The 55,226-nt window shown below is 59.1% G+C and carries 61 protein-coding genes (1 of these 61 running past the window's edge); 14 read left to right on the forward strand and 47 right to left on the reverse strand.

Annotated elements, in window-relative coordinates:
* The first annotated feature begins 19 nt into the window (after positions 1 to 19).
* Together BM269_RS16905 and BM269_RS16910 are read left to right on the forward strand one after the other, a co-directional pair.
* Positions 20 to 634: a hypothetical protein gene (locus BM269_RS16905; RefSeq protein ID WP_211482711.1), complete on the forward strand. Its 615-nt coding sequence runs from the start codon at positions 20 to 22 to the stop codon at positions 632 to 634.
* 181 nt (positions 635 to 815) lie between these two features.
* The gene (locus tag BM269_RS16910; RefSeq protein ID WP_090439176.1) at positions 816 to 1,298 is read left to right on the forward strand and encodes a hypothetical protein; all 483 of its coding nucleotides are present in this window, start codon (positions 816 to 818) and stop codon (positions 1,296 to 1,298) included.
* Positions 1,299 to 1,428: 130 nt separating this feature from the next.
* Here BM269_RS16910 and BM269_RS16915 read toward each other — a convergent pair whose 3' ends face one another.
* The 33 genes from BM269_RS16915 to BM269_RS17065 form a co-directional block, all read right to left on the reverse strand.
* Positions 1,429 to 1,953 (reverse strand): hypothetical protein, encoded by a 525-nt coding sequence (locus BM269_RS16915; RefSeq protein WP_139232765.1) that lies wholly within the window; start codon positions 1,951 to 1,953, stop codon positions 1,429 to 1,431.
* On the reverse strand, positions 1,950 to 2,417 hold the full coding sequence (locus BM269_RS16920; protein WP_090439182.1) for a glycoside hydrolase family 73 protein: 468 nt from the start codon (positions 2,415 to 2,417) through the stop codon (positions 1,950 to 1,952). Before BM269_RS16920 ends, BM269_RS16915 begins: the two co-directional genes overlap by 4 nt.
* Positions 2,417 to 2,842, reverse strand: coding sequence for a hypothetical protein (locus tag BM269_RS16925; RefSeq protein ID WP_090439185.1), 426 nt, complete (start codon positions 2,840 to 2,842; stop codon positions 2,417 to 2,419). Before BM269_RS16925 ends, BM269_RS16920 begins: the two co-directional genes overlap by 1 nt.
* An 88-nt stretch (positions 2,843 to 2,930) precedes the next feature.
* Positions 2,931 to 3,317, reverse strand: a complete 387-nt coding sequence (locus BM269_RS16930) for a hypothetical protein (RefSeq protein ID WP_170860403.1) — start codon at positions 3,315 to 3,317, stop codon at positions 2,931 to 2,933.
* Between the two features lie 8 nt (positions 3,318 to 3,325).
* Positions 3,326 to 3,826, reverse strand: coding sequence for a hypothetical protein (locus tag BM269_RS16935; protein WP_090439190.1), 501 nt, complete (start codon positions 3,824 to 3,826; stop codon positions 3,326 to 3,328).
* 12 nt (positions 3,827 to 3,838) lie between these two features.
* Positions 3,839 to 4,687, reverse strand: a complete 849-nt coding sequence (locus tag BM269_RS16940; protein ID WP_090439193.1) for a gp53-like domain-containing protein — start codon at positions 4,685 to 4,687, stop codon at positions 3,839 to 3,841.
* A complete protein-coding gene (locus tag BM269_RS16945) occupies positions 4,684 to 5,280 on the reverse strand; it encodes a YmfQ family protein (protein ID WP_090439195.1) in 597 nt (198 codons plus the stop codon). Before BM269_RS16945 ends, BM269_RS16940 begins: the two co-directional genes overlap by 4 nt.
* Positions 5,271 to 6,323, reverse strand: a complete 1,053-nt coding sequence (locus BM269_RS16950; RefSeq protein WP_090439198.1) for a baseplate J/gp47 family protein — start codon at positions 6,321 to 6,323, stop codon at positions 5,271 to 5,273. Before BM269_RS16950 ends, BM269_RS16945 begins: the two co-directional genes overlap by 10 nt.
* A gap of 1 nt (position 6,324) precedes the next feature.
* On the reverse strand, positions 6,325 to 6,783 hold the full coding sequence (locus tag BM269_RS16955; RefSeq protein ID WP_090439201.1) for a phage GP46 family protein: 459 nt from the start codon (positions 6,781 to 6,783) through the stop codon (positions 6,325 to 6,327).
* Positions 6,784 to 7,338 carry a phage baseplate assembly protein V gene (locus BM269_RS16960; protein WP_090439205.1) on the reverse strand — a complete coding sequence of 185 codons (555 nt, stop codon included), beginning with the start codon at positions 7,336 to 7,338 and terminating at the stop codon, positions 6,784 to 6,786.
* Complete coding sequence (locus tag BM269_RS16965) at positions 7,338 to 8,522, reverse strand: phage baseplate assembly protein (RefSeq protein WP_090439209.1); 1,185 nt, start codon at positions 8,520 to 8,522, stop codon at positions 7,338 to 7,340. Before BM269_RS16965 ends, BM269_RS16960 begins: the two co-directional genes overlap by 1 nt.
* Positions 8,522 to 9,670 (reverse strand): DNA circularization protein, encoded by a 1,149-nt coding sequence (locus BM269_RS16970; protein WP_090439212.1) that lies wholly within the window; start codon positions 9,668 to 9,670, stop codon positions 8,522 to 8,524. Before BM269_RS16970 ends, BM269_RS16965 begins: the two co-directional genes overlap by 1 nt.
* 43 nt (positions 9,671 to 9,713) lie before the next feature.
* Positions 9,714 to 11,585: a phage tail tape measure protein gene (locus tag BM269_RS16975; protein WP_090439214.1), complete on the reverse strand. Its 1,872-nt coding sequence runs from the start codon at positions 11,583 to 11,585 to the stop codon at positions 9,714 to 9,716.
* A 146-nt stretch (positions 11,586 to 11,731) separates the two neighbouring features.
* Positions 11,732 to 12,046 (reverse strand): phage tail assembly protein, encoded by a 315-nt coding sequence (locus BM269_RS16980; RefSeq protein WP_090439216.1) that lies wholly within the window; start codon positions 12,044 to 12,046, stop codon positions 11,732 to 11,734.
* A complete protein-coding gene (locus BM269_RS16985; protein WP_090439219.1) occupies positions 12,047 to 12,406 on the reverse strand; it encodes a phage tail tube protein in 360 nt (119 codons plus the stop codon).
* Between the two features lie 54 nt (positions 12,407 to 12,460).
* Entirely contained in the window at positions 12,461 to 13,939 is a 1,479-nt protein-coding gene (locus BM269_RS16990; RefSeq protein ID WP_229204684.1) for a phage tail sheath C-terminal domain-containing protein, read from the reverse strand.
* A complete protein-coding gene (locus BM269_RS16995) occupies positions 13,939 to 14,127 on the reverse strand; it encodes a DUF2635 domain-containing protein (RefSeq protein ID WP_090439225.1) in 189 nt (62 codons plus the stop codon). Before BM269_RS16995 ends, BM269_RS16990 begins: the two co-directional genes overlap by 1 nt.
* 17 nt (positions 14,128 to 14,144) lie before the next feature.
* Entirely contained in the window at positions 14,145 to 14,720 is a 576-nt protein-coding gene (locus tag BM269_RS17000) for a hypothetical protein (RefSeq protein ID WP_139232766.1), read from the reverse strand.
* Positions 14,717 to 15,022: a head-tail joining protein gene (locus BM269_RS17005; protein WP_090439231.1), complete on the reverse strand. Its 306-nt coding sequence runs from the start codon at positions 15,020 to 15,022 to the stop codon at positions 14,717 to 14,719. The genes BM269_RS17000 and BM269_RS17005 overlap by 4 nt, the downstream gene beginning before the upstream one ends.
* Positions 15,023 to 15,033: 11 nt before the next feature.
* Positions 15,034 to 15,210, reverse strand: coding sequence for a hypothetical protein (locus BM269_RS29475; RefSeq protein ID WP_170860404.1), 177 nt, complete (start codon positions 15,208 to 15,210; stop codon positions 15,034 to 15,036).
* Between the two features lie 96 nt (positions 15,211 to 15,306).
* The gene (locus tag BM269_RS17010; RefSeq protein WP_090439234.1) at positions 15,307 to 16,239 is read right to left on the reverse strand and encodes a major capsid protein; all 933 of its coding nucleotides are present in this window, start codon (positions 16,237 to 16,239) and stop codon (positions 15,307 to 15,309) included.
* Between the two features lie 54 nt (positions 16,240 to 16,293).
* Entirely contained in the window at positions 16,294 to 16,668 is a 375-nt protein-coding gene (locus BM269_RS17015; RefSeq protein WP_090439237.1) for a capsid cement protein, read from the reverse strand.
* 36 nt (positions 16,669 to 16,704) lie between these two features.
* Positions 16,705 to 18,120, reverse strand: a complete 1,416-nt coding sequence (locus BM269_RS17020) for a S49 family peptidase (protein ID WP_090439240.1) — start codon at positions 18,118 to 18,120, stop codon at positions 16,705 to 16,707.
* A 24-nt stretch (positions 18,121 to 18,144) separates the two neighbouring features.
* Entirely contained in the window at positions 18,145 to 19,725 is a 1,581-nt protein-coding gene (locus BM269_RS17025; RefSeq protein WP_090439243.1) for a phage portal protein, read from the reverse strand.
* Positions 19,725 to 19,958, reverse strand: coding sequence for a DUF6148 family protein (locus BM269_RS17030; RefSeq protein ID WP_090439246.1), 234 nt, complete (start codon positions 19,956 to 19,958; stop codon positions 19,725 to 19,727). The genes BM269_RS17025 and BM269_RS17030 overlap by 1 nt, the downstream gene beginning before the upstream one ends.
* Before the next feature lie 8 nt (positions 19,959 to 19,966).
* Entirely contained in the window at positions 19,967 to 21,964 is a 1,998-nt protein-coding gene (locus BM269_RS17035; RefSeq protein WP_090439249.1) for a phage terminase large subunit family protein, read from the reverse strand.
* Positions 21,945 to 22,466, reverse strand: coding sequence for a terminase small subunit (locus BM269_RS17040; protein WP_229204685.1), 522 nt, complete (start codon positions 22,464 to 22,466; stop codon positions 21,945 to 21,947). Before BM269_RS17040 ends, BM269_RS17035 begins: the two co-directional genes overlap by 20 nt.
* Before the next feature lie 98 nt (positions 22,467 to 22,564).
* Positions 22,565 to 23,158, reverse strand: a complete 594-nt coding sequence (locus BM269_RS17045) for a hypothetical protein (RefSeq protein ID WP_139232767.1) — start codon at positions 23,156 to 23,158, stop codon at positions 22,565 to 22,567.
* 234 nt (positions 23,159 to 23,392) lie between these two features.
* The gene (locus BM269_RS29100; protein ID WP_139232768.1) at positions 23,393 to 24,673 is read right to left on the reverse strand and encodes an NHL repeat-containing protein; all 1,281 of its coding nucleotides are present in this window, start codon (positions 24,671 to 24,673) and stop codon (positions 23,393 to 23,395) included.
* Between the two features lie 147 nt (positions 24,674 to 24,820).
* Positions 24,821 to 25,357 carry a hypothetical protein gene (locus BM269_RS17050; RefSeq protein ID WP_090439254.1) on the reverse strand — a complete coding sequence of 179 codons (537 nt, stop codon included), beginning with the start codon at positions 25,355 to 25,357 and terminating at the stop codon, positions 24,821 to 24,823.
* A gap of 445 nt (positions 25,358 to 25,802) precedes the next feature.
* Positions 25,803 to 28,307 carry a VapE domain-containing protein gene (locus BM269_RS17055; protein WP_090439257.1) on the reverse strand — a complete coding sequence of 835 codons (2,505 nt, stop codon included), beginning with the start codon at positions 28,305 to 28,307 and terminating at the stop codon, positions 25,803 to 25,805.
* On the reverse strand, positions 28,304 to 28,714 hold the full coding sequence (locus tag BM269_RS17060; protein WP_139232769.1) for a hypothetical protein: 411 nt from the start codon (positions 28,712 to 28,714) through the stop codon (positions 28,304 to 28,306). The genes BM269_RS17055 and BM269_RS17060 overlap by 4 nt, the downstream gene beginning before the upstream one ends.
* Positions 28,714 to 29,157, reverse strand: coding sequence for a YmfL family putative regulatory protein (locus BM269_RS17065; RefSeq protein ID WP_304443171.1), 444 nt, complete (start codon positions 29,155 to 29,157; stop codon positions 28,714 to 28,716). The genes BM269_RS17060 and BM269_RS17065 overlap by 1 nt, the downstream gene beginning before the upstream one ends.
* Before the next feature lie 527 nt (positions 29,158 to 29,684).
* On the opposite strand from BM269_RS17065, the gene BM269_RS17070 reads away from it, so the two are divergent.
* From BM269_RS17070 to BM269_RS17085, 5 genes are all read left to right on the forward strand, one after another.
* Complete coding sequence (locus tag BM269_RS17070) at positions 29,685 to 30,419, forward strand: S24 family peptidase (protein ID WP_229204686.1); 735 nt, start codon at positions 29,685 to 29,687, stop codon at positions 30,417 to 30,419.
* Between the two features lie 182 nt (positions 30,420 to 30,601).
* On the forward strand, positions 30,602 to 31,015 hold the full coding sequence (locus tag BM269_RS29105; protein WP_139232770.1) for a hypothetical protein: 414 nt from the start codon (positions 30,602 to 30,604) through the stop codon (positions 31,013 to 31,015).
* Positions 31,012 to 31,533, forward strand: a complete 522-nt coding sequence (locus BM269_RS29110) for a hypothetical protein (RefSeq protein WP_139232771.1) — start codon at positions 31,012 to 31,014, stop codon at positions 31,531 to 31,533. The genes BM269_RS29105 and BM269_RS29110 overlap by 4 nt, the downstream gene beginning before the upstream one ends.
* A 3-nt stretch (positions 31,534 to 31,536) precedes the next feature.
* Entirely contained in the window at positions 31,537 to 31,728 is a 192-nt protein-coding gene (locus tag BM269_RS17080) for a hypothetical protein (RefSeq protein ID WP_090439269.1), read from the forward strand.
* Positions 31,725 to 31,958: a helix-turn-helix transcriptional regulator gene (locus BM269_RS17085; protein ID WP_229204687.1), complete on the forward strand. Its 234-nt coding sequence runs from the start codon at positions 31,725 to 31,727 to the stop codon at positions 31,956 to 31,958. The genes BM269_RS17080 and BM269_RS17085 overlap by 4 nt, the downstream gene beginning before the upstream one ends.
* Positions 31,959 to 32,178: 220 nt before the next feature.
* Here BM269_RS17085 and BM269_RS17090 read toward each other — a convergent pair whose 3' ends face one another.
* Together BM269_RS17090 and BM269_RS17095 are read right to left on the reverse strand one after the other, a co-directional pair.
* Positions 32,179 to 35,208, reverse strand: a complete 3,030-nt coding sequence (locus tag BM269_RS17090; protein WP_090439273.1) for an NACHT domain-containing protein — start codon at positions 35,206 to 35,208, stop codon at positions 32,179 to 32,181.
* Positions 35,209 to 35,338: 130 nt separating this feature from the next.
* Complete coding sequence (locus BM269_RS17095) at positions 35,339 to 36,649, reverse strand: tyrosine-type recombinase/integrase (RefSeq protein ID WP_090439276.1); 1,311 nt, start codon at positions 36,647 to 36,649, stop codon at positions 35,339 to 35,341.
* A gap of 255 nt (positions 36,650 to 36,904) precedes the next feature.
* On the opposite strand from BM269_RS17095, the gene mutS reads away from it, so the two are divergent.
* Both mutS and BM269_RS17105 read left to right on the forward strand, forming a co-directional pair.
* Positions 36,905 to 39,511, forward strand: coding sequence for a DNA mismatch repair protein MutS (gene mutS / locus BM269_RS17100; protein WP_090439279.1), 2,607 nt, complete (start codon positions 36,905 to 36,907; stop codon positions 39,509 to 39,511).
* The gene (locus BM269_RS17105) at positions 39,508 to 40,458 is read left to right on the forward strand and encodes a hypothetical protein (protein WP_090439281.1); all 951 of its coding nucleotides are present in this window, start codon (positions 39,508 to 39,510) and stop codon (positions 40,456 to 40,458) included. The genes mutS and BM269_RS17105 overlap by 4 nt, the downstream gene beginning before the upstream one ends.
* Positions 40,459 to 40,493: 35 nt before the next feature.
* Here the strand turns inward: BM269_RS17105 and BM269_RS17110 are convergent, their stop codons facing one another.
* The gene (locus BM269_RS17110; RefSeq protein WP_090439284.1) at positions 40,494 to 41,045 is read right to left on the reverse strand and encodes an FKBP-type peptidyl-prolyl cis-trans isomerase; all 552 of its coding nucleotides are present in this window, start codon (positions 41,043 to 41,045) and stop codon (positions 40,494 to 40,496) included.
* A gap of 57 nt (positions 41,046 to 41,102) precedes the next feature.
* Here BM269_RS17110 and BM269_RS17115 point away from each other — a divergent pair, with 57 nt between their 5' ends.
* The 3 genes from BM269_RS17115 (at position 41,103) to BM269_RS17125 (ending at position 43,277) form a co-directional block, all read left to right on the forward strand.
* Positions 41,103 to 42,227, forward strand: a complete 1,125-nt coding sequence (locus tag BM269_RS17115; protein WP_090439286.1) for a ribosomal protein uL16 3-hydroxylase — start codon at positions 41,103 to 41,105, stop codon at positions 42,225 to 42,227.
* A gap of 11 nt (positions 42,228 to 42,238) precedes the next feature.
* On the forward strand, positions 42,239 to 42,709 hold the full coding sequence (locus tag BM269_RS17120) for a DUF7931 domain-containing protein (protein ID WP_090439289.1): 471 nt from the start codon (positions 42,239 to 42,241) through the stop codon (positions 42,707 to 42,709).
* 286 nt (positions 42,710 to 42,995) lie between these two features.
* Positions 42,996 to 43,277 (forward strand): hypothetical protein, encoded by a 282-nt coding sequence (locus BM269_RS17125; protein WP_090439292.1) that lies wholly within the window; start codon positions 42,996 to 42,998, stop codon positions 43,275 to 43,277.
* A 146-nt stretch (positions 43,278 to 43,423) separates the two neighbouring features.
* Here BM269_RS17125 and bamC read toward each other — a convergent pair whose 3' ends face one another.
* The 9 genes from bamC to BM269_RS17170 form a co-directional block, all read right to left on the reverse strand.
* Positions 43,424 to 44,581, reverse strand: coding sequence for an outer membrane protein assembly factor BamC (gene bamC, locus BM269_RS17130; RefSeq protein WP_229204688.1), 1,158 nt, complete (start codon positions 44,579 to 44,581; stop codon positions 43,424 to 43,426).
* 13 nt (positions 44,582 to 44,594) lie between these two features.
* Positions 44,595 to 45,473 (reverse strand): 4-hydroxy-tetrahydrodipicolinate synthase, encoded by an 879-nt coding sequence (gene dapA / locus BM269_RS17135; RefSeq protein ID WP_090439295.1) that lies wholly within the window; start codon positions 45,471 to 45,473, stop codon positions 44,595 to 44,597.
* A gap of 74 nt (positions 45,474 to 45,547) precedes the next feature.
* A complete protein-coding gene (locus BM269_RS17140; protein WP_090439298.1) occupies positions 45,548 to 46,105 on the reverse strand; it encodes a class I SAM-dependent methyltransferase in 558 nt (185 codons plus the stop codon).
* Positions 46,098 to 47,300, reverse strand: coding sequence for a tryptophan--tRNA ligase (locus BM269_RS17145; protein WP_090439301.1), 1,203 nt, complete (start codon positions 47,298 to 47,300; stop codon positions 46,098 to 46,100). The genes BM269_RS17140 and BM269_RS17145 overlap by 8 nt, the downstream gene beginning before the upstream one ends.
* A 4-nt stretch (positions 47,301 to 47,304) precedes the next feature.
* Positions 47,305 to 47,970 (reverse strand): site-2 protease family protein, encoded by a 666-nt coding sequence (locus tag BM269_RS17150; protein WP_090439304.1) that lies wholly within the window; start codon positions 47,968 to 47,970, stop codon positions 47,305 to 47,307.
* Between the two features lie 72 nt (positions 47,971 to 48,042).
* On the reverse strand, positions 48,043 to 48,666 hold the full coding sequence (locus tag BM269_RS17155) for an L-threonylcarbamoyladenylate synthase (RefSeq protein WP_090439306.1): 624 nt from the start codon (positions 48,664 to 48,666) through the stop codon (positions 48,043 to 48,045).
* 3 nt (positions 48,667 to 48,669) lie between these two features.
* Positions 48,670 to 49,539: a protease HtpX gene (gene htpX / locus BM269_RS17160; RefSeq protein ID WP_090439309.1), complete on the reverse strand. Its 870-nt coding sequence runs from the start codon at positions 49,537 to 49,539 to the stop codon at positions 48,670 to 48,672.
* Positions 49,540 to 49,608: 69 nt separating this feature from the next.
* Positions 49,609 to 50,442, reverse strand: a complete 834-nt coding sequence (locus BM269_RS17165) for a 3',5'-nucleoside bisphosphate phosphatase (RefSeq protein WP_090439312.1) — start codon at positions 50,440 to 50,442, stop codon at positions 49,609 to 49,611.
* Positions 50,443 to 50,484: 42 nt separating this feature from the next.
* On the reverse strand, positions 50,485 to 51,360 hold the full coding sequence (locus BM269_RS17170) for an alpha/beta fold hydrolase (protein ID WP_090439315.1): 876 nt from the start codon (positions 51,358 to 51,360) through the stop codon (positions 50,485 to 50,487).
* Between the two features lie 102 nt (positions 51,361 to 51,462).
* On the opposite strand from BM269_RS17170, the gene BM269_RS17175 reads away from it, so the two are divergent.
* Both BM269_RS17175 and hslO read left to right on the forward strand, forming a co-directional pair.
* Complete coding sequence (locus BM269_RS17175; protein WP_090439319.1) at positions 51,463 to 51,987, forward strand: gamma carbonic anhydrase family protein; 525 nt, start codon at positions 51,463 to 51,465, stop codon at positions 51,985 to 51,987.
* Between the two features lie 5 nt (positions 51,988 to 51,992).
* Entirely contained in the window at positions 51,993 to 52,940 is a 948-nt protein-coding gene (gene hslO / locus BM269_RS17180; protein WP_090439322.1) for an Hsp33 family molecular chaperone HslO, read from the forward strand.
* A 65-nt stretch (positions 52,941 to 53,005) separates the two neighbouring features.
* Here the strand turns inward: hslO and BM269_RS17185 are convergent, their stop codons facing one another.
* Together BM269_RS17185 and BM269_RS17190 are read right to left on the reverse strand one after the other, a co-directional pair.
* Positions 53,006 to 54,136 (reverse strand): hemin-degrading factor, encoded by a 1,131-nt coding sequence (locus BM269_RS17185; RefSeq protein ID WP_090439325.1) that lies wholly within the window; start codon positions 54,134 to 54,136, stop codon positions 53,006 to 53,008.
* A gap of 13 nt (positions 54,137 to 54,149) precedes the next feature.
* A protein-coding gene (locus tag BM269_RS17190; protein WP_090439328.1) for a TonB-dependent hemoglobin/transferrin/lactoferrin family receptor crosses the window boundary here: on the reverse strand, positions 54,150 to 55,226 show its 3' portion. Its footprint extends 1,158 nt past the window's final position; the window shows 1,077 of its 2,235 coding nt (coding positions 1,159-2,235); its start codon lies beyond the right edge, outside the window; its stop codon occupies positions 54,150 to 54,152.

The following is a 55,226-nucleotide window of genomic DNA, read 5'->3' on the forward strand; positions in this document are numbered from 1 at the left end:
CGCTTTCTCAGGCTCAACCTTGGCGGCAATCAGCACCCACGCTTTGGCTACCGCTTGTACACAGAATCTCGCCGCAACCAGGGGCGCAGAAAAGCCGATTAGTGTTGAAGGCGTTGCGAAGCTGTTTCAGGTGATAGGGAACCATTACATAGTTGACATGTCATCACGCTTGGGCGCGACAGATAGTCAGAGCACCTATTTCTTTGAAGGAATGATTTTCGGATTTTGCCCGATAGCTAACAGGTATAAAGCATTTTCCATCGCACCAAGCCTCGAATCCGGCACATTCCAAATGCAATTCGCGGAGATACCAATTGTTCCCGACCTGTGCTATGCAATAGGCAGTGGAACAGCCGGATTTCTGAAACTTAATGAAGAGCTGTCTAAATCTCACCCAGACCCTGGCGTAATGACTACGCTGGCTGAAATGGTACGACGGGAAGTGCAACCGGACGTCGGAGGCCACTTGCAAATCGGCATTTGCACAAGAACTGGCTTTAGTGCCCATCCATTTATCAATCTTGGTGACGGTCCAGGCAAGCGGTTCCTCAGCTTCCTAGGATGGGATGTATCTTCCGCTACGGAGGCACTTGATGGATTTCGAATCGGCTACAGAGCTGTCAGCACTTTTTAGCAAAGACTTCGATTATGCGAGCTACCTGTTCCAATTCCAAGTCGCTCGCTGGCTTTCTGGCGTCAGAGCGCAGACCGTTTTCGATATGCATACGTCTGCACTAAGAGTGCCAGCTTTTTCTGGAATCTAACAGAGGTCTGTAGCACCCATTGAATAACTGTCGGACATCTCATAAGAAACCATGACTAACGATAACCATGCGCTCAATCTTGGCAAGCTGATCGTCAACCTTCATTCGCTTGAGCTTACGCTGCGCCTATTTCTTCATAGCCGGCCAAACGCTCGCCCTACTGGATTGGCTTATGGCGTTAATATCTATGCCCAGCCAGTCGGGACAGCTCTATCGGAGAGTGATATCACAAGTTATGCATCCCTAAGAAAACTCATCAACGACGTTAATGTAGAGCTGACTCGTCGGGGGATTGCAGATCAGGTCGATCCCGACTTGAATGAACTACGAGATGCGCTAGCACACGGTCGCGTTTCGGCGAACATAGATGAAGACACAATGAGGTTGATTAAATTCACTAGGCCCGTAAACGGTAGTGTCGAAGTCTCGTTCAACACACTTATGTCCGATGAGTGGTTTTCAGAGCAGCGTCGACGCGTATATGAGGCGATGCAGATCGTTTCGAGACTGATTCCAGGGGCTGAGCTAATTTAATCCAGAATCCAGCGCCTTGCTCGGTTCACAACTGACCCACCTAGTCGAGGCCTGGGCTTGCTGTTGATGCAGCAAACCCAGGCGCTCTGTCTGTTCTACTTGAACGTCTTTGTGTTCAGACGTCTCCGCATCATTTCAATAGCCCTTGCTGCCTCTGGTAATGCTCTTTTAATCCTACCGCTAGTTCCCGCCACGCCAGGCAGGCTGCTGCATTGAAGGCGTCGGTTTCTCCGACTTCAGATAGCGAAACTCCGGCGGGGTCATGGTCAGAGCTTGCGGGAGGTCCGGAAGGCTCACCTGACCAGGCGGCGTTATATGACCGCACGAAGCCAGCATTAATACGGCACTCAGCGTTATCAGATGCAGTGACATAGACCGGCACTTGCTTTTCAATTACGTCTCCTTTCAGGTAGATTTTTTGGATGCGGTCGCGGTACTTGATTTCCGTTTCCACGATCACTTTGGATTGCGCACGATCGATCGCCACCTTCCGTGCAGCCTGCGCCGACATGTAGTCAGACATCGCTTCAGCGCCACGGCGCGCCTCTTGCAGCCGCCCGACTCCGTACGCAACAGCGCATAGGGCGGCAATCGCCACCCACTTGAACCACGCTGGCAGGATCACGCCTCGCAGGCGTTCAAGTGTCGCCATCATGTCGGCACCTTAGCCGGCAACGCGTCATAGCGAGCCAGATTCCGGCCCCGCATGATCGCGATCAGCTTGTCCGCGTAGGCCGGGTCTGTCGCATAGCCAGCTGCCGCCGCAGCGCGGGCCCAGCCCTCCCCCGTCTTCTCTACAAAGCAGTTCCGATAGCGCGGGTTCTGACGGAAGAAGTCAGCATGGTCCTGCATACAGCGCTGCCAGCTTTCGTATGCGCGGAAGGTGCACTTGACCGGCGTGCGAGTCCCGCTGATGAATTCGTGAGTGTCGACCAGGACGACCGCCCCCTTCCAGGCCGGGCCAGGTTTGACCCCGAAAAGGTTGAAGCCTGGAGCGCGTGCTCCCCAGCTCGACTCCAGCGCGGCCTGGGCCAGGGTAAAGCTGGCAGGGATACCTGTAGTGCGATGGCAGGCCTGCGCGGCCGGCAGCAACTGCTCGATGAATTCTGCTGGTGACATCAGAAGGCCCCCCTCACATCTTTGACCGCTGCAGCAGCATCGTGTGCGATCTCGGCCAGATCCTTTCCACGGCGGCGATCGAACCAAAGCACCAGGGCACCCAGGATCCACCAGGCCGGGAGGCCAGCCAGGACGAGAATCGGTGCAGAAACAAACAGGATGCCTACCTCGGGTGGAAGACCATTCAGGCCCGCCATTTGACCGGCGGACGCGAACAACGTCGGCCACCAGCTGTGGACAGCAATCACGAGGAACGGCCCTGCGACTGCGGAGGCGAGCAGCGTGCAGGCAAAGCGGACAGCTGCCTCCTTGAGCGACCTTGGCCACAGAAACAAAAAGGCCAGTCCGGTTGCAGCGGCGCCGGCCAGGACCGGTACGCCGAAAATCTTGATGAGGGCACCGCCGGCAGTGGTTTCGATTGACATGTTCTCTTTCATTGAAGTTTTAGGACAAATTGATGGTGTGTGATCACCAAATAGCGAGGCCATATATCGGCCCCGCACCATACGAGCATCAGTTGCGATCGGGCCGGTGCTCGACATCGATGCGGACGTGCTGGCCGCTCGGATCGAATGGGTCCAGCAGGTTCTTGGCGAACCACAGAGCCAAACGCTTGCGCCAACCTCCGACGGTGTTCGCATGGCGGGTAAGGCGCTGTGTGACCAGGTATTCGCGTGGCGGCTCCAAGAACAACACGGACACCGGCGCCACATTGACTAGGAAGTCCGCAACCAGGCCGATATACAGGAGCACCGTACCCAAGAAGCGCGCGGTAGGGGACAGCGTGCCAGCGTCGCGGGCGCGCTGCAGGTTCATGACCGCCAGGTACAGAACCCACAACAGGGCGAACGAGGCAAGGCCCAAAGCGATCACCTGCAGCGCGATCAACAGCAAAGACAAGACGGCGCTCATTGGGACACCTGGTTGAACGCATTACGCACGGCCAGCGGAACGGCCGCAGCGATTTCCTTGTAGCGCAGCTTGACCGCTTCCTCCAGCCCGCCCAGGTTCTCGGCGGCGATGGCCGCCAGCACCGAAGGTGCCTCGGTAATGTCGAGCAGCCGCTGCCGTATCTGGGCAATGGCACCAGCGGTAGCCGTGTCTCCATCGATCATTGCCGCCATACCGATACCGGCAAGGCGGTTGAGAATGAACTCGCGCGTTGTGCGCACCTCGGCGAGGAACGGAGCCGACAGTTCGGCAAATGGCACGCGCGGCGCCGGCGTAACCGTCCATGCGCCATGAATATCGATGGAAACCGCATCGCCACGCACCAATGCCTCGCGGATGATTTGTTCATCTTCCGGCGAGACATCGGTCGCGTCGGCAGGGAGCACGCCCGCAGCAATGTAGTCCTCGACCAGCAGGGCATCGTAGAAGCCCCTGGTGCTTGGTGAAAATTTGTTCATGGTGAAGTTTCCTTAGTAACCAGTTGCGATCCATTCGATGGTGTTGCCGGCGCCAAGCGGTGCGCCACTAAACGAGAAAGCTTGGAGGACTGTTCCGGACAGAGACCGGCTCGTGCTGATCTCAATGACAATTGCAGCGCCGGCACCCGAGTGCATCGCAACGATCTTGTAGGACACCCCGGAATTAATAAACGAAGTCGGGAAGGTGATCGTCAGCTTCCCGTTCGCGTCGGTGACCCCTGACCCCTCCTGGGTAATCTTTCCGCCTGGCTGACGCCGCCAGCCGTTGACTCCGATAAGCCCCGCAAAGTCGGCGTTCTTTTCCATTGCAGCAGTGGAGTGAACAACCTGCCAGGTCGACCCCGTCACCGCAACAAAAGTAGCGGTCTGTCCCGACGCGATGGTGATGGCGCCGTCGTTGTTCGACGTGTAGTTGATATTTGCCCCCGCACCAGCGGCAATTGATCCGGTGTATGCGTTGCCGAAGACGGTAACTGCTTTACCGACCTGTACACCCAGGCTAGCTGGCGTTGGCAGTGTCAGGACAATGCCTGCCCCGCCCAACCAGAGCGCTTGGCCGATGTCCGCTGCCGTCAGGGCTCGGGAGGCTGGAATATTCGAGTAGCCGGAAAAGCTACCGAATGATGAACGTAACACCGCAAGCAATTGCGCCCGATTCGTCCCGTCCAATGCGAGGCCGCCCGCTTCGATAACGGCGCAAATTTCCTCTTGCACGTGATCAAACCAACTATCCTCCAGGTCCGTCGCAGGGATGCCAGCAACAGCGTTGCCGTTTGTAAAACCGTGCTTTCCCGCACCAAATTTATCGACCGATTTGGTCGACGTCGAAATTCGCTTCATACGTCCTCTCCGTAAGAAATGTAGACAATCGTGTGACCCGGCTTGTACTTCGCCAGCAGGCACGCAAGGCCGGCATCGCCCCACGACGCAAGCGGTTCGTTCGCACGGCCGTTCACGTTTAAAAGCTTCACATTGGCTGCCACCGGTACGTTGACGCGCCAGGCGTAGCGCCAGCCGCCTTGGTTCAGACCAGCGTTGCATTTGCTGCTAGCTCGAAATGGACGGAACTCGGTGATGGAGCAACCGGGATAGCCCATCGACGCCAGCAGGGAAACAAAAAAGGCGGTCGACTGACCGCCTTGCCTGGCTAACTTTTGATGTACTCTTCGCCTTCGCTCAGCAACGTTTGTCGCTGGCGACAGGCACTCGTCTGGTAGCCCTACGTTGCGCTCCCAGTCCTCCAGCAACTGGCTGGACTCGCGAGGATCGAATTCCCGGACCAGCGAAACCGCGCTGTTGTCGGCGCGGGCAAAGCTCTCTGCTGCAGCGCCAAGCACCTTTGCCATGAAGGTATCCAGGTCGCGCGGCCAGACCGGACCCTCAGGTAACAACTGCATCAGGTGCCGCCGGTAATCTTCTTTTGTCAGATCCACGTGATGCCTCCGAACGTCGCCATTTCACCGATGGCATGTAGGACATTGGCCACCGGTGCGACAAGCACATGGTCCTCTTCACCAGTGGCGATGCTGATCGCTTCGCGGACGTGGCTGATGAGGAGCGTCCGCCCGGGCGCCGACTCGCGCAGGATCAGATCGCGCAGCTCGGCCTCGACTGCCGCTTTCACGCTTGCGGAGCCGGGCGTGAGCTGGATCTGGAACAAAACTGGCACAGCGACAGGAGCGACGACATACAGCTCCGCCGTCACCGGCCTACGGGCGTCTATATACGCTTGCACCACGCTGATCTCAGGCGGATCAGGAATCGGGGACAAGTCCCCATCACGCACCAAGCGTAACGTGATGGTGCCCGCGCCCATCTCAAGAGGCGAAACCCAGGCGCGCGTCACACCTGGCACTTCCTTCGCCCACTTTACGTAATCGGAACTGCTCCCGCCCTGTGGCGGCTCCTGAATTCGCTGCAGGATCCTGCCGCGAAGCTGGCTATCCTTTTCGATATCGGACCCGTCGACCAAGCCGGCAGGGTCGACCGTCGCCTGACTCGATAGGCCGGCGATCGGGGAGACAAGCGTGAGCTTCGCGCCTGCCGCGGTATTTGTCACGACGCCGGCCGTCATCGCATCGACCGGCACGGTCGCTGCCAACGCGACCAGCGTGACTTCGCTCGTGGACGCAAACTGCACGCCGTCGCTGCGGACGAACTGGGTACCGACTGGCACAGTGACGCCGGCCTGCCCCTCCACGATTACGCCACCGGAAGACCCTTTGGCTGGCTTTCGGCCATCTTCGAGCCAAATTGACGCATGCCGATCGAGGTACTCCTCCTCGGCAGTGTCAGGCAGCAGTTGACGGCTCAGCCATTCAACATAGCCATACAGGCCATCGGTCGCACCGGCGAGGATGTGTGCCAGTACGTTTAAGTTGCCGAACGCTAGCCTGGCATCGGCGCCAGGAATCCGCTCGATATCGGCATAGGCCGTGTCGCGAAGTTCAATGAGTTCTGGTCGTGAAAATGGCATATCAGGTATTTACAAGTTGCAGGTTAGCCCACGCAAAGTCGAACCGGAATTTCAGGTTCGGTCGGCCCTCTCGAACGAAGCCACATTGCAGCCCAAGGACCCCCGGGCCTGCGATCTCAGCGACGACCTCAATACTCGAGCACACCTTGTCCTCAACCAGCCAGGCGAGCGCCTCATCGGCGTATTCCTTTGCGCGCTGGACTACGATGCGGGTCTGTTTTTCACGCTGCAGCAACCAAAGGCGAGAACCGATTGGCCGGCGGGTAATCGCGTCCCCCCACCATCCTTTGCGTCCTCCAGCTGCATCCGGTAGCGTGTCGTCGGCACGCGCGCGGCGCCACGTGAACAACGAAATGAGCGCTGCAGTTTTCAGGTCCTGACCAGCCGATAGTTGGCCGGCAGCGGCCAACCGCCAATCGCCGCGCACGCCGGCGGCATCCCAAAAAGTTTGGATATCCATTTACATTCCTTGATCTGGCGTCGAGCCGGGGAAGTTGTGACCACGGTGGGCGTTGAACACCTGCCGCATGCCGTCCATTGACTTGGCGCCGTGGTCAATAACGTCACGCTGCGCGATGATGTCGCGCCCCACGGTCAGATCCTGCGGGACGTGTACTGTTGGCGCGTTCACGATCGTTACGTCCTTTCCTGCGCCATCAATCACGATGCCTGAGCGGGTCAGGTGCACTTTCTGGCCCTGGTCGTCATAGAGTGCAACTTCGCCAGACTCCAACGCCCTGAGCCGGAAGCGCCGGTCTTCGACAGCGATGACAAGGCCATGGTCACGATTGCCGCCAACGAACACGACAACGCCCTCCGCGCCAGGCTTTGGGACGCTGGTAAAGCCATACTCCTGGATGCGCTCTACGTCGTCGTGCACTTCTTCGGCTAGCAACTGCGTTTGCACCAGCTGGACGGCCTTGCCGTCGCCAACTGCTTTCAAAATGCAGCGCCCAACCATCAGCGCCGCCCTGCCGCGCACGCCGGCAGTCATCTTCTCGATTGAATCAAACATCAAACCCTCTCAAATTTTCCTGTCGACTCCGTTGCCCCTGCCTGTGGCTGGGGGATCTCCGGCAACTGGTCGAACGCCTTCGGGCTGGTCAATTCGATCTCGGCGGTCGTCCCTCCTTCGTCGAGCTTGAAGGTAATCGCGGCAATCAACCAGTCCTCATCTATACGGCTCATTGGGTCGACGACCCGCACCATGCTGTTGATCCGCCAGATGTCATCGACACCCTGATCGGGATACCACCCCTGCACCGTCGCGACATATTTACGGGACTTAGCTTCCCTGTTCCCGACTTCCCATTCCGCGCGCTGGCGAATGCGCGCGGCGTCGGCCTGCGACTCGCAGAGCACGATCAATGGACGGTACCGTGCGATCTGGCTGCTGCCAGTCTTGGCGCCGCCACCGGCACGCTTAACCGTCGTCTTGCTGGATATGACGGATTCGAACTTCCCGATGTCATCGATGTCCTGAGCGCTCGCCTGCCCCTTGACGGTGATTTCCGAAAAGAGGTTCGCGTGGGAGACGTCCAGGTTCGCAGACAGGATGTTCTTGCCAAACTCCAGCGGCACTGCAATGCGGCCAGCCCGGCCCGCACGTGTCAGCAGCAGGCCGCCCTCATGGTCGGAAACCAGTAGCACGCCTTCATTGCGCGCAATCCGCTCAAGCGTTCTGAAAACAGACTCGCCGTTCTGGCATGCACATTTAGGCAGGCAACCCTCGACGCGAACGGAGTTTGGCGGCGTACCCTGCTTGCCGATCTTTTTCTGCTGGACCGTCAACTTCTTTGTACTGGTCGTCTCGTCGTACACCTTGACGCTGAAAGGCGAGCAGAGCCGGTCTGCGATCTGCTTAAACGTAAGGCCCGAGAACGCTTGGCTAGGCGCCGAACAGTCAACGAGGTCACCGGTGCGGTCGCGCCCCTTGACCTGGATGCGATGGTCGTTTGCGTCATACGACACGTTCACCGCATCGACGAAGCCATTAATCACCACATGGTTGCCGATCCGTACCTCGCAGAACTCACCTGCAGGAATAGCCCATTCGGTGAGCTGGCCTGGCCAACGCTCAGTCAGTGCGATGTCGAACGTGCCGGCAATCTGCTCAATCCCGTGCCGCACCGAAACACTTTTCCAGCCACCATAAACGCGCCCACCAACGTGCAGGGTCAGTTTGTTTCGATCTTCCATTACTCGCTCGCCAATTGGAGTGGGACGCCTGCAGGCACAAAACTAGGATGCCGCACGGCATTGCGCTTGACGATATCGCCGGCCCGCAAGGTGCCATACAGCGAGTAGGACAAGACGAGCGCCGGCGTCGGCTCGACCAATTGCATCGAGTAGGTTCGCGGCAGCGCCGCGTTCTGCCTGGACAGGTGCGCCAGTGCAGACGTCCGCACAACCTTGAGCGAGCTGGCCACTGCTGCGGAAGGCCGAGCGATGCCGACCGCGTAGTCGTGTTCATCGAAAACGCGCAGGATGTCGGCGCGCACCACCTGGACCTCGCCTGCGGTGGACACGCTGGTATTCGGCGCCAGGCCGGCGTATTGAACCAGCGCGGCGCGCTTGATCAATGCAGTCACACCCGCCTGTTGACGCTGCACGACACCTCGAACGGACGCACCACCAGCACTACCGCTACCGCTGCCGCTGCCGGCGCGCGCGTAAGGCTGATCCAGCACTCCAGTCACATAATCAAGCGAGCGAACCAGGGCGACGAGCTCAGAAGCCAGCGACGCGGGCTTCGCGATCAGTGTTGCCGATTTGGATGACACCGATTTGGTGACGGGAGAAGCCCTGAAGTCGTCAAGCTGCAGGAACGCTTCAATTGTGGCCAGGATGTCGTCTACACCCCAGCTCGGGAGACCGTCGATCGAGAATTGCTGCGTGAAGTCATCCTCGATGGCGGCAAAGGCGTCGAACTGAGCCTGCGACAGCACCCTGTCCGAATCGATGTCTGCGGTCGGCTGGATCTGCTCGCCGGCCTCTACAAAGTGCAGCGTGAACTTCGCCAGACCGCCAAACTCACTGGACTCGCTCAGCTCGCACTCGGCAACCGTAACGAGCTTAGTCCCATGGTAACGATTGACGAACTGCCCGGCCCCCTCCTCCTCGACCGCGGCGAGCAGCTGGTCACGGCCTGACATGTACCCTGGACCAATGATGTAGGCTTCGACCTTATATTCACGTGCGCGCCGTCCCATGTCCTCCAGGTAGGGCACGTCACGCTGCGGGTACTCGTGTCGCGCAAGGCGCCGCCCAGCCGTCAGGCTAGTGGAAGTCATTTCGAACGGTACGCCGCGAAAGGACGCTGGCTGCAATTGGTCACGCCAAGTCATAGAAAATCCAAAAGATGAAGTTGCCTGGTTGCGCACCGCCCGGCTAGCCGCCAATACCGTACAGGCCGGCGCTGACGTCGATCGGCACCGCGCTGTTGACGCTCGATAGCTGACGCACTTTCGTTGGTGCACCAAGGATTTCAAGCTGAATGCGGCCACCAACCTCTGTTTTGCCACCACCGCCACGGATCGATTGCGCAGCCGTCTGTCCTCCCCCAAATGCGGCAGGTTGGCGGATGGCTTCTGTAGGTGAGACGGATCCAGTCCGCCCAGCGGCCGTTTCAGTCCGTCTTGCCGCAGCGTCCAGTTGCGAGAGCCTCGCGGAATCGGCGGCAGCTGGCGCCGGCGCCGCCCTATCGTTGAAAGCTGCCGCCCGCGTTGCGGCCGCGACAGGTTGTACCAGGCGAGCAGTGCTGTTCGTGATGACTGGGGGGACCGACGCCTTTTCGCTCGTTGCCATCACCTGCGTTGCGATCGCCGAAGACTGGGCCACACGGGCGGCGGTGCTCGCGATCACCGGCGGCGGCACTGTGGCGTTTCCGGTAACTGCCGCCGCCCGCTTCGTGGCAAACTCCAGCTGCGGCATATTCTTGACAATGTCCAGATCCCGAACCAGCGGGATGCTCTTGATAATGCCAATGATGCCGTTGCCGAGGGCCTGCCACGATTCGAGGTAAAGCTGTATCAGGCCGTCAAAGAAGTTCACCTCAAAGACAGCCTTGATCCGGCCCCATACGCCTGTGAAGTACTCGACGATGCCATCCCAGTTCTTGTAAATCAGGTACACACCGGCGGCAATCGCAGCGATCACCAGTCCAAACGGATTGGCCAGCGCAGCGGCGCCAAGCGCCTGCAGCCCGGTTATGACCAACGGCAGGGCGACGGTGCCGATCGAGAACAGGGCTGCGATCGTTGGCGCGAACGCTACGGCCAGGAGCAGCAGGACGCGCGTGGTCGTACTTGTGTTGTCGCTTAGCCATTTGAACGCTGCAGTGACACCCGAGACGACTTCCCCGACATCTTCGAAGAAGCCCATCACCTTTTCTTCGTCAAACGAATTGACGAAGCGATCCATCCAATCGACCAGCTTAGGGATCAGTTCGAGCAGGCCTGCCTCGCGCCGGTCCAGGAAGGCTTGCACCTTCGGCGCCGCCACCGCTGCCATTTTCTGGGCCGCGCGCGCGATCAGGCCGGTAATCCGGGTCATGCTGTCTGCGGCATTACCAGCATCCTCGAAGTCTTTTTCTGTCAGCAACGCCGCCTTGGCCTGCTGCTTGTACTCCTCAAATTTCTCGACGCCCTGGCTCAGGCCTTCCGCCATCTTGACTGAGCTCTTGCCAGCGAGCGCCTGCAGCACTTTCAGCTTTGCGCCAGACTTATCGCTCTGGCTGAAGACGTCCATCATCTTCGTCAGCACGTCGACCGGGGACTTCTTCTTCAAGTCCTCCATCGAAACGCCGGTGGCCGCGAAAGCTGCGAGCGCCTCTTTGTTGCCGGCAACAGCCGAGCTGATATTGCCGGTCAGTTTCAGCATGGCGGCGGACGCATCCTCACTCGACACGCCGAACTGGCCAAGGTAGTCGCGCAAGGCGCTAATCTCCACCAGCTGCTGGCCCTTGATGCCGGCGTTGGCCATCGAATCGCCAAAGTCGTCGACTGCGTTCACTGCCGTCGAGAAGACGCCGGCAACCGCCCCTGCGGCCACGCTCGCCACCCCGGCAATTGCTTGCAGGTTACCGGTGATCTTCGACAGCGCTCCGCTGACCCGCTCCATGCCGGCGGTTTCTCCGAGGCGTTCCCAGGCTTTCCCGACGTTGCTTTTGGTGCCGAGGTTATCCAGGCGATCCGAGATACGATTGATTACTGCGCTGGCTTTATCCAGCGCAGTAATCACGATTTCTGCACGATTTGTCATGTGTGCCTCCTTGCTTCAGGAAGTCGATGACGCTCTGTTCATCGCCTCGTATTTTTCTTTGGCGATGTCCGCCCAGAAGTCCAGATCTGCCGTATCGAGCGCCCAAACGACGTCAGGCGTCCAACGGAACGCCCAGGTGATCAGCTTTACTGCTTCGCGCCAGTGCCACTTTCCAAAAAAGGCAGCACAATCTCCATCAGCGCCGTGACGTCACCGCCATCGATCGAGTCCGCTTCAGCGCGGGTCAGCCCGCAGGTCGCTTCGATGATCTGCAGCGTCAGGTCATACGGTTTGCGCCCGGTGACCTCGATGTTGCGCATTTCGCCGCCAGTCGGGCGACGCAAATGCAGCACTTCAAGGGTGGTGCCGTCCTTGAGACGGACTGGATGGGCGAGCGAGAACGCGCGCACCTCGCCAGTCTGCTGACGCACGATATTGGCCGAGTTCGGTTTGGTTTCCATTTATACGGCCTCCGCTGGTGCGCCGAAGAACTTCGCGGCGGTCTTTTCGGCTTCGTGTTTGACCGGTTCCATCACCGCGCCGCCGCGCACCACGTAAGCCTGGCCGCTGTCGGTTTCGAACATGAGGGTCATGTCCGTGGCGCGATTGATTTCCATGATGTCCACGTCGCCGCTCATCGCGATTTCGCACTCGATCTCGGCGTGCTGGGGCTTTTCGGTATAGCCGGCTACACCGCCGTCAATCATGATCGGCGTGCGTACACTGCCGCCCGGGTTCAGTTTTCCGCTGCCCGGCACGGTGCCGATGCGGCGGCCGTTCAGGCTGATGTAAGCCGTACCGGTAAATTTCTTGTCTGCCATGTGCTTTCCTTAAAAAAATAGGCCAGCGGTCACGCTGGCCCACAAGGGGGAGGTTTACAGCCGGAATTCCAGCTTCGCCGCGAAGACGCGGAATTGGTTGATCAGATCGGGAGGCAGCAGCACGTTGACGCGATTGGCGTCAGTCGGACTGCGCTCGACGATCAGGTCCGCCTTGAACTGGTCGAAGTTCTCGACCAGGCCAACCTCTTCCCAATCGCGGAACAGGGCAATCATTTCGCCGCGAATGGTGCGCGGGGTGACGATCGCCTGGCCGGGGGCGAAGTTAGTGCCGTCGTTCGCCAGCTTATAGCGCGGGAACTTCTGCGCGATCCGCGCACGGACGCTGTAACGCAGGTACGACAGCGTGTACATCGTTTCCGCGTCGCGGTAGCTAGGGTCGACGAAGCCGCCCGCGTTCTGGGTGTAGGTCGTTACTGCGCGCTCCACCATCAGGTTGCCGCCGGCGTCGGCGATGGTCGTTGCCAGACCGTAGCTGAGCAGGTTGTTGCGTTCGGGACGCGTAAAACGCTTCTCTTGCGTAGCTGGCAGCAGGCCCGGGCCGACCAGGGTTTGTACGGGACGTGCCGGATCGATTCCGCCAAGGTGGAACGCGCAGATCGTGCCCCAAACCGCCGCATGCTTCCATACCGGCATTGGCGATCCGCCCTGCTCCACCGCCCAGGCGATCACGTGCTCGCTATTACGCGCGTTCGCCCAGGTATTGAGCGAACCGACCGTGCCGCGAACCGCGGTATGAGCGCGGCCATCGTTCTGCTTCAGCGGTCCCCAGCGCGACGTCAGCTCGGTTTCGAGCAGCTGCAGCGTGGTGCCGTCGGACAGGCCGAGCAGCACCGTGTTGTACTGCGTCTCGCCCAGGTTTGCGAGTGCCGTCGCAATCGCCGGATCGCCAGCGCCGTTGGCCATCGCCGTGATAGCGACGTTCAGCCCGGCCGGCGTTTTCTGCGACAGCGGGTAGTAGTTCAGCCGCAGGTCGATGTCGTTACCGAGCGTACCCTTGTTGCGTGCTGTGACGGTCACTGTACCGACGGCCGCCGCTGCGGCAACCGGCAGATCCGGGTTGGCGTTGATTGCCGCAGCCAAGGCCGCGGCGATGGTAGTCGGGGTGTCCGTCACTGCAACCGCCGCCTGGACCAGCTCGCCAGCGACGTACAGGTTCAGCAGCCCCGCCTCGGTCGGTGCCCCGGTGACGACGACGGTCCCGCTTGCCGCCACTCCGGCGCCATTGTCCGCCAGCGGCACGATGGTCGTTTCGACGTCATCCGTCACGCCCTGGGACGCCTCGAACATCAGCGCCGCGTGCGAGCCACGACCGCATGCCGTGCGCACGTCCGCCAGGCGCGTCGCCAGGAACGGGACGTCCGCCGCTGCGGTGCCTGCAGCAACCTTCTGGGCCAGGATCAGGATGCGGTTTGGCATCGAGACCAGGCCCTTATTCGCTTTCGAATTGTCGAACTCGACATACTGGCCGGGAGTCAGGAGATTGACCGGGATCTGATTGAAACCGATGCTCATTATTTCACTCCCTTCTTCGCCGGCTGCGCGGCGTCAGTGCCGGTGACGATCGCCACGTCGCTGTCTGCGATACGGCGAATCCAGAATCCGTCGTCGCCGTCGACTTGCGTCGGGCCGTCGACTTCGCGCCCGGTTGCCGGGTCGCGCACCAGCCGGCCTTCCACCGGCTGGATAGTGATAATTTTCATAAAGATTTCCTATTGTGTTAAGAGACCGCAGGGAAGACGATGTCCGCGCGTGCATCCACCTGGCCGTCCGGTGTATGCGGATCGGGCGGGTCGTTACGAGGGCTGGCCATGTCGATCGTCACGCTCACCTCCGCCAGGTCGTCAAACTGCGTCGCGGGATGGTGGCAGTAGGCAATGCTGTATTGCATTTCCGCGTGCACGAAATCGGCACGCCCATCGTCGCCCTGGTAGGACAGGACGGTATCGACGTACTGCGCGCTTTCTGCCAAATTGGCGAGCTGACCAACTGGCCCCGAGCCACCGTTCATCTGGGCTTCGACCTGTGCCTCAATCGCTTCGCACAGATCGTCGAGCGCGTCATCGGCATCGACGTCCGCCTGGACAATGACGACTATCTTCAGCTGCAGCTCGCGCTTTTGCATGAAGTCGTTGGTCTTCGTTGCCGGATCGCGTTCCGTGTAAACCAGCACTACTGGACAATTCTTTGCCGCGACGGGATACATGCGCGACGCCTTGACGCGCCCAAAGAGCGACGGCGCGGCATTAAGCACATCCCGCACAGCGTGACGGATCAACTTGCGCTGAGTGCTCAAGCATTCACCTCCTTCAGTTGTGCCTTCATCATCCGGCCATCCTCGGTCCGCTCAGGGAGCGAAGTCACCTTCCAGTTCAGCGCATTGATGGTCAGCTTGTCGCCGTGATCGAGGCCGTCCAGCGAGCCGACCGGATACAGAATCTCCACGTTGGCGGCCTGCACCATATCGCCGACAAAGAGCGCATCGGGTCGATCGAAGATTACCGCCGCCTTCTGGACCGAACCGTCTGGCATTAGCCTGGTGGCTTCATCCGCGTGTTCTTCGATATTGAAGAAGACCGACATGTTCTCAGCAAACATACAGATCTCGCTTACTCGTTACCGGCGCCGCCAGCGCCATCAGCGCCTGGTTCGACGACTTTGCCGGCCGGGGTCAGCACGCCGGACGCGACTAACTGCGCGGCATCCGCTTCCTTCATGTCGACCGTGTCGCCCGCCTCGTACTGCTTGACGCCCGTATCCAGCTGCCAGTTGACTTTGAATTTCATGGTATTCCTTGAAAAGGGAAGAGCCCACCGCGGCAGGCTCTCTGGTTGTAAAGACCATCTACTACGGTCGGGTGTGCAGACGTCTGCACACAACCGTCAGGCGATGGCGTTCTGGAAGAAGTACGACAAGTCCGGCGCGCTGATAATCTCGTTCACACGTTCGCCGGCGCGCGTCTTGTAGCCACCTTCCAGGCCGCCGAAGTCCTTGCTGTACTGCGTATCGGCGATGCGCTCGCCGAATTCGGCAGTAAAGCCCCAGGTGGTCGCGCGCTGCGCGTCGGTTGGCACCTCGCGGTAGGTCAGTGCGCAATGTTTGCCCCAGGCGCGCTGATACGCCGCGGCCTGCCCCTTTTTCGCGGTATTGACGAAAGCCTCGCCAACCAGGATCTCCTCCAGCTCGAGCGCGTCGGCCAGCTGCTGGCGGGTGACGCCACCGGAAGTGCCGCCCTTGCCGTTGACGTAGTCGATGACTTTCGGGTGCAGGATCAGTTTCGTCCATGCCGCGCGCCCGATCGTCATCACATTCGGACGCATGACCGACAGGTCCAGGGCGTTCAGAATGGCACTGATCGGGTCCGAGTTCGCATAATCGGACCACTGCGCGGTGCCGGCCAGCGTGGTCTTGTTCACGTGGTTTGCCGGATTGAAGACTGCGCCAGCGACACGCACTTCACGGTCCAGCGTGACCAGCTTCATCACGAATTCGGCGGCATTGGCCACCGGGTCAACACCTTCGGGTGCGTTACGCACGTCGTTGATCGGCACGATCTCGTCCAGGCCGTATTCGAACACGGTGGCCGGGACCAGGTCGCCTACGCTTTCTACCTGGTTAGGCGCGCTCTTGCGGCCAACACGGGTTTCCTGCACGGTGAACTGGTCTGCCATATTCTGGCGCATGTACTTGAAGTCCTGCGCGCCGACAAGAACGCGTGGCATGACGCTGTCGGCGATCATCTTGGCATTGCGATAGGCAATCACGATCGCCTGGATTACTGCTGCATTGATAGGATATGGTGCTGCTGCACTCATGTTTTGCTCCTGAGGGATAGGGTAATAGGGGCGGAAACGGGATCGGCCAGGCAGTTAGCCCTGGATCAATTCCGCACCAACGAGGACGCTGCCGATGTCGCCTGCGACGCCGCTTACTTCGGCATAGCCGATGATTCGATTGTTGGTGCCGGCGGCGGGCGCTGCGGCCACCGCACGACCTTGCGCGTCCGCTGTCAGCGGCTGACCGCGCGTCACGTTGCCGCCATACTCGACATCAGCCAGGCCGGTGCGCACGATGTCGGCGCGGTCGCCGGCGGCATATGCAAAGCCTTCGGTGACGCCGATCATGGTGTCGTTGACGGTGGTTGCCTGTTTGACCGCACCATCACTGGCGCCGAAGCAGACAATACGGTTCTTCGCCAGGGCACCTTCCGCCACGTAGTTGACGATAAGTCCGGTGATTCGCATGGTATGTAATCCTTGTGTGTTGAACAGTTGATCGGCTTACTGTGCGGCGAGTTCGCGGGCAGCCTGCGCGGCGGCAGCAGCAAACGAGACTTCGCGGCCAGCGGTCTTGGCTTCAGCGACAATGGCGCTCGCCCGCGCGGCGATGTCGCCGGCTTGCGGCTTGGCGGCGGGAACTGGTTCCGCAGCAGCAGGCACTGGCGCCGGTGCGTCCGCAGCCAATGCGGCGGCGGTGGTCTTCAGCTTGCCCTTCTCGGCGGCGAGTACCTGTGCGGCAGCCTGGTCCGGGTTGGTCTTACCGTCAGCCTTGAGCGCAGCGATCAGCGCTTCGTGGCCCGGCATCGAATGCGCCTCGATACCCAGGATGCGTTCACGTTCCGCGGTGGCGCCGGCGGTGATGAATTCGGATCGCATTTGCGCAAACAGCGCTGCGTGGTCGCGTTCCAGGGACTCACGCGAAATGGTTGGATCTGGCATAGAAATTTCCTTTTCGGTGGGGGTGTGGTTCGGCGCATCACCGGCGCTTAACACGGTTTCAGTTGAATCGTGGCCGGTCGCGTCACCGGCGCCTGCCACGGAAAGCCCGCCCAGCGCAAACACGGCCTTACGCCGTTTGGAGAACTGGGAAGGGTTGCTGGCCAGCTTTTCCACCGTTGCATCGACCGTGGAAACACCGTCCACCAGCCCTGCTTCGATGGCCTGCCGGCCAATGAACACGCGGCCGTCGGCCATGTGTTCGAGGACGTCGTCCGCCTTCACGCCGCGATGTTCCGCGACCGCGTCGACGAACACGGAATAAATGTGGTCAACCTGCGCCTGCATGTACGCCTTACCTTCTTCGGACAATGGCGCAGTACTGCTGGCGATACGTTTGTAGCGGCCAGCAGTAATCTCGGTCGTCAACGCACCTGGTGCGCGCGGGCTGTAGTCGTGCGTGGCCACGACACCGATGCTTCCCACCTGCACCGTCGGGCCGCTCACAAAGACCGCGTTCGCCGCCGAGCCGAACCAATATGCGGCACTGGCCATGGTCCCTTCGCTGACTGCGACGATCGGCTTGACCGACGACAGCTCATGAATCGCCGCCGCCAGTTCCGGAGTACCGAAGACGCTGCCGCCAGGCGAATCAATCGCCAGGACCATTGAGCGGACGCGCGGGTCGGCAATCGCCGATTCGACCTGTTTGGTCAGCATCTGAGCCGAAGCGCCGCCGCTCACGCGTGTGAACAGGTTCGCTTTCGGCGCGATGACGCCGTCGATTGCCAGCACCGCCACCCCGCCTTCGCGCAGCTCATACTCCTGCTGCTCGTTTGCGAGGGGACGGCTTAGCCGGGCTTCGATCGCCTCGATATCGATCTTTTCGCCGCGGAAGTGCGCCGCGTAGATTGCCTGGATCTCCTGAAGCTTCTCAGGCTGGATGGCCCACGCGCTGGTGAGAATGTCGAGTAGTTTCATAAAAATAAAGCCCGCATAAGCGGGCTAGTCGTCGGTGTTGTCGGATGGTGGATCTGGTGGTGCGGGAACACCGGATGGCTGCTTCAGCAATCCGGCCTCGCTGCGCAGCCTATGCTCCTTGACGCGCTGCACATGCTTTGCTTCCCAGTCTCCACCGTCATACGCCGCAGTTTCCTCGGCGAGCGTGGTAATGCCGATATCGATGCGCTTCTCAGCCGCGTTGACCTCCTTAAGGGGATCGAGGCTACCCGGGCCATCACCCAGCCATACGGCGCCGCACCAGGCCTTCCGCACGGCAGGATCTGCAAAGAAGCCGGGCGCCGCGATCCTGCCATTGGCCACTGCCTCCGCCAGCCAGGTCTCGTAGACGGGCTGGCAAAAGTTGTCGGCCAGCCAGACGCGGCGGTTCTTGAAGAACTTCCAGGCTTCGAGCAATGCTGCGCGCGCGGCGCTGTAGCTCGCAGTGAAATGCTTGATCAGCACTTCGAATGGCAGCTCCAGGGCGACGCCGATCTGGCGCAACACGGCCATCACGAACGGGTCGAACGCCACGTTTGGCCGTCCAGGGTTTGCAGTGTTCACCTTGGCGCCCTGCTCAAGATCGATGATCGCACCGGACGCGAGCTGGAGCTCCGGCGCACTGCCTGGTGCGCTGCTCTCGATCGGCACCGGCGCCGCGTCGTCGGCTGAGTGCTCGACGAACACGGTGAACATGCCGGAGATCACAGCCGCCATGATCTCGGCTTCGGTATAGCGATCCAGTTGCTTGAGCGGTTCGATCACGGGAGCCAGGTATGGTTCACCGCGGCGCTGGTCCGGGCGTAGCCTCTTGAACAGGTGGATCACGTTGATCCGCCCGGTCTGTTCGCCGCGCACAGGAATACGGTCGTAGCTGATCGTTCCCCGCACCCTGGCCAACGCGCTCGGGTGCCGGTTCGCCACGTGGACAGCAACCGTTGCACCGAAGTCGTCCACCTCGACGCCGCCGAAGACCTTCGTACTCGCAACCATGTCAGGTGGCGTGGCCAGCCTGTCACCCTCGACGACTTGAACCTTTAACGCGTATGCACAGCCTGGCAGCTGCCTGGACGGCAAGATGCTGAGGACATCGCCGTTGACCAGGGCTGACCGGAACATCAGCTCCTGCTGCGCATAAAAGTTCTGCGTTGACGTTGCATCACACTCGAAACGGTTCTCAGCCCAAAGCCGGAACTCTCGTTCCGTCTGCCGCTGCCACTCTGCGGCCTGGTCTTCCGTCAGCCCCAGGTATTTTGAATCAATGTGGGACTGCATCACCAGGCCGGTGCCAACGACGTTTGTGACGACGGTGTTGATGGCACCGGTCGCCAATGGCGCATTTCGCATCAGGTCGCGCGAGTGCTCCCGCAACGTCGGCAGGTCCGGCAGCAGGTCGTCGTCAGCGCTGTTGCCGGAAGTGAACCAGTTACGGAAACTGCGCCGCGATTTATCGGCGCCGATATAGGAGCCGGCCAGCGCCATTTGCGCCCGGGCCTGGATACGCCGCTGACCCTTGACTGGATCGAAATAGGTCACGACCTTGTCAACGATGTTCGGCTGAACGTTGATTTTGATTTTCTGGGCCATCAGCGCGGCACTCCATAACTGATCCGCATGCCACGCGGCCCGCTGCGCGGCGTCGCACTCAAGAGCGCCACCTGCTTCTGCCAGAAGATGATCTGCTGCCGGATTTCAGCAGCATCGGCACGCCGCAACTTGCGCGTACCGATCGCATATTCCTGCCCCGTCGCCGTAGCCGCACTTGCCGCCAGCCATGCATCAAGTTGTGCTTGTGCTTGTTGTAACGTGATTCCTGCCATGGTGCTTCCTATCGAATGCCGCGCGAACGAACGCGCCTGACCGGTGCAGACGTCTGCACTGGAGTCGCTTGTATTGAAATGGGTGCTGACGGAACCGGATCCGGCGCCGCAAACGGTAATGCAAACATGTCCTGCACTTTCGGCTGGACTGCCTCTTCCAGTCGCTCCCACATGCGGTCGGTGTAACGGTGCAGATCCAACATGTGCGCTGCGAAGAGCGCATACACCGTGCAGTCCAGCACTTCGTTGCGCTTCCTCACCGGCACCCAGCGGTACTGCTCACCGCCGGCAGTTCGCTGCAGCACCCGCACTTCGGCAGTAAGCTGGTTGTAAAACTCGACCGACAGGTCTTTCGAGAAGTGGATAAAGCCGGGACCGTACTGCGTCACCTTAAGGCGGCCAAAAATCAAGTCCTTTGCCGTGTCGGTGCCTACGTGCCAAAGCTTGATGCCGCTCTTGATCACCTTGCCGCGGTAGTTCACATCCTGCAGCGACGACTTGCCCTTGACCGGCTGCCCATTGCGGTGATCACCTTTGATGGCAAACACGCGACGCCCCTTCGCAACCGAGCGACAGTACGTATAGGCCTGGTGCGTAAAGTGGCCACCGGTATCGATGGCCAGCGCCTCAATACGCAGACTCGTTCCGCAAGCGTGGGAAAAGCACGTCTGCAAGTAGGTGTCGAGTTTCTCCCAGTCGCGTTCATCAGCTGGATTGGCTTCGATCACCATGTAATCGACGACCCACATCTCCTCGCCGCGCCCGATGGCCCACACCACCACCTCGAAACGATTGTCCTGTAGGTCAACCCCGGCCACCAGGACCAGGCCGCCCATTTGCACTACACGCAAGGGGTACGCCTCGGCACGCTCCATCAGAGCATGCATGTCAGCCTTTTCGACTTCCTCTTCCCAGGTTTCTCCCAGCGTCGTGTTGACGAAGGTCTTGAGCTCGCCCTTGTCGCCGGCCCGGGCCTTATTCTTGGCCGAGAGGAACTCGGCAACGATCTGTGCCCAGGTGGTCTGTGGGCTATAAGCCGTCCAAATGTGGAAGGCCACCCGTTTTGGTACCGCGATACGGCCCCCATCGGCATCCCGGTAATTGCTCTGCTGGTCAATCCACGTTCCATCGTCAGCGATCCACCGGCCCTGCTCCCATACCGCCAGGTAGTCGGCCTGCGACATCATGGCACCGCAGGCGCTGCAGGCATGGAGCACGGTCGAAGCGTCATCGCCGATCCATTTGAAGCCGTAGGGCTTTTCCTTCCCGCCCCAGCGCAACTGGACGTACTCGCCACAATGCGGGCATGGAAAGTGCCAGTAGAACTGCGCATCTGCCTGATCGAAGCGCGCCTCGATCAGTGAAAAACCTTTCAGCTTCGGCGTGGATCCGCAGATCAATTTCGGAAACGTGGCGCCCTCGATGCGCTTTCGTGCCAGCGTAACCGGGCTGCCCTCTTTCTCCACATCGGTATCGAATCCGTCGAGCTCATCAAGAATCGACACATCGACCGATAGGCGCCGGTAGTTCTTTGCCGCCTTGCCGCCACGAAGGTGCAGGACTGAACTCAGGAACTTCTTTTGCCGCAGCGTGTTTTCCTTGTTCTTCGCCAGAAAACTGGGGAAGACTTTGATCATCGCCGGCACGTCGCGAAACATGGGCTCGAGTTCGGTCTTGCAGAACTCATCGCTGTCGTCGTCCGTCGGCTGCCACAGCGCCTGGTTGCGCCGCTTATGCTCGGCAAAGTAGCCGATGGCCGCCAGGATCATCTTCGTGTAGCCGACCCGCGCCGACTTCATGAACGTCACTTCTTCATGTTCGTCGTTGGACATCGCGTCCATGATGGCGCGCTGGTACGGATACGCATTCCAACGCTGTTCGACATACGACGATTCCGCGGACAGGTAAAAATTCTGTTCCGCCCACTCCGACAGCCGCATCGGGCTGACAGCGGCGAGGGACTGCAAACCCGCCTTCAGGGCACGATCAATCTCCGTCAAGTCCATATGCTACATCCTCGGTATTTCGCTCGCCCTCCTCGTCTTCCTCGACCAGGTCGGCCAGGGTAATGCCGGCGGCCTGGTTACGCGCCTTCACTACCTCGCGAGTGATGAAGTCCAGATCCTCGGAAGTCAGTTCGGAACGACGCTTCAATTGCACCGGGATCGCTTCGAGGATGCCGGCAATCTGGCGCCCGACCTTCGAGAGCACTTGTTCCAGCACCGCCACCGGCGCCAGTTCGCGGCGAGTTACCGCATTTTGCAGTTCCACCTTCTCGCGCTGCGCGCGCGCTAGGGCTGCGCGCTCCGTGGCGAGGTCCAGCTCTCCAGCTGCCTGTCGGCCCGCAGCTTGCTCGCGCAGATTGCGGCAATACTGTTTCAGCCAGACGCTGGCGGGTTCGCCGGCGGTGAGCACACCACGTGTGAGCAGATCACTGACCGCGGGCTGGCTGATTCCGACCAGGTCGCCGAATGCCGCCTGGCTCATTCGGGCCTGCTGGTCGATCATATAACCCCCTAGGGAAAATTTTGTGAATAGTGGGCGATCGGGGCGCGAATTACCCTCGATAGTTCAAGTCCCGGGAGTACCTTGTCGCCCAGCCGACACTAGCGTGCCGACGCCAGCGCCTCATCAAGGGCACGCCGCAGGTTGCGGTTGAAGGTTGCGTTGATCGCGCCTTCAGCGATCTCCCTGAACGGGTATCGGCTGCGGTACCGTGCTTGATTTGCGTACCCGACCAGCAACTGGAGACTATTACCAGTGGCCGACTTCTTACGCAGGTAGATCCCCGGCACGCCGTTGACCACACCGCTGAACACATTCTTCTTCGCCAGCAGCTGTTTGATTGCGCGCCGTTGCATGTTGCCGAACTGGTTAAGCTTTATGTTTCTCGGCACGACAAGTGCCCTGCCTGGAGGTTTCCTATCCCCTCCTTCGAATTGGTACGTGAGGTACTTCCACTGGTCCGGTCGAACAAAGACGCTGGCCACCGGTGTCGACTTCGTTGCCGGCTTGACTGCGAACGCGCGCATCGTGAACGGCGTCGGTCGATCCAGTTGAGTCGGCAGCGCCTTCGCGAGCTGCCCCTGCGCATCCTTGGCCGTAGCGGTGAGTCCCTTCGCGACGGCAAATGGCAACTGCTTCTTCGCAATGTCGCTAAGGTTCTTGCGAACCGCATCGACGTTCGATTTCACTGACATGGAGAGCATAGTTACCAGGAACAGAACACGGCGAGTTCATCCAAAACAAAAGGCCCGCTATGTCGGCGGGCCTTTGGCGACTCATCTACTTCAGGCGAACGAGCGCCTCCAGTAAGGAGACGCCGATTCGGCTGAAGGCACGGGACACCCCGGCAGACAAGTTGTAGATCGAATAGTATCCGCAACCCGAGGAAGTTATCAAGCCCCTTAGGTGAGCCAAACTGAACGACAAATCTATCGGGAGACCCGGGTCAACACACTGAGTTTATCCGCTGGAGTTGCTCCACTATAAATCCCATAGACGAATATATACGGGGCATCCAGCGGAATCTTATTCTTATAATCTGTAGCTATATACATGCTATTGCGCCAGCTGGATTGTGCAGAGTAAACCGTCTCTACATTTCCCGAAAATGGGCTCGCCGACGACGCCCTAGCAATTTTGTGGAGGCCAGACAGCCGTATGCTAGGCTCAGTTGAAGTGGGTTCATCAAAGTTCACAAACCAAAGCTCATTCTCGCCGCTTCCATGCAAGTCCCATATTGGCGTATCGTAGGACGAAGGCATCGTTGCAATCTTTATGGGAGCTCCCATCCCGCTTGATGAGTTATTGCTCCAAGGGTAGAGCCTAATGCTATTACCCCGACCTTGGCTCGTCCAATCGTCGCCAACATAAGCGCCATCGATCATTGGCGCTAAGCCCGTAAACCCTGTCAGGAGAAACGCATCATCACAGCATGCGTCTACTATATTTGGAAGTATCGAAGTGTCCAGGGCCCCATTTTGCATCGGCGCCCATGACATAAAGGTTCGGGGACTGTCGCCTGAATTTATCAAGAATCGGTTGTGATAGCTGTCGAATCGAAGGTTGTGAATGTGCAAATCTGCAGCTGCGCCTTTTGGTGCAAGCCAAGAAGCCATGCCAGCTATCGGATCAGTTCTTGGCCACATCCAGTTGCTTTTCGTCGTATTATCTCTGGCCAAGGGGACACCGTTTGCATCAGCAACCTTCAAGACGTACGAGACGTTTACGGGCTGTGAGGGTGTACATTCGGGATGCCCACTTCCTGGCAACCCATATTCACCTGCCCAAAGGTTGCCTAAGGCATCTTGGGTCCAGCCCCAAGGATGAATCGTTGCAGTTGGATCAGTGTAAGTAGCAACGATTACTTCGCCTGTACTTCTATTGATTCGAAATATTCGCGAGCCCTTGCAAGCAACGGCTGACTCCGCGACAAAAATATGACCGGAAGTGTGGACAAACAGTGAGCTCGGAGTTGATCCCGATTCAAAAGGAATTGCATTACCAAATATGCTCCAACTATCCCCCCAATTATCAGAATAGACCGCATGATAAGACATTGCGTTGTCATCGCGCTTGATTGCCCAAACCCGCCGCCCCTCGATAAATGCGGGAGAAATGTTATATCCAATCTCCGTTGCGGTGTTGGCAAAGCAACTTCCAGAAAAAGCTGCTTGAAAAAGAAAAAATAGTATCGCTGATAGTTTACTCATATCTTGTTTGCAATTTAATTGTTGAGGCGTTGAACGCCAAAGGTTCGATAGTTTGCTGCCCTGAGTGACTGTTGGCCTGTGGCCGCACTGCCCTAAAGGACTGTACCTTATTCGACAGTCAGTGTCAGACCAATATGACGAGATACCTTAGGCCATCTGTCCGCGAATTGCTTCAACGTTCCCAAGCCTCTCCAAAATCTCCTCAAGGTTCCGCTCGGCCTTGGCAATGATTAAGGGGACATGCGGCCCGCGCACGCCACGCAGGAAACGCCGCACCTGATCTGCCGGCCACTGATAGATGTACAAGGCCTTCAATGCCTGCCTCTCGTTAGAGTCACCCAAGGTGCGCCATGCAGCCTCGACCAGCCAGCCGTCCAGCTCGTCACTGGCGACCAGCGGATTCAAAGGCTTGATTTTTTCAGCCGCTTGATCTCCCGCCGGCGGCGCTTCCATCGTGCGCAGATGGACGTAGAGCTTTGCCCACCCTGCGCAGTACTGCGATGCGCCACCAGCGCTGACGGGTCGATTCACTACCTTGCGCCAGTTCGCCAGTCGCGCCTGGAACTCTTGGCGCCGAGGCGAAGCTGACCTCACCTCGCGCCGTTGAGGCGCTCGCCACATTGGTTTCACCGGCTCAACAACTTCTGCAAACCGCACACCGTCCACTTCGATCTCAACGTTCATTCGCAACCTTTCTCTCTTTTCCAAACTACCGATCTATTCCGCTTATTTCCCGAACCCGTCCAACCCCAAAATGGTTAGTCGAAGAGGTTGGACGTTTAGACCCGCATAAACACTGTCTTTGTCCAACCTCCTAACCTGTCCAACCTGTTTTTCATGTTTGCCAATGCAGAATTCGCCCTTCCCACTCGTCGCGCACGTATACGCGTGACGCGCATGTGCGTGCGCCTGTCGGCTGGCGAGGTTGGACGGTTGGACGAAGCCAGTATCCACGCGTGTTTCAGCCGTCTAACCTCAAAAACCACAGGTTGGACGGATAGCCGTCGCTGGACATCATCGCGAGCGACGAAGGCAAACGCCAACACCTTTTCCGCACGCGGATTCTCCGCACACGATCCCTGGTGAGGCGCCGGCACCATGCCGCGTTCCTGAATAGCCTGGGTGGAGCTCATTGAGCTTCTCCATGGCTGTCTACCCCATGCGCCGCTTCCGCAGCCGGGCGCTCGTAATACCACTCGCGCGCGCCGCTTGGCTCGCGCCTTTTGATCCAGCCGAGTTTGCGCATGATCGCGCCCACCCGCATCGTTTCCGCTCTTGCAGGCCCCAGCTTTGACATCTCGAAGTGAAGCGCCCTCGTGAGCAGCTCCCGCGCAGTGACGCTCTTCAGCTTTCCTGCCAGCGTTGGTTTTCCATCCGAATCCTTGCCCTCCACGTACTCATAGAGGCGACCACGCCACGGATCTGGAATCTCCCTGTCATCCTGTACCGGGTCAATCAAGCGCCGCTGCTGTTCCTTTGTCGGCCACCACTGGACGCCAGCGTGCATCAGGGCGATGGCCTCGCCAAACAGCTGGTCCCGATCCGCCTTGAGCGCTTCGATGTCGATCTTTCCAGTATTCACTGGCCAGAAGCGCCGGTTACCGGTTGAGTCTTTGAAGTACGCATCTTCATTGGTCGTTGCAGCAAAGGCGCAGCGGCGCAGCACGTTCTTCATGCGACGGCCATACGGTTCGCGGAATCGATCAACGGTGCTGGACATAAATGCCTTAATGGCCGTGACTTCGGAGCGATTGAATTGTTCCAGTTCGGCGACCTCGTACAGCAGCACGCCCTGGATCGACAAATAGCCGTCCTTCTCGCCCATCCTGAAAGGCGTGTCGGCAAACCAGTCGCCGCCCAGCACCTTCAATGCCGTAGACTTGCCCTCGCCCTGCCCGCCTTCAAACACCGGCGCGTGGTCGTTCTTCACGCCGGGCTTATAGCCGCGCATGACAACCCCGATGAAGAACATGGTCGAGACCAGCCGCATGTATTCGGAGTCCTCAGCGCTCCAGTAGCGCGTCAACGCGGTGGCCACGCGCTGCCTACCGTCCCAAGCGGCGGCACACCTATCGAGGTAATCAACCACCGGGTCAAAAGCGAAGTCGCGTGCCGCTTGCGCTACACCAGCCTCGATATCACCGCGAGCGGCGACAACCAAGCCGTACTTCTTGGCTGTATACATCCCGAGCATGAAGTCGTCCGATTCCGTCCATTCGCCAGGCGTGGTTGCCCATGGTGCCTTTCGGCGCTTCACCTGGAGGCCCGAGAACAAATCCAGTGCAACCAGGCCACGAAGCTCTTCGTCGTGTTGCATGACCATGTACACGTTCTCGCGACAACCCTTGACCCCGCCGTTCGCAGTTCCAATCAAATGATCACGCAGGGAGCCCTTCAGCTCGCTGCCCGCGCCAGCTGGAAGTGGGGTAGAGGCCGCTTCCAGCTGTGCGGCCGATTGCTCGTCAAGCCAGGCCGGCACCGCATCGTGCGAATTTTCCTTCGGCACTTCCTGCGTGCCCGTAACCGCCGGACGCAACCTGGTCGTCCACGCGATGACTTCTTCTTCGCTGGCACCGCCGTCAATCAGGTCGGCAATATCCCATCCGTCCGGAAGTTGTCCAGGCGGAGGAATGTCCACCATGAACACATCACAGCCCTGTGCACGAAGAATCTCAGCGATCTTGAGCATTGCGCTCACGCCAGGCTGCTCGTGTTCTGGCATCAGCTCGCCGGCATGCTCGTGCCCCTCTTTGTAGCGCTTTGCGTCGGCATCAGGCCAAAGAATGACGTTACGGTCGCGTATCCGGGACCAGTCCGATTTCTTCACGGCCTTGGCACCACCGGACCAAGACACAACCTCAAGCGCCTCGTGCAGGCCAGGCATTCCTACGGCGCGGTCGACGCACTTCTCGCCCTCGACGATCAGCATCGGCGAATCAGGTCGCGCAGGGCCGCGCTGATAGAGAGGACGTGGTTCAGGGAATGCCAGCCAACGCCACTCGCGCGCACCGGTATCGCTGCGCTCGGCGAACACGCACGGAAGGACCTCCTTGCCCTTACCGTCGGAACGCAGGAAGCGGAACACCACGCCGAGCAGTTGGCCGTCGACGTTACGGTATTCCCAATGGGCCTCAGGACGCCCACGTACAACGTGCGCCTTTGGATACGGCCCGGCACCGTCTGGCACCGGCAGTATGGGCGTCCACGGAGTCCGCTTTTTATCTTCGGCGGGCGCCTGTACCCCTTTGTCCGCTTGCGCGGGCGCAAGATTAGGCCGTGGTTGCACAGGCTTTCCTGAAGCCTTCGCTAGCCCTTTGCCTACTCCCTGGGTTTCGGAAAGCGAGATCGAAAGCAGCTCCGCGAGTGCTTTGCACGCTTGACCCGGCTTCAGGTCATGAATGAATGCGTATAGCGAGATCAGATCGCCACCGGCTGCGCCGTCGGAAAAGTCTGACCAGACCCCTGCCTTGTCACCCGTCAGGCGAATGCGAAGGGACTGCCCCGCCTCGCCATCACGCGATCCAATGCAGAACTCATGCCCTTCTTTGACGCCATTCGGAAACCAGTCTTGGAGAAGCGTATGAATTGAGTCGAGCGCTACGCGCCCGACTAAGGAGAAATCATCAAGCGTCATGCGACGGACTTCTCACCGAAAGGCAAATAGGTATCGCCAATGCGCGATGGGAAGTTACGGTAGTCAAAGGCGCCCTCTCGAATAACCATTGCGCTACGTGCGCGCAATGGCTTAAAACCAGTGCCGACACGAGGCTCAGCAACCTTGCCGATATATTCCACTACCGGTTTGGCAATGCCAAGGTACGCCCGCCCAGCATCCGTCAACTCGACCTCGCCACCCTCATTCTTGATCAGGCCGTAGAAGGTCAACTGTTCGACTATGAGCACGTCAAAGTCATTCCGTGAAATGGATTTGCCCGCAATCCGGAAGAGCTCCGAGACGGTGGCCTTCCCCCCAATGGAGAGCAATGACGACAATGCATTGGCCGGGCGGCTGCCACGGCGCGGAAGATCACGGTTAGCCATTACGCATCCTCCCTGGCCGATACCGCCGGATTCGGGAGCGGGCAATTGATCAGGAACATCAGCGTCATCAACTCGCGGATCGTCGCGTGCATGCGATTTTCCAGAATCTGGAGCTTCGCACGCTCGGTCGCGTCGATCTTGCCGTCCTTCTTTGCCTCGGTGTACTCGCGGGACAGCTCGCCCAGTTCGTCGTAAAGCTCGTGGAATTTGTCATGCAGTTCCACGTCCGACAGATCGCCTGGCTCCGGCAGTGCATAGAACACTCCACCGCTTGCGTGAGCAACAGCTTGTGCAAAGTGTTTGGTACCGGAGTAGTTCTGAATCAGCAGCGCCGTATCGACGCGCATGCCGCTTCCCTTTACCTCGTATACGCGCTGTTCCAGGGCGGACTTACTCATGCCCAGCGTTGCGGCAGTCCCGTTCCAACCGTGAACCTTAATCATTTCTTGGTATGCAACTAATAGCTCCACAGTATCGTCCTTCTATTCTTGGGTTTCAGATAACAAACCATTTCTCTACTATTGGCCTACTTCCTACTGAACATCGCTCGACAATGAACTTCGTCAACCAAACGTATGCAAACTGGCCGCATGGTCTTTACATCGCCCCCTCGCGACACGTCGAACACTAGGGTGAGAAATGGCGAACTACTTCACTTGAGGATCGACGGGAGGGATCCAGATATCAGGCCTCAACTCATGTAGAGTCAGTTTCGACTCAGCAAGAATTAGAGCCCTGCACAACTTAGGGCCGGGGCGCCGATGGCCGCCGCCTATCAAATAGAGATAGCCCACAGATGAGCCGACGGCGCTAGCTAGCGACTCGCGTTCAGCGGGGGTTGCTTGCCTAAGGAAGGTTTTCATGTCCATGGGCAAACTTTACCCAAAAGATAAACTTACCGCAAGATATATTTATCTTTTGGATCATTTATCTTTTCGGTAAAAGAGTTAATCATCCGAGCATGGGACCAATGAAGAGAGATGACATCCGGCGCGAAAACGCGCGCAAACTCGCGGCAGATGCTGGCGGGCTGGCAGAATTTGCGCGCAAGACGGGGATGGAGAATTCCCAGGTAAGTCAGATCATTGGGAAAAACCCAACGAAAAATATTGGCAATATCGTCGCGGCACGAATCGAGCGTGCCTTTGAGCTGGTCGAAGGCTCGTTGGACGTTGTGCAAACACCCTTGACTACCTTGGCCATCACTTCGCCAGAGGAAGACCATTTGCACGCAGCAATCTTCCCGGGCGCTCGCCCTGTACGCGTCGAAGACGAAAATTCACCACATCTTTACCCAATACCGAAAGTGACATTGAAGCTTCAAGCAGGCGTAACAGGCTTCGAGACAGAGCCCGATTTGCGTGACGGTGGAACGCTTGGCATTTCTCGCACATGGATCGAACGCAAGGGGTTCAACCCGAAAAACCTAATTGCGATCCAAGTGCGCGGGGAGAGCATGGAGCCGACCTTCTACGAGGATGACACTGTGGTCATTAATCTCGCTGACAAGTCGTTAATTGATAACGCTGTTTATGCGGTTAATTACGAGGGTGAGGCGGTCGTGAAGCGACTGGCCCGGGATGCTGGCCAATGGTGGCTCATGTCGGACAATCCTGACCAGCGCAAGTACTTTAGGCGGGCTTGCCAAGGGAATCGCTGCATCATTGTAGGTCGGGTGGTTCGTCGCGAAGGCGATAACTTCTAAGCATTTCTCCGTCACAAGCCGCCTCTGCAGCGACCTTTGAACTCTCTCTGAAAGCCCTTCCCACGCCAGAATTTGGATAAGTAACAACAATCCGCCCGCCTTGCAACTTAACCTTTTTGGTAAATATTGCTTGCGAATAGTTTATCTTTTGAGTAAAGTTTCTTCATCGAAGGTTAACCACGATGGAGAAACAGGTGATTCCCACATGCAGCCCGGCCATGTCCTTGGCCAAAAACACTCCAGGACAACTCGTCAACCAGCTTATCGAAGACGCATTCGCGCCTGGATTAAAGCGCTACGAACGCAGTCCGGAGTACGTGAATGGGGCTCGTGCCCTTTTACTTCAGCAAGTAATCGGCAAGCCGTTAGCTTGTCTGTACCTCCATGGAACTGCCGCAGCAGATGCATTCTTTGCCGGCGTTGAAGAAGGGCGCTCAATCTATGCACGGTATCTTTCCGTTCGGCAGCAAGTACGGTCCGCGCACACCCTCGATGGCCTCAAGGGCCACGCTTGCATCGCAGCATGCAGTCTGGACAAGAAAGTCCAGCGTATGCAGACCTCTGCACCAACAAGCAACGGCAGTGTGACGAAATGAGTGCTGCAATAACACGCCCCGTTACGACTGCGAACAGCAGCCTGATCGAGCAAGCGGCCGCACTTATTGATAGCCTGAGTCACCTAAATGCTGCGGCGGCAAAAGCGACCGAACTACTCGGTCTGGCTGGCTTCGCTGGCATGCGCGGTGATACCGCTGACGACCTCCGCCAGGCACTCGCCATCCATGACAACCTGGTGCAAAAGTTCAACGTCAAAGTACGCACTAGTAATGGCACCGCTACGTTTTGCACGTGCGCTATGAATGCCGCCGGCGCGGTTGAAGCAGAACTGGAGCGCCAGGGCGACAACCCGTGCGGCATCACCGTTACGCCAGCGAATCCTGACGAGCTGGCGCTCGCAGCTGCGCATCGCGCGTTGCGGGTTGCCGGGCCGTTAGAGGTTGCCCTCAAAGACCCATCGATTGGCTGTGTGCTGCGCGCCTATGCACGCAAGCATCCTGTACGCAGCACGCCTTCTGTCGATTTCAAATCCCGTGCGGCAAACGACCGGGACTAAGCTATGAATGCCAAACAGTATCGCCTGGCGCTACGCGAGTGCGCTGACAAGGCCACCAAAAGCCACCCGACGAAGCCTGAACTTCGCTCGATGCTGTTCATCGCACTGCTTTCCGCTTACGCGGGGCATGACGAACACGCTCTGGGCGACCTCCTTTTCAACCTCACCATCGGCACGAACGAAAGCACGAAATGAGCGTGAACATGAACCGACTCTATATAGACCTTCCAGAAGTGGCCAGCCTATTGTCGCTGTCAACCGCGACCATCCAGAAGCTGGTCCGCCAGAGCGAGTTTCCACCGCCGCGCAAATTGTCCGCCCAGCGTGTCGGCTGGCTCATGCGCGAGGTACAAGCCTGGGCCGAAGAAAGGCCTGTATCCGACTTGCCGCCGCCCCCCAATACAGGCAGCCGCAAGGTGAAATAGCTTAGGCAAGACCCAGTAGGAGGCGTAAGTCAGCTCGTCGGTAGCTTCCTCAATGCGGAAGTAACCGTAAATCACCTCTTTGCTCATTCAAATTTCCCGCATGAAGACCTTTATAGCGCATTATGCGGGGAAACCATTTCTCAAATAGCTGCAATTGTGTGCGGCGAGACTGTGCCGAACGCTGCCCTTCCAGCAGTTAACAATTATTCGGCCGCAATACTCAAGGATGCGAATCGCGTGTGAGCAATTCGGGAGAATAACAAGAAGTCAAGGCTCGCACCTTGACAAGCCTGCGAAAATCAAGATCACCATTGATATTCCTTGATTTCGAAATCGCATAACACGAATTTTCATCTTTCTCCACCATAATAGGCAGTTTGAAGCTAATAGATGAAAGCAGCCTACTATCCGCCCCCAGCCCAAGTCTAAATGCGTCCCCATCCCTAATCCAAGCAACCAATTCCTCGAACGAATTTGCATATAAAACAAATTTCTCTGATCGATCAATCGCATTATTGCCAATAAGACAATTTAACCGATCAAGTGCAGCTCTATCATTTCTTCTTCTTTTTCGCATCTCAAACTGGATAGTTGCAATACTTAGCACTAACATGACTGGCATACCTATGCGCAAAAAATCTGGAACTGATGCTGGACCAATGTTGAACAGTGACAAAACGTAGCCACCAACCCACCCCATTGCATAGACAAGTACACAAGTAAGAATGAGGATAAGTGGGAAGGTTAAGAACCCTTCTTTCACAAACACTGCGTAATATGTCTTCCTAGAAAACCAATTAATTCGCCCCCCAAGCGACCTATTACTATATAGCACCATAAGAAAGACTATAAGCGCAATATAACCCGAACAAGCAATCCAAAAATAATTCGATCCTTTGATGGCAAGATATGATGATGCAACAAATTGCTTCATTTCAGAGCCATCGGTTTTCGCTCCTCCATGCTCAACAGAAAGGACTATCGCGAAAAGAAATACAATTGGGAGCAGGAAAGCCACCAGCCATTCATTACCCCCTGTATAATTCTTTCTTGGCCTGAACTCTTCCGACACAAAATTCAAAAATGTACTACGTTTCGTCAAATTAAATACTAACTCACTCGAAAGCAGGAAGGCTGAGGTAATTTTACTCAATCCATCCAAAAATGGACGGATATTAAGACAACGCTTCACAATGTGATTAGCACCCACACTTAATGGCAGGCGCGCTGCCAACGCCTGGATGCGTAACCGTTTTTCAATCGAATCCGCAGACAGCACCGCCTTAGCGAGACGATCTTGAATGAATTCATTGATTCCGTCAGCTTTTTCCAGGAAAACACATTGTGAAAATGCTGCCTGAGTAAATAGTTCCTCTGAAAAGCATGTTTCAAGATAAGCGGAAAGCGTGTCAGACGGCAGTAAGCCACCGAGTTGAATAACCATCTTTTTATCAATGTGATCCCCGTTATTCCAACGCGTTGCCAAAACAGTTTGTATAGTAGTTCTCAAACCTAACGGTACATCAAGGGTTCTCCGACTGAACCCCTCCTGGAGAATCGCAAGTAAGTTCGCCAAATTATCAGATTCCCAGTCGAAATACGCATAGGCAATATCCAGGACCTCTCCCGAGACTTTAGGCCGGTTATCGATGCCATTCAAAATATTCATGGCCGCTTCGATCAAGTATGATATTTCACCAATCTCTTGAGTCTGGAGTAACGTCACTGTGTACTCCCGCCAAGTTGGGTTCGACAATAGCTCTTCAGGCTCAATGAAATCTGGATTTCCCGCCAGGAAATTTGAAAATATAGTTTCCTGATATCGTCTATGCACGAATGTAAATCTACTATCTCCCTTCCCAGCAGAGGAAACGTCATTTCGCCCAATTTTTACATCAATCAGTGCATGGATAATTCTCGTAATATAATCAGCATCTGCGCCTGGGATCGAAGCAATAATCTCATCAACTTTTGGAGCTAAACTCATACCAGGATTAGTAGCCAGCAAAACGGCCAACCTCCTAGCTCCATCTAACAATTCGGCTGAGTCGAGATTATATTTATTCCTAATATATTCTGGATCACGATGAGCCAAGCGATCAATATGCGATGAAAGCAGCTGATGATCGTTTACTGGCTGTTGCCCTGTGTCCTTCACGTATCTACAAAGAAGCGTAAGAAATAACGGATTGTTCCCGACCTTACTAGCCTCCTCCGCTAAGTGTCGAAATACGAGTTCCATCTGATCATGCTTAAGGAAAGAATTTGAAACAAGTTCACGTTGCCTCTCGAAACCAAGCGGAAGAATTCTAAATTTCTCCCAAGGAAGCGCTTCAGGCCCTTTATATTCGCGCGATGCCAGGATTGCCTTGCAATCCCCCATCCCGGAAAGGAATTTCCGGATTGCTTCCGAGTATTTTTTTACGGTATCACTACCTGTGGCGGAATGAAGGATTTGCGGTATTTCATCAAATGAATCAAATAAGAAGCACCAAACTCCATCCTCCTTGAATTCATTCCAATTCTCTTTGACATAATCACTTGTATCTGCATCACCGCGACGTATATTGTCAATTACAAACTTTTTTATCAGATTGGCATCTATTTCCTCCCCGGCTGCGACCTCCAATTCACGCAAATTAAGATAAAGCGGTACCATTTCGTTCGCCCGCTTTGAATGCTTACCTTTAGTGGCAAGCTGTTTAGCCAGATGCCGAAGCGCAACGCTCTTTCCGCTTCCAGGTTCGCCAACAAGCAAAACTGTCTTCTCAGCAGTGCTTTCCAGAGCCGCCATTAGTGACGAAACTCTTCGTATGCCGAACGACTTTCGCTTTAAAATGCGGCGCATCTTAGTTGAGTAATATCCTCCCTCTGTTTCCACTTCAGCTTCAAGGTCAGTGAAATATTGATCGTTCCAGTTTTCTGATTTTGCAATATGAGCCAGGTCACTATCCAGAACCGCACAAAACTGCGATCGTCTACGAACTTTTCGTTGTTGCTCTAGGGTTGCTAAGAATGCAGGCGGGTTTTTCTTGACCTCCTCGCTAAACGCCAGTAACAGCTCCAAAGACCTGCGAAGGCCCTTAATTATCAAAAATATAGTGATCAATATTGAGAGCGCGAGGATTCCCCATGCAGCAACTGCATTCCAACCGTGTGACCATTCGAAGTTTGCAAGGACAAATTCGACGAGTCCACTAATTATCGGAATAATCTTTTCAGCCGCTATTTCGCCAAATTTTTCAAACATAGTCAATCATTCCCAAAAATTGTAGTGAGGCTGGCTAATTTGACCGCAAATGAAGTCATCTGATCATATAGCCCTAGGAGAAAAGAAAATTTCTCGAGCTTTCCAGATTTTCCCCAAGAATACATAACCATTAAGGCAAAGACAACAATTCACTTCCGTTCGCCAACTGCTCGAGGCGCGGGGCAAGACGCGCAAGCCATTCTCGCTTCTCCTTATCGTATGTATGGCGGTTATAAATCCCTGTAATGCCATGTTTCATGTGGCCGAGAATCGCCTCACCAACTTCGTCTGGACAGCCAAGCGCGGCGAGTAGTGTCCTAGAGCTGCGTCGTAGATCATGCGGAGCCCAACGCTCCACTGGCAATCGCGACCTCTCATACGTCGGTCGCGTTTTCGCATAGGGCATGTGCAACCATACTTGGGACGCTACGTTCTTCTGCTCTACATGCCCCGACGCACAATGCTTTGAGGGGAACAAATAGCCTCCGTCTGCAACATCCAAGCGCCGCCGCACTATCCGCTCCGCACGACCTACTAATGGCACGCGAAAGTCGGTCGCATGCTCTCGCCAACTGTTCTTTGTCTTATCCTTCGGAACGGTCCACCACAGACCATCGACCTCCTCCGTGATCTCATCGGCGTGCATGGCCAAGATTTCCGAGCCTCGGGCACAAGTCCACAGGTACAGCGTAAGCACGTCTTCGACCAGCCGAGAGAAATTCGGCAACCAGGGAATTAACTTGGCCAACTCCGCCTCGCTGAGCACCCGTTTCGTAACACCGGCAGGCACCCCTTGGATCATGCGACCTTTGCTGCGCAACTTGCCGCGCATGATTAACCGCCACCAGTTTGGAACGGTTTCTGGCAGCCGACCGGAATCGAGCGCGTAGTCCCAAGCGGCACCAATCTCCGCTCGTAATTTCGCAGCCTGGACCGGAATATGTCCAAACGACTCAATCAAATCGAATGCTACCGATCGCGTAACTTCCACCGCCTTCAGATCACCAGTCTCGCCCAGCATGGTCGCAAACATGCGCCGCACCTCAGCCACACCCTTATCTCCGCGATTCTTTTCAACGTACTTGACCAGATAGTTGTCGCAAACGTCGGCTACGGTGAGCCCCTCAATGGAGACTCGCGCGCGTTCCGCAGCGGCAGCAGCGCGTTTCTCGCCGCGCTCGGCACGCTTCGCTGCGCTGGGATCGGCTCCGTCGGCACGCGCCAGGCGTAGCTTTTCCCAGGCCACTGTCGCGGCTGCGAAAGAAACAGTCGGCCATTCGCCGATCTTGGTCTGCTTCATCTTGCCATCAACCGGGCTTTTGTAACGGTAGATCCAGGATCGCTTCGTTGCCGTCACTTCAAAACGCAGTCCTGGGCACTCGGAAATGGTAAAGTGTTGACCTGCTGGCAAAAGCTTAGCAGCGCGCGCATCAAATGGCATGGTTCCCCTTGCGGTGTAGGTTTGGCGTAGCTTTTCATCATTCGGATGAAGTGAGCCAGAATTTTAGCGTAACTTCAATTTTTCATAGAAAAAAAGTTACGCCAAAAATGCAAGTGTCCGCATAGGCATGTATGCGCATACAGTAAAAGCAGAATCGGTGATCAAGCAGAATTCTTCATAAATTTCATATACTTATTCGTGAACACCTTATCAAAACAAGAGGTTACAGCAGCACCCGACAGCAAGGTTACTCCGATGATGCAGCAATACCTGCGCATCAAGGCCGATTACCCGAACATGCTGGTGTTCTACCGCATGGGCGACTTTTACGAGCTGTTCTTCGACGATGCCGAGAAGGCTTCACGGGTGCTGGGCATTACGCTGACGGCGCGCGGCAGCCAGAACGGCGTGCCGATCAAGATGGCGGGCGTGCCTTTCCACTCCCTGGATGGCTACCTGGCCAAGCTGGTCAAGGTCGGCGAGTCCTGCGCCATCGCCGAACAGATCGGCGACCCGGCCCTGGCCAAGGGGCCGGTCGAGCGCAAGGTGGTGCGCGTGGTCACGCCGGGCACCCTGACCGATTCGGACCTGCTGCCGGAGAAATCGGAGCGCCCGTTGCTGTCCATGACCATGATCAGTAACCGCAAGGTGGTCACCTGCGGCCTGGCCTGGCTGTCGCTGGCTTCCGGCGCGCTGCGCCTGATGGAATTCTCCGGCGACCAGCGCAGCGTCAACACGCGCCTGGGACAGGAACTTGAACGCATCGCGCCGGCCGAAATCCTGCGCGGCGACGATGCCGACATGTTCGAGGAAGTCACCTTCTGCCACGTCAACAACGTGCCGGCCTGGCACTTCGACGTGGTGCACGGCCACAAGGCCCTGCTGGACCAGCTGGCGGTCGCCACCCTGACCGGCTTCGGCGCGGAAGGCCTGGGCGCGGCATTCGGCGCGGCCGGTGCCCTGCTGCGCTACGCGCAATCGACCCAGGGCCGCGGGCTGCAGCACGTCAAGAGCCTGTCCTGCGAATCGGAAAACGAGTACATCGGCCTGGACGCGGCAACGCGCCGCAACCTGGAGCTGACGGAAACCATCCGCGGCCAGGAGTCCCCTACCCTGTTCTCGCTGCTGGACCACTGCCGCACCGCCATGGGCTCGCGACTGCTGCGCCACTGGCTGCACCACGCGAAACGCGACCAGTCGGTGGCCCGCGCGCGCCACGATGCCATCGCGGCACTGATGCAGCACGACACCACCGGTTCGCTGGCTTACCATCTGGCGCAAGTGCCCGACATCGAACGCATCACCACCCGCGTGGCCCTGCTGTCGGCGCGCCCGCGCGACCTGTCCGCCCTGCGCGACGGCTTGCAGCAGCTGCCCAAGCTGCAGCACGCCATGCAGCGCGCCCTTGGCCACGACAACGCGCAAGGCCTGTTGGCCAAGCTGCACTTCGGCTTGAACGAGCCGCAGGAATGCGTCGACCTGCTGGTGCGCGCCATCATGCCGGAACCGGCCACCATGGTGCGCGACGGGGGCGTGATCGCGCGCGGCTTCGATGCGGAACTGGATGAACTGCGCGGCCTGTCCGAAAATGCCGGCCAGTTCCTGGTCGACCTGGAAACCCGCGAACGCGAACGTACCGGCATCGCCAACCTGCGGGTGGAATACAACCGCGTGCACGGCTTCTACATCGAGGTCACCAACGGCCAGGCCGACAAGGTGCCGGAAGACTACCGCCGCCGCCAGACGCTGAAGAACTGCGAACGCTATATCACGCCGGAGCTGAAAGCCTTCGAAGACAAGGCCCTGTCGGCCCAGGACCGTGCCCTGGCGCGCGAGAAAATGCTGTACGACGAGCTGCTGGCGGCACTGGCGCCTTTCATCGGCGCGCTGCAAGCGATCGCCCAGGCCCTGGCCCAGGTCGACACCCTGTGCTCGCTGGCCGAGCACGCCCTGCGCAACAACTGGTGCGCGCCGGACCTGGTGGCCGATCCATGCATCAACATCGTCGAAGGCCGCCACCCGGTGGTGGAAAACCAGATCGAACGCTTCATCGCCAACGACTGCAAGTTCATGGCCGAGCGCCGCCTGCTGCTGATCACCGGCCCGAACATGGGCGGTAAATCGACCTTCATGCGCCAGGTCGCCTTGATTACCCTGCTGGCCTATGTGGGCAGCTATGTGCCGGCAAGCAGCGCCACCATCGGTCCGATCGACCGCGTATTCACCCGTATCGGCGCTACCGACGACTTGGCCGGCGGCCGCTCCACCTTCATGGTGGAGATGACCGAAGCGGCCACCATCCTGAATGGCGCCACCGAGCATTCGCTGGTACTGATGGATGAAATCGGCCGCGGCACCTCGACTTTCGACGGCCTGGCGCTGGCGTGGGCGATTGCGCGCCACCTGATCGAATCCAGCCGCAGCTTTACGCTGTTCGCGACCCACTACTTCGAACTGACCCAGCTGCCGGAAGCGCATCCGACCGCCGCCAACGTGCACCTGTCGGCGGTGGAGCATAAGGATTCCATCGTGTTCCTGCATGCGGTGCAAAACGGCCCAGCGTCGCAAAGCTACGGCTTGCAGGTGGCACAACTGGCAGGCGTGCCGCAACCGGTGATCAAGGCGGCCCGCAAGCACCTGGCGCGCCTGGAAGCGCAAGCGCTGGATGCCACGCCGCAGCTCGACCTGTTTGCAGCGCCAGTGGCTGACGCCAACGACGACGAGGCGCCAGCGGCCGCTCCCGCCGCCGATCCGCGCGCCGAGGAGCTGCTGGCGGCTCTGGAGGACATCGATCCGGACGCCATGACCCCGCGCGAAGCGCTGGACCGCCTGTACCAGCTCAAACGCCTGGCGCAGGCATGAAACGGCGGTTTGCCCTGGGCACGCTGGCGGCGGCGGCCGCGCTGGCCGCCGCCGTGCTGGTCGCGCCGGCCGCCCGTGCACGCAGCGACAAGGCTGCAGCGCGCCAAGGCGAATTCAGCTTCGCCCTGCTGGGACACAACTTCCCCAAGGGCGAAGGCGACGCCGAATTCCGCCGCATGCTGGCCGAAGCAAGCCGCGCTGAACCGGCCTTCCTGATCGCCAACGGCATCAAGTCGGGCAGCGAGCCGTGCACCGACAGCCTGTACCAGGAACGCCGCGACCTGATGAACAGCGCCGAGCGCCCGCTGGTGCTGCTGCCGGCCGGCAGCGACTGGACCGATTGCCGCAATTCCAACGGCAAATCGAACGCCATCGAACGCCTCAACCGAATTCGCGAATTGTTCTTCCCCTTGCCCGATGCGCTGGGCAAGGGCAAGCTGGTGTTGAACCGCCAGTCCGGCATCGCCAAGTTCCGCGATTACGCCGAGAACACCTATTGGGAATACGAGAACGTCCTGTTCGTCACACTCAACGTGCCGGCCAAGAACAACCACTACCTGAGCGAAGCTGGCCGCAACAGCGAATACGAAGATCGCATGGTGGCCAACCGCGGCTGGCTGCACCGCGCCTTCCTGCACGCCAGGCGCAAGAACATTGCCGGCATCGTGCTGGTGATGGATGGCGACATCGGGGCCCATGTGGAGCAAGGCTTCTTTGCCCGGCTGGCGCAAAAGCGGGACGGCTTTACCGAGATCCGCCGCATCGTGCGCGCGCAGGCCGACAAGTACCGGGGGCAGTTGCTGCTGGTAGACAACCGCAAGCAGGGCAAGGCCGCTCCGGCAATCGAATGGAACAAGAACGTCGGCCACCTGGCATTGGGTGCCGAATGGACGGCGCTGCGCGTCATTCCAGGCAGCGCTTCGCTGTTCGCCCTGGGCAGCGAATGACGTAAAAAAAGCCCCGCGCTGCGGGGCTTGGGATCTTAGTGGATCGGGTGGGTGCGGAAGTGATCGCCTTCCTCGCCATCGTCACCTTCATCGTCGCCGTCGTGATGGTGGTGGCCATGCGGGCCGTGCACGTGCTCGTGGGCGATTTCTTCTTCGGTGGCGGCGCGCACTTCGATCACTTTCAGTTCGAAGCGCAGGGCCATGCCGGCCAGCGGATGGTTGCCGTCCAGGACCACCTTGTCTTCAGCGATTTCGGTCACGGTGAAAATCATCGCGTCGTCGTCTTCGCCGCCTTCAGGCAGGCCTTCGAATTGCATGCCGATTTCCAGCGGCTCCGGCAGGCGTGCACGCTCTTCCACTTTCAACAGGTTCGGGTCGTAATCGCCAAAGGCGTCTTCCGGTTCAATCTGGATCGTGGTGGCGTAGCCGTTTTCCTTGCCGTCCAGTTCTTCTTCGATCTTTGGCAGGGTGTTTTCGTAGCCACCGTGCAGGTAAACCATAGGCTGGCGACCGTCTTCGATCAGATTGTTCTGTGCGTCGGACAGTTTATATTCCACCGTCACAACGGTATTCTTGGCGATCTTCATTGAGCTTCCTTTCTTTTCTAAGCTGGAAGGGATTATACCGCTTGCTATAATCGCGCCATGAAAAAACTCACTCTCCTCGGCGATATCACGCCCGAACAATTCCTGCGCGATTACTGGCACAAGAAGCCGCTGCTCATCCGCCAGGCCATCCCCGGCTTCAAGCCACTGCTGCCATTCGACAAGCTGGCCGAACTGGCCACCAAGGACTATGTGGAAAGCCGCCTGGTCACCAAGAAGGACGGCAACTGGGACATGCAGCATGGCCCCTTGAAAGAACTGCCTGCGCGCAAGGAGCGCGAATGGACCATGCTGGTACAGGGCGTCAACCTGCAGGATGACGACGCGGATGCACTGCTGCGCCAGTTCCGCTTCCTGCCCGATGCGCGCCTGGACGACCTGATGGTGAGTTTTGCCACCGATGGCGGCGGCGTCGGCCCGCACTTCGATTCCTATGACGTATTCCTGCTGCAGGCCGAAGGCCAGCGCCGCTGGAAAATCAGCGCGCAAAAGGACCTGACCCTGATCGAAGGCCTGCCGCTGAAGATCTTGAAGAAATTCAAGGCCAGCGAGGAATTCGTACTGGAGCCGGGCGATATGCTCTACCTGCCGCCGCACTACGCCCACGATGGCGAAGCCATCGGCGATTGCCAGACCTACTCGATCGGTTTCCGCTCACCGTCTTACCAGGAACTGGGCGAAGCCTTCCTGCAATTCATGGCCGATTCCATCGACCTGCCGGGCCGCTATGCCGATCCGGAACTGGAACCGACCAGGAAGCCGGCCGAAATCCCGCAAGCCATGCTGGGCAAATTGGCCGATGAATTGAATAAAGTGAGCTTTACGGAAGACGACTTCGCCATTTTCTTGGGCGAATACCTGTCCGAACCAAAGCATAACGTCTTCTTCCAGCCAGTGGAAAAGCCGCTAACGGCCGGCAAGTTCCAGCAATCCGCCGAGAAAAAAGGCGTATCCCTCTCGCGCAAGACGCAGATGCTGTATCGCGGCAAGAATGTCTTCATCAATGGCGAATCGTTCGCCATGAACAAGGCCGACAAGACGGCATTGGAAACCCTGGCCAACGCCCGCGGCCTGGACGGCGCAACGGTGGCCGGTGCTTCCGAGGATGTGCTGGAAGCGCTCTTCGCCTGGTACAGCGACGGCTGGTTGGAACTGAACAAATAATCGGAGATAGCATGGAGAAGCAGCTTTTTGACAGCCGTACCCAATTCCAGTCCCTGCTCTTGGACTGCATCTCCCAGGCGCGCCTGACGCTGCAGATGTTCGACCCGGATTACGCCTGGTGGCAGCTGGGGCACTCGAAGACCGACGCCCTGCTGCGCCACTTCCTGCAGCACAAGGGGCGCATCCAGCTGGTCGCGCACAGCAATGCCCACCTGGAGCGCAATGAACCGCGCTTCTCCAAGCTGCTGGAGGATTACAGCCACCAGATCGAGTGCCGCCTGACCAGCCGCAGCATCAGCACCCTGACCGATTCCTTCTGCGTCGCCGACGGCGTGCACATCGTGCGCCGCTTTCATGCCGACCACTTCCGCGGCGAAGCAGATTTTAATGCTCCTACGTCAACGCAAACCAGTTTGGAGCGTTATGAAGCTATCTGGGCTGAAACCCAGCCGGGCCTGAAACCAGGCACGACTGGATTGTAGGCTGGAAAATGTAAAATGCTGCGGTTCGAGGTAAGACGGTAATCGCTGCAGTTGCAAGCAGAACGGCGCGGAAAAAAAACATTGCGTTTCCGCAAAATAGTTGTGTAAACAGCCCGATTGGCTATTGCGACGCAGCAGAAAACGCTATAATATCCGGTGTGTTTCCGTGTCTGGTCGACCTTTTTCTGAAGGTTGGAAAGGCCGACGAAACGCCGTACGAGCGATAATTACCGGTAATTATTCATCGCAACATTGCTTAATTTTTGTTGTTATTTAAGGAAAACAAATGAAAAAATCCCTGCTGATCGCCTCCCTGCTGGCCGTTGCTCTGGCTGCTTGCTCCAAGAAAGAAGAAGCTCCTGCTGCTCCAGTAGCTACCCCAGAAGCAGCTGCTCCAGCAGCCGCTCCTGCAGCTCCAGCTGTTGACGCAGCTGCTCCAGTTGCTGCTCCAGCCGCTGACGCTGCTGCTGCTGCCGCTTCCGCTGCTACCGACGCTGCTGCTGCTGCTTCCGCAGCTGCTTCGGCTGCTTCGGCTGCCGCTTCCGCTGCTTCCGCTGCTGCTAAGTAATTCCCCGCAGGGAAAAGAAACCAGCCTTCGGGCTGGTTTTTTTTGCCCGGAGAATGGGGTGTTGCCGATTAAATGGGGTACGTCCCCATTTTTCAGGCAATAAAAAAGCCGGCTTGCGCCGGCTTTCTTATTTAAGGGCTTGCCCTTTATTTCAATTGCTCTTGCAGCAGGGTCAGGATCTTTTGACCCACCGGAGAGTCTTCCGGCTTATTCTGGTTATTCCACACCGAAACCTGGGTGGTATTGACCGCATCCGAACGGACCGAGATGCGGTAGCGCTGTGCTTCCTTCTCCTTGTCCGAGGCACCGAAGCTGAACAGCTTGCTGAACCAGCCACGGGTGTCGGTGGCGTCGTTCACGAAGCGTACGAAATACACGCCCTGTACGCGGTCACGGTCTTCCACGGTGAAGCCGGCGCGGTCCAGCGCCAGGCCGACGCGGCGCCAGGTGCGCTCGAAGCCTTCGTCGGTCTTGATGAAGGCATTGGCGCCCTCGCCCACCAGGACGGCGTGCTGCGCCTGGACTGCGGCGTTGTCGACCGAGGTGCGGGCTGCCGCCTCGTCGGCGGTGCCGCCCAGCTTGGTCATCAGCTTGGCCAGGAAGATCGCTTCCAGGTTCGGGTCGCTATTGCGGTTGGTCCACATGGTCGACTCGTTCTGCGCGCCGGTCACCACTTCCTTGGTGCCGCGGTGGCTGATGTAAATCTCGGTGCCGCCGGCCGGATTGCGCTCCAGGCGGGTGCGGTACTTGTCGCGCTCGCCGCTCGAGTACAGGCCGTCGAATACCTTGCCGATCGTGTTGCGGATGAAGTCTTGCGGGATCTTGGCGCGGTTTTCATTCCATTCGGTTTCCATCACTCCGGCAGTGGTATCGTCCACCGCCAGGATGAAGCCCGACTCTTCCCAGAAGGTTTTCAGTTGCGGCCACAGGGCTTCCGGGGTCTGCTGCACCACCAGCCAGCGCTGGTTGCCGGAACGCTCGACGCGCACGGCGCTGTTGCCGGTGCTGGCCACTTCGTTGCTGCTGACGGCAGCGGCGCCTGGCGTGTTGCCGCGCGCAGCCTGGTAGCCGGAGGCCGTTGCCACGCCGCGGTCATTGCTTGGCAGGGCGTAGCGGTTGTCCTTCGACAGCTGGGTCAGGTCCGGCGGCACGTCCAGCGTGCTGGCCTTCTTGGCCGATTTGTAATCCACCTTGGTTTCGCCTACTACGGACTGCACCATGCCGCAACCGGTCAGGCTCAGCATCAGGGCGCCAACGACGAGCCCGCGCTGCGGGGTCTGGGAAACGATCTTGCGAATAGTCATGTGAAAAAGAAGATTAGTTCAGCACACCGGAATCACGCAGGGCAGCGCGGACGGTCTCGTGATACTGCTCTGCCAGCGACACTAGCGGCAGGCGGATACCTTTCGGCATCTTGCCCATTTCCGCCAGGGCCCACTTGACCGGCACCGGGTTCGGTTCAATGAACAGGTGCTGGTGCAGCGGCAGCAGTTGGTTGTTGATGGCAGTTGCCTTGGCGGCATCGCCAGCCATCGCGGCTTCGCACAACTCGTGCATCTGGCGCGGTGCCACGTTGGCGGTCACCGAAATATTGCCCTTGCCGCCGGCCAGCATCAGCGCGATGGCAGTCGGATCGTCGCCGGAGTACACGGCGAACTCGGCTGGCGCGCGGCGCAGCAGGTCGTAGCCGCGCGCGATATTGCCGGTCGCGTCCTTGACGCCGATGATGTTCTTGACCTGGGCCAGGCGCAGGATGGTGTCGTTGCTCATATCGGCAACCGTGCGGCCCGGCACGTTGTACAGGATGACCGGCAAGTCCACCGCTTCGGCGATGGCCTTGAAGTGCTGGTACATGCCTTCCTGGGTCGGGCGGTTGTAGTAAGGAACCACTTGCAGCGAGGCGTCGGCGCCGGCGTTCTTGGCGAAACGGGTCAGTTCGATGGCTTCCGCGGTGGAATTGCCGCCGGAACCGGCGATCACGGGGATGCGGCCGGCCACGCGATCCACGGCAGCCTTGATCAGCTCGCAATGCTCGGCCACGCTCACGGTGGCGGATTCGCCGGTGGTGCCGACGATGACGATGGCGTCCGTGCCTTCGGCAATGTGCCAGTCGATCAGCGCATTCAAGCCCGGGTAATCCAGGCTGCCGTCGGCGTGCATCGGGGTTACGATTGCTACAATGCTACCCTTAATCATAGGAAACCAATTGCAATAAGAATTAAAACGACGATTGTAGAGCATACCCTGCACCCGTGGTGCATTTTGGTCGCTCAAAATGACGGCAACAGCGCCGCCTCCCTTGGAAACTCCCCTTTCACGGCGCAAATCCTCTGCACCATGGCCGGTTTCGGTGTATTAACGACGCCATCTTCGAATGCGATGACACGCAAACCATGCATTCTAGCCAATTCCAACAATTCTCCCGGCTGTAACAAAAAGGCCGGATTCGATGGTTTGCCGAAGGCGGCATTGCCATCGGCGAAGGTCTCGTAGACCAGCATGCCGTTGGGCGCCAGGCTGCCCAGCATCTCGGCCAGCAGCGGGCGGTGCAGGTAGTTGGTGACCACGATGCCGGCGAAACGCGCCGGGCCGAATGGCCAGCAGGCGCCGTCTTCTTCCAGGTCGATCTGGCTGGTGACGATGCCGTCGCCGGCCGCCGCGGCCAGCGCGTCGGCATCGCGGTCGACGGCCACCACGGCATGGCCCAGCGCGACCAGGTAGCGCGCGTGGCGGCCATTGCCGCAAGCCAGGTCCAGCACTTCCCCGTTCGGCACCAGCGGTGCGAACCGTTCCACCCAGGCAGAAGGTGGGCTCAAAACATCAGCCATAACTCAATCCCATTGCTTCGCGCACATCGCGCATGGTTTCCTGCGCCAGCTTGCGCGCTGCTTCATTACCGTCCGCCACGATGGCGCGCACCAGGGACGGGTCGTCCAGGTAAGGCTGCGCGCGCTCGTGCATCGGCTCCAGTTCTTTCATGATGGCGTCGATCACCGGCTGCTTGCATTCGATGCAGCCAATGCCGGCCGATTTGCAGCCCCGCTGCACCCATTCCTGGGTCGGTCCGTCCGAATAGACGACGTGGAATTGCCAGACCGGGCAGCGCTCCGGCTCGCCGGCGTCGGTGCGGCGCACGCGCGCCGGGTCGGTCGGCATGGTGCGCACCTTCTTGGTGACCGCCTCCTTGTCCTCGCGCAGGGCGATCGCGTTGCCGTAGCTCTTGGACATCTTGCGTCCGTCCAGGCCCGGCAGGCGCGAGGCCTCGGTCAGCCTGGCCTGCGGCTCCACCAGGATCAGCTTGCGCGCGCCTTCCAGGTAGCCGAACAGGCGCTCGCGGTCGATCATCGACAGGTTGTGCGCATCGTCCAGCATGGCTTTGGCCTGCTCCAGCGCGGCGTCGTCGCCTTCCTGCTGGTATGCGGTGCGCAGTTCGTGGTACAACCTGGCGCGCTTGCTGCCCAGCTTCTTGACCGCGTCCTGCGCCTTGACTTCGAAGCCCTTTTCCTTGCCGTACAGGTGGTTGAAGCGGCGCGCGATCTCGCGCATCATTTCCACGTGCGGCACCTGGTCGTCGCCCACCGGCACCTCACTGGCGCGGTAGATCAGCACGTCGGCCGCCTGCAACAGCGGGTAGCCGAGGAAGCCGTAGGTTTGCAGGTCCTTGTTGGCCAGGTTGTCGATCTGGTCTTTATAAGTCGGCACCCGCTCCAGCCAGCCCAGCGGGGTCGCCATCGACAGCAGCAAGTGCAGTTCGGCGTGCTCCGGGATTTTCGACTGGATGAACAGCGTGGCCTGGGTCGGGTCGATGCCGGCCGCCAGCCAATCCACCAGCATGTCCCAGGTGGACTTTTCGATGATGGCCGGGTCGTCGTAATGCGTGGTCAGCGCGTGCCAGTCGGCCACGAAGAACAGGCAAGGCTGCTCGGACTGCATCCTGATCCAGTTCTTCAGCGCGCCATGGTAGTGGCCCAGGTGCATGCAACCCGTCGGGCGCATGCCGGAGACTACGCGGTCAGGGTACATGGTGTCAGCTCAGGAAAGGGCGGAACGGCAGTTCGATCAAGGTCATCACAATGCCCACCAGTGCGCCCACCAAAGCCCGAAACGGTCCGGTGTTCAGGAGCAGGATAATGCCGATGAAGATGAACGGTCCCAGGCGCTCTATGCTGGCAAATTTATGCGCCAGATCACGTGGAAGCAGTGATGTCACGATACGGCCGCCATCCAGCGGTGGAATCGGGATCAGATTAAAGGCGCACATGACCGCATTGGCGATCACACCTGCCCGGCACACCTCAATGGGGAAGCGCTCGGTCACCCCCAGATTGATCATCAACACCAGCAAAAGCATCCATCCCAGACCCATTGCAAAATTGGCCGCAGGGCCGGCTGCTGCCACGAAACCCATCTGCTTTTTGGGGTTGCGTAGGCGGTTGAAATCGACCGGTACCGGTTTGGCGTAACCGAACGCCATATTCAACGGCGACAACAAGAGTAGAACCGGCAAGATGATCGTGCCGAACAAGTCGATATGCCGCATCGGGTTGGGGGTCAACCGCCCCAGCTTTTCAGCGGTATCGTCGCCAAAATAGCGGGCTACGTAACCGTGGGCAGCTTCGTGTAGAGAAATCGCAAATAGGACAGGAATCGCGTAGACCGCGATGTTGCGGATAACCTGGTCAAAATCGTTCATAAAAGGGATTCTATCAGAGGGCTTCTACCGCCCCGCTCTGCCGGCACAGCGCGCGGGGCGATCGGCGAGGGGTTAGAGGCCGATGGCAGCCGGGTCGCCGCGGCCGGTACGCACCAGTTCCGGCTCGGCGCCGGTCAGGTCCACCACTGTGGTTGGTTCAAGGCTGCAGGCGCCACCGTCGATCACCAGGTCGACCTGCTTGCACAGGCGTTCCAGGACGATGTCCGGATCGGTCAGCGGCTGGTCGTCGCCCGGCAGGATCAGGGTGGTGCCAAGCAGCGGCTGGCCCAGTTCGGCCATCAGCATTTCGGTGATCGGGTTTTGCGGCACCCGCAAGCCGATGGTCTTGCGCGATGGGTGCGACAGGCGGCGCGGCACGCAGCGCGTCGCCTCCAGGATAAAGGTGTACGGGCCCGGCGTGGTCGCCTTCAGCAGGCGGAATTGCTTGTTGTCGACGCGCGCGTAGACACCGATTTCACTCAGGTCGCGGCAAAGCAATGTCAAATGGTGCTTCTCGTCGATGCCGCGGATGCGGCGCAGCTTTTCAACGGCCGCCTTATCGTCCAGGTGACACACCAGCGCATAGCTGGAATCGGTCGGCAGCGCGACAATGCCGCCGCCGTGGATGATTTGCGCGGCCTGCTTGATCAGCCTTAGCTGCGGATTGTCCGGGTGTACCTGGAAGAATTGGGTCATGTTTTAACGTAGCTGTTGCAAGGCTGCGATGCGTTCTTCGATCGGAGGATGGCTGGAGAACAGCGCCGCCCAGCCACTCGGCGAGGTAATGCCGGATGCCGCCATCCCTTGCGGCAGTTCGCCTGGAGGCACGCCGCCCAGGCGCGCCAGGGCATGCTGCATCGGCACGGTGGAACCCAGCAAGTGCGCCGAGCCGGCATCGGCGCGGAATTCACGCTGGCGCGAGAACCAGGCCACGATCATCGAAGCGATCAGGCCGAACAGCAGCTCGCACACGAACACCGTCACCATATAGCCAATGCCCGGGCCACGGCGCTCTTCGCCTTTATTCAGCATGCCGTCGACCACCGAGCCGACGATGCGCGCCAGGAATACCACAAAGGTATTCACCACCCCCTGGATCAGGGTCAGCGTCACCATGTCGCCGTTGGCGATGTGCGCCACCTCATGGCCCAGCACGGCCTCGACTTCTTCCCTGTTCATCGACTGCAGCAAGCCGCTGGACACCGCCACCAGCGCATCATTCTTGAAGGCCCCGGTAGCGAAGGCATTGGCATCGCCCTCGTACAGCGCCACTTCCGGGCGGCCGATGCCGGCCTTGTCAGCCAGCGCGTGTACGGTACCGACCAGCCACTGCTCGGTAGGATTCTGCGGCTGCTCGATCACGCGCGCGCCGGTCGACCACTTGGCCATCGGCTTCGACATCAGCAGCGAAATAATGGAACCGGTGAAGCCCACCACCACGGAAAATGCCAGCAAGCCGCCCATGCTCGTTCCCGAGCCTGGACGCCCGATACCCAGCAGGGACAGGACAATCGACAGCACCACGACAACCGCCAGGTTGGTGGCAATAAACAGGATGATGCGTTTCATAGAGCGCCTCCGGTCAACTTACCGAACGATAATCTATGGTCAGCAGTAGGGATTTACAAGCCCCCGGTGTCAGAACCAGTCATGCCAGACCGGCGTCACATTGGCCGGCAGCGGCGGCAACAGGCGGAAATCCACCCGCGCCTCGCCCGGCGCATGGAAATCGGTCCCGCGCGAAGCCAGAAAACCGTAGCTGTTGGCCAGATTCGCGTACTTGGGATACTGGTCCGGCGTATGCGAGCCGGTCACCACTTCGATCGCCGTCCCGCCAAGCTGCTTGAATTCGTCGAACAGGACGCCTTCCTGCATCGGCGTGAACTTGTAGCGCCCCGGGTGCGCAATTACCGCAATCCCGCCCGCGCCCAAAATCCAGCCCACCGCATCCTGCAGCGACGCCCAGCGATGCTCGACAAACCCCGGCTTGCCGGGCGACAGGTATTTGCGGAACACTTCCGACACCGAGGCGCAAACGCCCTGCTCCACCAGGAAACGCGCGAAGTGCGTGCGCGACATCAGGGAAGGGTTATCGACGTAATGCAGGGCGCCTTCGTAAGCGCCCGGAATGCCCGCCAGCTCCAGTTGGCGCCCGATCTCGCGGCCACGGTTATCGCGCCCCGAGCGGGTGGCTTCCAGCCCCTGCAGCAAGCCGGCATTGTTTTCATCGACCTGCAGGCCGACGATGTGCACCGTCTCACCCGCCCAGGTAATGGAAATTTCCACGCCTGGCACAAAACGCATGCCGTAAAGCTGCGCGGCCGCGCGCGCAGTAGCGACGCCGCCTACTTCATCGTGGTCAGTCAGAGCCCAAACATTCACACCCGCCTTATGGGCATGCTCGGCCACTGCCGCAGGGGGCAGCACGCCGTCGGACACATTCGAATGGCAATGGAGATCTACGTTCAGCATACAGGTTGCAATATTGCGAAGGTTTCATTGTACGCTGAAAGCTCAGGCCAGGAATTCCTCCAGCATTTCCGCCAGCAGTTCCGGCTGGTCGTGGTGCAGCATATGGCCGGCATCGGGCATCATTTTCGGCGTCACCCTGGCCAGGTGGCCCAGGCGGCGGTCGATTTCGGCGCGCGCCTCGTCCTTGGGCCCCATCCACAGCCACATATTGGTGTCTTCGGCCTCCACCCACAGCACCGGCGCCGTGATCTTCTTCCAGCAAGCCAGCACTTCCTCCACCCGGTACAGTGACGGGCCGGGGCGCTTGTGCACCGGGTCGCCCAGGATCTCCCAGCGGCCCTCCGCATTGCGGGCCGACCAATGGCTGGCCAGGAAGGCGGCACGCGCGTCGGACAAGCGCGGATTGGTCTTTTGCAGGCGGGCGGCAACGGCAGCCTGGGAATCGTAACTGCGCATGTCCGGCGCCACCAGCAGCTCGTCCAGCCACTTGCGCATGCGCGACGGCGCCTGCTCCGGCACCGTCGCCTTCAGGCCGAAGCCTTCCAGGTTGACCAGGCGGCGGATACGCTCCGGGCGCACACCTGCGTATAAACTGACAACATTGCCACCCATGCTATGGCCCAGCAGGTTGACCGCGCCCGCCGGCTGGTAATGGCGCAGGATGGCATCCAGGTCGGCCACATAATCGGGGAACCAGTAGGTATCGGTGCCATTGCGTTCGGTCAGGCCAAAACCGCGCCAATCCGGCGCAATCACGTGCCAGTCGCCCTTCAGGCAATCGACCACGAACTGGAAGCTGGCGCCGACGTCCATCCAGCCATGCACCATGAAGACCTTGGGCGCGCCTTCCCGGCCCCAGTGCAGTACGTGGGTGCGCTTGCCGCGCACATCGATAAAGTCGGAACGGGATGGGATCATGGTGCCTGCCTTGAAATGGGTGAACCGGAATAATAGCACGACCGTTCTAAAATCTGCTTGACGTACAATAGCGCCACTTCCCCTCCCCTTACCGGACCATCCATGACAATTTACCAGCTTGGCGAACACGCGCCAGAGATTGATGCTTCCGCTTTCGTGGCGGAGAATGCGACCTTGATCGGCAAGGTGAGCTTGCATGCGAACAGCTCCGTCTGGTTCGGCGCAACCATCCGCGGCGATAACGAGCGCATTACAATCGGTGAAAACAGTAATGTGCAGGAAGGTACGGTAATGCACACCGACATGGGCTACCCGCTCACGGTGGGCAAGGATGTGACCATCGGCCACCAGGCCATGCTGCATGGCTGCACCATCGGCGACGGCTCGCTGGTCGGCATCCAGGCGGTGGTGCTGAACGGCGCCAGGATCGGCAAGGGCTGCCTGGTCGGCGCCGGCGCGCTGGTCACCGAGGGCAAGGAATTTCCCGACCACTCGCTGATCGTCGGCGTACCTGCCAAGGTAGTGCGCCAACTGACAGCGGAAGACGTGGCGCGCCTGGCCGGCAGCGCCGACAGCTATGTCAAACGTGGCCAGCTGTTCAAGTCGCAACTGAAAAAGATTGGATAAAAACAATGACGAACACCCCGGATACCCTGCAGAAGTTTGTTTTCGAAGACGCCGCCGTACGCGGTGAGCTGGTCGACATTTCCGCCACCTGGCGCGAAATCGTGGCTCGCCACCACTACCCGGTCGCCGTCAAACGACTGCTGGGACAAATGGTGTCGGCGGCCGCCCTGCTGTCGGCCAACCTCAAGTTCAACGGCTCGCTGATCATGCAGCTGCACGGCGATGGCCCGGTGCGCCTGCTGGTGGTGGAATGCGATTCCGACCTGCGCATGCGCGCCACCGCCAAGCTCAATGCCGAATTCGCGATCGCGGAAGACGCCGGCCTGCAGCCGCTGGTCAATGCGCATGGCCACGGCCGTTTCGTGATCACGCTCGACCCGGCCGAGAAGGTGCCGGGCCAGCAGCCATACCAGGGCATTGTGCCGCTGGACGGCGACGACGTCGCGACGGTGATTGAACACTACATGCTGCGTTCCGAGCAGCTCGACACCAAGCTGTGGCTGGCAGCCGATGACCAGGTGTCGCGCGGCCTGCTGCTGCAAAAGCTGCCGCTGCATGGCGGCAAAGCCGAAACCACCGCGCAGGCGGTCGAGCATTCGCAGGAAACCTGGAACCGCGTCGTCATGCTGGGCGACACGCTGAAAGAAGCGGAGATGCTGGAGCATGGCATCGAGGAACTGCAAAAGCGCCTGTTCTGGGAAGAGACCCTGCGCGTGTTCGAGCCGCTGCATCCCACCTTCCACTGCTCCTGCACCCGCGAGAAAGTGGGCAATATGCTGAAGATGCTGGGCCAGCAGGAAGTGGAAGACGCCCTGTCCGAACAGGGCAAGCTGGGCATCAACTGCGACTTCTGCGGCAAGCACTACGAGTACGACGCCGTCGACTGCGCCCAGCTCTTCATCACCGACGCCCCCGCCGAAGCGCTGATCCACGGCTCCGAAGCCAAGCACTAACCACAGCCGAGCCCGTGTCCCACCATGGGGTCACACCCGAAATGAGACACGGGCTCTGCTGAAAATCAAAGGCTACGAGTCAGGTCGATCCACGCTTGCGGTTGCGGCTTCGCGCGTTCGCGAACGCCGAAGAACGTCACCACCAGCTCGCCGTCCTGGTCGAAGAATTCCACCGACGTCACGCCGGCGCGCTGCACCACATAGCCGCTCTTCAAAGCACTTTCACGAATGTGCAGGTTGAACTCCGGGTCCAGCACGTTGTACCAATCGCCGCTGGCAGCCGTCTTGCCGACCTTGCCGCTGTAAATCTGCGTCGCCGCCCCGTTACCCAGGAAGGCCATGATCGGCATCTGCTGCTTGGCCGATTCATCCAGCAGCTTGCGCAGTGCCTGCGGGCCGATCTTCTGCACCACGCCCTGCGGCGCCAGGCGCATGGCCTGCTCGCGGGTCAGCTTGAACTCACTGACGATGCGGTTGAACTGGTGCACGTCAGTCATTTCCTTCCAGGCCAGCTGGAACTCTTTCACGTCAACCGCGCTATCGGCCATCTCCGCTGCCTTCGGTGCAGCGGCTACAACCTTCAACTCGCCCGTTTGCTGTGGGTGCTTGAAGTCCGCCACAATCTTGTCGAACACCGCTATGCCTGCCTCGCTCTTCACATACACCTTATGCGCCGCATTGCCTTGCGCGTCAAAAAACTGCAGGCTGCGGCTGGTCGCGCCATCGCGCCCTGGCTGCACCACCGCAAACGCGTGCTTCCAGTTCGCGAAGTGGAAGCGCATGTCGATCTCGCCGCCCAGGTAGCCGCCAGCCACCGCGCGGAAACGTTCCTTGTCGGTGAACGATTCCGGCTTGGCCTTGGTCGCCACGCCTGTGCGTTCCAGCACGCCGTTCTCATTGCGGGTCAGTGCCAGCACGGTGCCAAGGTCCAGCGCGCGGATCATGATGTCGTTCACGGCATGGTCCGCGTCAGACAGGCGCGTGACGGTCTTGCCGATGCCGGTTGCCAGCAACTCCGCTTCCGAAGTGCCCAGCGTGCGCGCGGCGTCGCGGATTTGCAGCTTGGGCTGCTCGGTGCGCAGCGTGTTCCAACGGTCGGCCAGTGAAGGCGCTGGCGAGGCTGCGCTGACGGTGCCGGCAGCGATTGCGATGAGGCCAGTCAGTACCAGCACTGCGTAAATCTTTTTCGTCTTCATATTCTTCTCCTTATCAGTACATCAGTTTGAAATTGACGGCCAGGTGACGGCCCGGGCGCGCTTGTCGTTCAATCTCGGCTTGTGCGACTGCCGTGGTGCCGGCCGCCAGTGTGCGCACGGTGGCGTAGTCCCAATACTTTTTGTCGCCCAGGTTGTAGATGCCGGCATTCAGCTCCGCTTGCTTGCCGATCTTCCAGTAGCCGGCCAGGTCGACCACCGTGGCCGAGGGCACGGCGAAATATGCTGCCGGCTGCGACTGCGCTGCCGCCACTTCGGGCTCGGCCTGCTTGCTGCGCGTGTGGAAGGCCGTCAGCGATGCGCCGCCGCGCTTTTGCGGATCATCCCAGCCAAGGCTCGCGGTAGTTTTGTATGGCTGGATCGAATTCATGCCTGCCTTCTTGCCGGTGTGCTGGTTCTCCAGCGTGCCGCGCGAAGCGCCGGCAGCCAGCGAGGCGCTGAAACCCTGCAGCGAAGGGGTGAGCTTTCCCAGGTCTGCCACCGCCGAAAGCTCACCGCCCCAACTGCGGGCATTGCCGATGTTCTCGGGGCGGAACAGGCCGAAAGTGATGGTGGGGAAGTTGACCGGGTCGGCCGGCTGCGCCACGTACTCGATGAAGTCCTTGTAGCGGTTATAGAAGGTCGATGCGCTTACCATCAGCCAGCGCGCTGCGTGAGCGCGCATGCCAAGCTCGAAGGCGTTGCTGCTTTCCTTGCCCAGGTTCGGGTTGCCCAGCGTCGCGTAGCCGTTGCCCGCGCCGGTATAGCTGAACGAGTCGTAGGTGCCGGTTCGTTCGGCGGCGGTCGGCATGCGATAGCCGCGCGTGAACTTGCCGTACACCTCGAAGTCCGGCGTCAGCGCCACCGTCAGGCCAAGGCTCGGCGACAGGAAGCTGTCGCTGTCCTTCCTGATCTCCTTCGCGGCGCCCGGCACGGCGATCACGTAGTTCTGCAGGTTTTTCGGCTCCAGCTTACGGTATTCGGCGCGCAGGCCAGGTGCCAACGTGGCGCGCAGGCCAGCCAGTGCGAATACGTATTCGCCGCGCACGAAGGCCGACAGCTTGAGCGTGTCCATGTCCGCCATGCGGTTCTT

The organism is Duganella sp. CF458, from assembly GCF_900113115.1.
Taxonomy (GTDB): Bacteria; Pseudomonadota; Gammaproteobacteria; order Burkholderiales; family Burkholderiaceae_D; genus Rugamonas.

What these genes read in the sequence shown, in the direction of transcription:
- BM269_RS17120 (WP_090439289.1), top strand. Translation starts at nt 42,239, where the DNA reads ATGGAGAAGCAGCTTTTTGACAGCCGTACCCAATTCCAGTCCCTGCTC.
- BM269_RS17090 (WP_090439273.1), bottom strand. Translation starts at nt 35,208, where the DNA reads ATGTTTGAAAAATTTGGCGAAATAGCGGCTGAAAAGATTATTCCGATA.
- BM269_RS17035 (WP_090439249.1), bottom strand. Translation starts at nt 21,964, where the DNA reads ATGGACTTGACGGAGATTGATCGTGCCCTGAAGGCGGGTTTGCAGTCC.
- BM269_RS17045 (WP_139232767.1), bottom strand. Translation starts at nt 23,158, where the DNA reads ATGTCAGTGAAATCGAACGTCGATGCGGTTCGCAAGAACCTTAGCGAC.
- BM269_RS17155 (WP_090439306.1), bottom strand. Translation starts at nt 48,666, where the DNA reads ATGACCCAATTCTTCCAGGTACACCCGGACAATCCGCAGCTAAGGCTG.
- htpX (WP_090439309.1), bottom strand. Translation starts at nt 49,539, where the DNA reads ATGAAACGCATCATCCTGTTTATTGCCACCAACCTGGCGGTTGTCGTG.
- BM269_RS17055 (WP_090439257.1), bottom strand. Translation starts at nt 28,307, where the DNA reads ATGACGCTTGATGATTTCTCCTTAGTCGGGCGCGTAGCGCTCGACTCA.
- BM269_RS17175 (WP_090439319.1), top strand. Translation starts at nt 51,463, where the DNA reads ATGACAATTTACCAGCTTGGCGAACACGCGCCAGAGATTGATGCTTCC.
- BM269_RS17065 (WP_304443171.1), bottom strand. Translation starts at nt 29,157, where the DNA reads ATGATTAAGGTTCACGGTTGGAACGGGACTGCCGCAACGCTGGGCATG.
- BM269_RS16980 (WP_090439216.1), bottom strand. Translation starts at nt 12,046, where the DNA reads ATGGAAACCAAACCGAACTCGGCCAATATCGTGCGTCAGCAGACTGGC.
- BM269_RS17110 (WP_090439284.1), bottom strand. Translation starts at nt 41,045, where the DNA reads ATGAAGATCGCCAAGAATACCGTTGTGACGGTGGAATATAAACTGTCC.
- BM269_RS17005 (WP_090439231.1), bottom strand. Translation starts at nt 15,022, where the DNA reads ATGTTTGCTGAGAACATGTCGGTCTTCTTCAATATCGAAGAACACGCG.
- BM269_RS17170 (WP_090439315.1), bottom strand. Translation starts at nt 51,360, where the DNA reads ATGATCCCATCCCGTTCCGACTTTATCGATGTGCGCGGCAAGCGCACC.
- BM269_RS17145 (WP_090439301.1), bottom strand. Translation starts at nt 47,300, where the DNA reads ATGTACCCTGACCGCGTAGTCTCCGGCATGCGCCCGACGGGTTGCATG.
- BM269_RS17015 (WP_090439237.1), bottom strand. Translation starts at nt 16,668, where the DNA reads ATGCGAATCACCGGACTTATCGTCAACTACGTGGCGGAAGGTGCCCTG.
- BM269_RS16915 (WP_139232765.1), bottom strand. Translation starts at nt 1,953, where the DNA reads ATGATGGCGACACTTGAACGCCTGCGAGGCGTGATCCTGCCAGCGTGG.
- BM269_RS17050 (WP_090439254.1), bottom strand. Translation starts at nt 25,357, where the DNA reads ATGAACGTTGAGATCGAAGTGGACGGTGTGCGGTTTGCAGAAGTTGTT.
- BM269_RS16970 (WP_090439212.1), bottom strand. Translation starts at nt 9,670, where the DNA reads ATGACTTGGCGTGACCAATTGCAGCCAGCGTCCTTTCGCGGCGTACCG.
- BM269_RS17030 (WP_090439246.1), bottom strand. Translation starts at nt 19,958, where the DNA reads ATGGCAGGAATCACGTTACAACAAGCACAAGCACAACTTGATGCATGG.
- BM269_RS17010 (WP_090439234.1), bottom strand. Translation starts at nt 16,239, where the DNA reads ATGAGTGCAGCAGCACCATATCCTATCAATGCAGCAGTAATCCAGGCG.
- BM269_RS29475 (WP_170860404.1), bottom strand. Translation starts at nt 15,210, where the DNA reads ATGAAATTCAAAGTCAACTGGCAGCTGGATACGGGCGTCAAGCAGTAC.
- BM269_RS17165 (WP_090439312.1), bottom strand. Translation starts at nt 50,442, where the DNA reads ATGCTGAACGTAGATCTCCATTGCCATTCGAATGTGTCCGACGGCGTG.
- BM269_RS16955 (WP_090439201.1), bottom strand. Translation starts at nt 6,783, where the DNA reads ATGGATATCCAAACTTTTTGGGATGCCGCCGGCGTGCGCGGCGATTGG.
- BM269_RS16940 (WP_090439193.1), bottom strand. Translation starts at nt 4,687, where the DNA reads ATGAAGCGAATTTCGACGTCGACCAAATCGGTCGATAAATTTGGTGCG.
- hslO (WP_090439322.1), top strand. Translation starts at nt 51,993, where the DNA reads ATGACGAACACCCCGGATACCCTGCAGAAGTTTGTTTTCGAAGACGCC.
- BM269_RS16910 (WP_090439176.1), top strand. Translation starts at nt 816, where the DNA reads ATGACTAACGATAACCATGCGCTCAATCTTGGCAAGCTGATCGTCAAC.
- BM269_RS16935 (WP_090439190.1), bottom strand. Translation starts at nt 3,826, where the DNA reads ATGAACAAATTTTCACCAAGCACCAGGGGCTTCTACGATGCCCTGCTG.
- BM269_RS16985 (WP_090439219.1), bottom strand. Translation starts at nt 12,406, where the DNA reads ATGGCAGACAAGAAATTTACCGGTACGGCTTACATCAGCCTGAACGGC.
- BM269_RS29100 (WP_139232768.1), bottom strand. Translation starts at nt 24,673, where the DNA reads ATGAGTAAACTATCAGCGATACTATTTTTTCTTTTTCAAGCAGCTTTT.
- BM269_RS16990 (WP_229204684.1), bottom strand. Translation starts at nt 13,939, where the DNA reads ATGAGCATCGGTTTCAATCAGATCCCGGTCAATCTCCTGACTCCCGGC.
- bamC (WP_229204688.1), bottom strand. Translation starts at nt 44,581, where the DNA reads ATGACTATTCGCAAGATCGTTTCCCAGACCCCGCAGCGCGGGCTCGTC.
- BM269_RS16920 (WP_090439182.1), bottom strand. Translation starts at nt 2,417, where the DNA reads ATGTCACCAGCAGAATTCATCGAGCAGTTGCTGCCGGCCGCGCAGGCC.
- BM269_RS17125 (WP_090439292.1), top strand. Translation starts at nt 42,996, where the DNA reads ATGAAAAAATCCCTGCTGATCGCCTCCCTGCTGGCCGTTGCTCTGGCT.
- BM269_RS17095 (WP_090439276.1), bottom strand. Translation starts at nt 36,649, where the DNA reads ATGCCATTTGATGCGCGCGCTGCTAAGCTTTTGCCAGCAGGTCAACAC.
- BM269_RS16925 (WP_090439185.1), bottom strand. Translation starts at nt 2,842, where the DNA reads ATGTCAATCGAAACCACTGCCGGCGGTGCCCTCATCAAGATTTTCGGC.
- BM269_RS17020 (WP_090439240.1), bottom strand. Translation starts at nt 18,120, where the DNA reads ATGAAACTACTCGACATTCTCACCAGCGCGTGGGCCATCCAGCCTGAG.
- BM269_RS17185 (WP_090439325.1), bottom strand. Translation starts at nt 54,136, where the DNA reads ATGAAGACGAAAAAGATTTACGCAGTGCTGGTACTGACTGGCCTCATC.
- BM269_RS17060 (WP_139232769.1), bottom strand. Translation starts at nt 28,714, where the DNA reads ATGGCTAACCGTGATCTTCCGCGCCGTGGCAGCCGCCCGGCCAATGCA.
- BM269_RS17115 (WP_090439286.1), top strand. Translation starts at nt 41,103, where the DNA reads ATGAAAAAACTCACTCTCCTCGGCGATATCACGCCCGAACAATTCCTG.
- BM269_RS17150 (WP_090439304.1), bottom strand. Translation starts at nt 47,970, where the DNA reads ATGAACGATTTTGACCAGGTTATCCGCAACATCGCGGTCTACGCGATT.
- BM269_RS16965 (WP_090439209.1), bottom strand. Translation starts at nt 8,522, where the DNA reads ATGGAAGATCGAAACAAACTGACCCTGCACGTTGGTGGGCGCGTTTAT.
- BM269_RS16960 (WP_090439205.1), bottom strand. Translation starts at nt 7,338, where the DNA reads ATGTTTGATTCAATCGAGAAGATGACTGCCGGCGTGCGCGGCAGGGCG.
- BM269_RS29105 (WP_139232770.1), top strand. Translation starts at nt 30,602, where the DNA reads ATGGAGAAACAGGTGATTCCCACATGCAGCCCGGCCATGTCCTTGGCC.
- BM269_RS16975 (WP_090439214.1), bottom strand. Translation starts at nt 11,585, where the DNA reads ATGACAAATCGTGCAGAAATCGTGATTACTGCGCTGGATAAAGCCAGC.
- mutS (WP_090439279.1), top strand. Translation starts at nt 36,905, where the DNA reads ATGATGCAGCAATACCTGCGCATCAAGGCCGATTACCCGAACATGCTG.
- BM269_RS17040 (WP_229204685.1), bottom strand. Translation starts at nt 22,466, where the DNA reads ATGATCGACCAGCAGGCCCGAATGAGCCAGGCGGCATTCGGCGACCTG.
- BM269_RS29110 (WP_139232771.1), top strand. Translation starts at nt 31,012, where the DNA reads ATGAGTGCTGCAATAACACGCCCCGTTACGACTGCGAACAGCAGCCTG.
- BM269_RS17080 (WP_090439269.1), top strand. Translation starts at nt 31,537, where the DNA reads ATGAATGCCAAACAGTATCGCCTGGCGCTACGCGAGTGCGCTGACAAG.
- BM269_RS17025 (WP_090439243.1), bottom strand. Translation starts at nt 19,725, where the DNA reads ATGGCCCAGAAAATCAAAATCAACGTTCAGCCGAACATCGTTGACAAG.
- BM269_RS17140 (WP_090439298.1), bottom strand. Translation starts at nt 46,105, where the DNA reads ATGGCTGATGTTTTGAGCCCACCTTCTGCCTGGGTGGAACGGTTCGCA.
- BM269_RS16995 (WP_090439225.1), bottom strand. Translation starts at nt 14,127, where the DNA reads ATGAAAATTATCACTATCCAGCCGGTGGAAGGCCGGCTGGTGCGCGAC.
- BM269_RS17105 (WP_090439281.1), top strand. Translation starts at nt 39,508, where the DNA reads ATGAAACGGCGGTTTGCCCTGGGCACGCTGGCGGCGGCGGCCGCGCTG.
- BM269_RS17070 (WP_229204686.1), top strand. Translation starts at nt 29,685, where the DNA reads ATGAAGAGAGATGACATCCGGCGCGAAAACGCGCGCAAACTCGCGGCA.
- BM269_RS17085 (WP_229204687.1), top strand. Translation starts at nt 31,725, where the DNA reads ATGAGCGTGAACATGAACCGACTCTATATAGACCTTCCAGAAGTGGCC.
- BM269_RS16950 (WP_090439198.1), bottom strand. Translation starts at nt 6,323, where the DNA reads ATGCCATTTTCACGACCAGAACTCATTGAACTTCGCGACACGGCCTAT.
- dapA (WP_090439295.1), bottom strand. Translation starts at nt 45,473, where the DNA reads ATGATTAAGGGTAGCATTGTAGCAATCGTAACCCCGATGCACGCCGAC.